The sequence below is a fragment of the Candidatus Nitrosocosmicus agrestis genome (assembly GCF_008389435.1).
Lineage (GTDB): Archaea > Thermoproteota > Nitrososphaeria > Nitrososphaerales > Nitrososphaeraceae > Nitrosocosmicus > Nitrosocosmicus agrestis.
This window is the reverse complement of sequence record NZ_VUYS01000025.1, coordinates 1-41514: the sequence shown is the minus strand read 5'-3', so window position 1 is coordinate 41514 and position 41514 is coordinate 1. Positions and strand designations below refer to the sequence as shown.

Genomic DNA, 41514 nt, shown 5'->3' with positions numbered 1-41514 from the left:
CAGAAAACTTTGATGATTATTTTCCGTGCAGGTTAAAGAATTGTAAGTTAAAGCATGTACAGAATTGGCTACGGTTATTTGCCGACTATCATAACAAAAAGATAAAACCTGTTAACTGAACAGAGCCTAAATTTTAAATAGAACATTTTTATATTTGATTTAAATTATAAGTTATATTCCACCTAAATCAATTTTTGAAATAGTTGTTTGGTTAAAATAGAAATATATTTATATACATAATATTTAATTATGCAATCTTTTAGTATGACACGGTTATCTTATAGTATTATTGGAAGATAATCGTATTTTAGATAGAATGTTTCCTTCTGACATACTCCCTAAAGTATACCCAAAAGAGTTTGACCCGCAGGACAAATCAGAGGCTGACGATATCTTAAATAGTAACATTTTTAACGTGATGCTCAATAGGAGGTCACAAAGAAAATTTGAGGACAAGGAAATAGAACCATGGAAATTAGATATAATATTTGCTGCAGCTGATACTGCTCCAACTGCTGGAGGATTTCAAGGATTTGAAATATTCCATGTTACAAAAAGTGAAACAAAACAACAACTAGTGAAGGGGGCTAACAACCAACCTTATGTTAACGCACCATTAGTTTTAGTATTTTGTATAAACCCCGCTAGAATTAAATTAAAATTCGATTCAACTATCCTTCACAAGTTTTCAATTCAAGACGCAACACTTGCAGCAGGATATGCCCAGCTTGCGGCTCATGCCTTGGCTTTAAGTTCAATATGGATTGGGATGATAAATGAAAACATGGTAAAAGAAAGTATTGGAACAAATTTACAACCCTCTTCTATTCTTTGCATAGGCTATCCTAAAAAAATCCTTTTACCAAAGCCAAAAAGAAACCTAACGGATCTTATCCATACCATATAGGGGTGATGTTTTTTCCTTTGGTAAAACTTGGGATGGATTTATCAACGTAAATAAATTATGTATTGAAAATTTAAAAAAGAAGAAGAATTTTTTTTGGTAATCAATCAGAGAATCTCTACATATATTTTGAAAACCAAAACTACGACTAAAATATTAGAAATTATATGTTTAGAGGAAAAGGTGTAACAGTAATAAAAGGTTAATTTAATTTAATTTAATTTAAAATAGTCCAAGTTATCAAACAAGAATTACAAAAACAAAAAAAGAATTAGTTGTATAGTGCAGTGTATGGAAGGTTGAAAGATTCGTAAAGCTCAGATACACTTGTGGATGATTTGTCCAATTTATTGTTGAAACCTGGCATTTTATCTTCAATTACCTTTTTAGAATGAATTTTGTCTTCGCTGCCATCGTCGTCATCACCGCTACTGGTTACGTGATTTACATTATTTGTTTCAAGTGGCTTGTCTGAAGTAAATCCTTTATTTAGATTGATTGGTTTTATGATGTTATCTGGTGGTGAAGCAAATGCAGGTGCATTTGAAGCAATATTTTGAGGAGTGCCTTTAACTAAATCTACATTATTTCCCACATCATTGTCTGCTTGATCTTCATCATCTTCGTCGTCGTTTGAGGTTGATGCTGCTGCTGCTGCACTGGATTTATCATCCGAATCATCGGTTCCATTGCTTGCGTCTTTATGACACGTCGTCACTGTGTTTGTTTTACCGTCAGAAGAGTCACTGTCACCCTTTGTATTGCAATTTATAGAATCAGCTACTGCCATAGAAGAAGATATCGGACCCATCCCAATAGTGAACGCCAAGGTAAATACTGCTACTACTAGAATACTTGTTTTTTTCGCAGGAAAAATTTTAGTACTGGTCATAGACTTAAAGGATTTTAGTTTTATAATTTATATCGAATTTGAATAATGTTGCAGTAAAAAATTGCTAACTAAATTAGATTGTTAATTGTACCATCTTATTCTTCTTTGGTATCGACTCCATAAATTTTAGACAAATGAAATCCAAAATTTTAAAGACAAGACTTAGTCTAATAAGGTAGTAGTAGTAGTATTATTATTAGTGGTAGTTGAAGTAAATTTGTCACAGAATTCTGAATTAAAAATCAAGATAGATAAAGCCAAGCACAAGAAGTTAATAACAATTATAGAGGATTTGTATGAAGGAGCCGCTCTCGAATCGCCTGAAATTGAGGAATTTTTAAAGTTCACGTTGTTTATTGTATTTGATGAGTATGACAAAAACAAGGAATCTATCGGTAAATTTTACAAAGCCAATTTACAAAATTATTTAAAAAGCAAAAATATGGAATCCCAATTCCCATGAGATTATCCAACACCGACTATAGTATGCCATCAACTTTATTCTGTGCCTGCAAACATACTGTTAAAGTTGGATACTAATAATGAAATACTGTATCACCAATAGTTTTCTTCCAATCAGACCTAATACCTGGTTTGCCTTTTAACTTCTCTATGTAATTAAAGGCAGAAATTCCCGCTGCTGCACCGTCACCACAAGCTGCCACTATTTGCTTATATGGAATGTTTGTAGCGTCACCTGAAGCAAAAACCGCTGGGTGGGTAGTCTTGCCTCCTTCCGTTACTTCTATTTCACCCTTGGTATTGATTTTAATCAGATGTTTGATAAAATCAAGATTAATTTTTGATCCCATCTCGATGAACAAACCATCTACATTGATCGCTTTTTCAACTCCGCTATTATCTTTTAATTTAATCTCCTGCAAGTAGTTATCCCCATTCACATACGTTACTGAGCTATTTGGCACCAGTTCAACGTTACTCTTTTTTTTCAAAGACTCTATCATGTCTTTGTCTCCACCTAATTGTCCGCCTCTATAAACTAGATATACCTTCGAAGCCATTCTGGAAAGCAAAATTCCAGACTCAAGCAAATATCCACCAACGCCAACTGTGGCAGTAATCCTACCCTGGTAAAAGGGAGCATCGCATTTGGTACAGTAATGTACTCCTTTATTCTGAAACTTTATTTCGTTTTCAACGCCTAAATTATTAGGAACTTTTCCTGGAGCTAAGACTAATGCTTTGGTTCTGTACTCACTCCTTGTTGTTTTAACAGACAAATCTGTACTACCCTCTATCTCGTCAACCTTAACTACAGTATCGTAAACCATTTCGCCATTAAAAGTCAAATACTGATTTTCCAAAGTCTTTGCCAGTAATGGTCCACTAGACATGATTGTTCCAGGGTAATTCTCTAACTTGGGAATAAGATTTAACTGTCCTCCAAGATCCTTTGAAATAAGTAAGCATTTTGCTCTTTGTCGAGCAATAAAGATACCTGCCGATAATCCTGATGGTCCAGCACCTACTACTATAACTTCATATTCTTCAACAACCATAATTCAAATCACTCAAAATTTTGTTGTATATTATAAATTCTTCTGCTTCCACTCTTAAGCGACAGAAATCAAAGTAGTAAGATTTTCAATGCCACCAATTGAATGTAAATTGTTATCAATTTCATTTTTTATTTGTTGCAAATCATCCGATTCAAAAATAACAAGAATATCGTAAATACCATATACTGATTTCACAGCTTTTACACCAGCAAGTGACTTTACTTGATCGATTATACTTGCCTGATTTTTATGATTAACATTTAATAAAACATAGGCTTCGCTCAACTTTACTAAATTAATGGTCTTAGGTTTTGTTAATAAATCTTGATGTAAAGAAACTTTATCTTAGCTAAATATCAATGGCCCGACTAATATTTTCATTATTTAATTGTTGAATCTAAATTTTTTATAAAGTCAAAGCCTGCTCTAATTTTCTCATTATAGTTTGTTGTTTGAGAAATGGTAGGCTCAAAGCTGATAAAATGATCGTAATTAATTGACTTTAATGCACTAATAATATTTTTAAAATCTATATGTCCTTCCCCTGGCATCTTTCTATTGTTATCTGCAAAATGCATATGAGATAATTTATCTTTGGATTTAACGATGGTGTTGACAAAATCATCTTCTTCTATATTCATATGAAACGTATCTAACATGAGAAACAAATTGTCGCAATCTTGTAATATAATTTTCGCATCTTCACAATTGCAGCAATATGGGGTTGAGTACCTGTTTAATGGTTCCAAAACTATTTTCACATCTTGCTCCATTGCATAATCTGATAATAATCTTAATAATGGTACACATCTTTTTAATAAAATATCCTTTTCATTTTTTATGATATTGTTATGAGTAACATCTAAATACTCTATAGGGTCAGAAAATAAGCAAATATTAAATACTTTGCCACCAATGAATCCACACATATCTATGCAAGACCTTACATATTTTTCCGCGTGTTTTACTATACAGTGGTCCTTGCTTAGCAATCTTCTTTTCCAACCACTTTGACTCGATTTTCCCCACATCCCGGTTATACCTGATACATTCAAGTCAAAAGTTGAAAGCATTTCTTTGTAATATTGCAAATCAATCTTCTCAGGTTCTCCAAACATTTCGATATTCTTAAAGCCGCAGCTAGAAATATTTTCAAGTGTTTTAGTATCACTTTCATTCATCTTTTGAAACGAAGATAATGTTATAGAATACGAAAACAAAGAATTCATAAAAGCTTTCTCAATACTCCATTACCATAAATGAAAATATTTAAAGCTAAAATCTACTGCTTAATATACCAAATATATCCAAACAATCCATAAGCGGTAACCCATCTAAAGTTTGACCCGGTTTGTTAATTTTTCTGGATGAGACAAATGCCGATAACCCTTCTTTGGTTTCAACATTGCATGGCCTTCCATGAGATCCCTTGATCAACGAGGTGTTTGTAGATATGGATTTTTTTATAGGATCAAAGAAAAGGTCAAGAGGATCATAACCTGGTTTTCTGTGAATATCGACAGTTTTAGTAAAAGTTGGCGCCTTATCACTGCCTTCACCTGCATTTGATTCCTTAGTACCATGATTGCTAAGAGAAGGATCAGTATTTTCTTCAAACCACCAATAATAACTAAACCACTTGTCTTTCTCTGCGATAACAATAAGCTCACCACTTCTTTCGTGATCAATGTGTAGATTTCTTTTTTCATCAAGATCGCATACCGTCTCAATTCCTGAGATATCAGCTAAAATTTTTTTGATCTTTTCTTTTGATTCTTTGCCCTCATTATTTAGATAAATATGGGCTATTTGATGATCGACCATGGCAAAAGCATGACTAAACTCAAAATCAATGTATTCTTTACCTTTAATGGTCCTGACTTTTAGCAAGCCCTTTTCTCTCAGTATCCTGTTTATTGGAACAGCCCCATTAACATCATTGAAGCCATACTCAGAGATAAGTATAAACTCTGTTTCATCATATATTCCTGCACTTTTAACTGCGTTGATTATTTTTCCGACACTTTCATCAATTTTTTGCAAGTCATTAGTTACTTCTGGACTTGATTTACCAAATTTTTGGGCAGAGTAATCAATTTGTGGAAAATATGCAAATAATAGTTGGGGTCGATTGTTCTCTATTGTATATTCAACAGATTTTGTTATCCAATCAGAGGAGTTGAATGATGCAAATGGTCCCCAATAATTTAGCAAATTAAATTCGCCAATTTTTTGTGCTAGTCTTTCATAGTAATCTACTGGTTTTGAATAGCACCACATATCCATCTGGCCATTTTCCAAATGAATGGGTCGTGGCGATATCACAAGATCATTATTTGAATACATTGAATTCTGCCAAAAAAGTAGAGCAGTCTTAGCAGATTGATTCTTTTGTTTGATATGATCCCATATTTTCTCTGATTGAACCAGATTAGTAGATTGTTCCCAAAACAAAGTCTGAAGGTTTACCCTATCAAACATTCCATTTGATATTATTCCATGTTCGTTTGGATATTTTCCAGTCAATATACTTGATTGAACTGTACAAGTTACTGATGGAAATACTGGTTTCAGATAACCAAATTCTCCTTCTTGTTGCACTAAACCAGAGATGTTTGGAATTTTTGAATCTGAAGAAGCAGAATTATAAGAAGATAAAAGATGTTTCACATCTAAACCCACTATGTCTAAAACAACAACGTATTTTGATAAATTTCTAGAATGTGACAATATCACATTGTATTATTATATATATCATTTAATCTTTATTGGAAGACTCTTACTCAAGGTCCGCTAGTGATGATTTATTTTAAGCAAAGGTTAAAAAAATCGCTAGTTGCAACTTTTAAATTGAAATCTTTGGTTATCTATCTTCTTGGAGAGTATCAGCTAAAAAATTATTTACACTAAGATTAATTCAGATTCTACTTGCCTGATAACTTAACATGATCTGTAACTATAACCATAGAGCGCTAAAGTCTTTAGTATTTCATAAATAAAAAAAATTTTATATTATGCCATGTCCAGCAAGAATAATCGGCATATCAAGTTATGGATTGTGCTTTTGCTAATTATTCCAACTTTTTACGGGTTTGGATCAAAAACTGATATCAATGCTTTTAAATTTGAAATTTCAGATAATGCGCCATCATCATTGAGTTTTAATTCTATAATTGATAATGAGATTGGTGGAACCTTATTAGGTGATCAATTAAGTGCGATACCAGATTATAGCCAACCTGGAGTAGGAGTGACAGAAGAAGAAGAAGATGAAGATGAAGACAAAGATGAAGTTAATGAAGAAGGAACGGGAGAAACAGGTGATTTGTCATCAAATCCCAAGAATGATGAATCAGATGGTTTTTCAAAGTATACTCAGCAAAATTTCTTGCCTTTAATTAAAGATTATGCTGATTTTCCGTCGTCTTTTCTTACCTCGCCTGAAAGTTCTGACGATAAAGTAATTCCAAATCAATATATCGTGGTTTTAAAAAGCCATAATACAGACAAATCAGACTTTTTCTCCGATATAGCAAGCAAAATTAACCTTAAAGACATGGATTTATTACAACAGTATGAAAATGTTTTAAACGGTTTTGCAATCCATGTTCCCAATGAAAAAATAATAGATATAATTAAAAAAAGTCCTCTTGTGGCATACGTTGAAAAAGACGTTATGGTTCAATCATTTGCTCAATCGATACCTACTGGAATAAACAGAATTGACGCAGATCAAAGTTCCGCAAAATCTGGTGACGGCAGTGGAACCACGAATGCAGATATTGCTATTATAGACTCTGGGATTGATTTGGATCATTCTGACTTAAATGTATACCATCAGAAATCATTTGTTTCTAACTCATTATTCGGTTCGGGCTCAAGCACTGCAGATGATGACAATGGTCATGGGACCCATGTTGCTGGTATTGCAGCCGCCAAAGACAACTCAATTGGAACAGTGGGGGTTGCCCCAGGTGCCAAATTATGGGCTATTAAAGTATTAGACAGTAACGGCTCAGGTCCCCTATCCACAGTCATAAAAGGTATAGACTATGTCACTCAATACGCAAATCAGATTGAGGTAGCCAATCTTAGCCTTGGTTGTGAATGCAAATCCACTGCTTTTGATTCGGCCATAAATAACGCAGTCAAAGCCGGAATTGTTTTTGTAGTAGCTGCTGGAAATGGTGCAAAAGATGCCCGTACTTTTTCACCTGCTAACAACCCAAATGCTATTGCAGTATCAGCCATAGGAGACAGTGACGGAAAGTGCGGCGGAAAAGGACCTGCCACTGGTTATGGAAGTGACGATGCTTTGGCCAGCTTTAGCAATTATGGATCAGACGTTGATATCGCTGCTCCTGGAACTAAAATTTATTCAACTTACAAGGGTAATTCATACGCAACTATGAGCGGAACTAGCATGGCTTCACCACACGTAGCAGGAGCTGCTGCACTCTATATGGCTGCCAACCCTGGCGCCTCTCCATCTGAAGTTCGTAATGCATTATTATCCCACGGATCTTTACCAGGGATAGTTTGTGATGGAATGGGTCATGGGTATTTTACAGGCGATAAAGACCAATCAAGAGAACCTCTATTGTATGTAAAAGATCCTGGTCAGACTAGTAATACAGTCAGCCCGCCAACAGCAGACGCAGGCTCTGACCGGACAGTAGACAGCGGTGTTACAGTACAACTTGACGGTAGTGGCAGTTCGGATCCAAACAACTCTGCGCTTACTTATTCTTGGACTCAAACCTCAGGACCTGCTGTAGCCTTGAGCAGCTCATCTTCGTCTAAACCCACCTTTACAGCACCACAAACATCCGCAAAAACAGACCTTGTCTTTAAACTAGAGGTAACAAACAACAATGGTGTAAAAAGTGAGCCTGATAGTGTCAGAATAACTGTTAATCCTATTCCTATTAGTAAGCCAACAGCAGACGCAGGCTCTGACCGGACAGTAGACAGCGGTGTTACAGTACAACTTGACGGTAGTGGCAGTTCGGATCCAAACAACTCTGCGCTTACTTATTCTTGGACTCAAACCTCAGGACCTGCTGTAGCCTTGAGCAGCTCATCTTCGTCTAAACCCACCTTTACAGCACCACAAACATCCGCAAAAACAGACCTTGTCTTTAAACTAGAGGTAACAAACAACAATGGTGTAAAAAGTGAGCCTGATAGTGTCAGAATAACTGTTAATCCTATTCCTATTAGTAAGCCAACAGCAGACGCAGGCTCTGACCGGACAGTAGACAGCGGTGTTACAGTACAACTTGACGGTAGTGGCAGTTCGGATCCAAACAACTCTGCGCTTACTTATTCTTGGACTCAAACCTCAGGACCTGCTGTAGCCTTGAGCAGCTCATCTTCGTCTAAACCCACCTTTACAGCACCACAAACTACATCAAATAATATTGTCCTTAAATTCCAGCTTGTAGTTACAAATAATTTGGGAGTATCAAGCGAGCCTGATAGCACAACAATTACGATAAAGCCTGTATCAAATAACGAACCTAATAATAACAACGGAATGTGTGGTTTCCTCAGTTCACGACCCGAATGGCGAAGTTTCTTTGGCTGCTAGATAATTCTTCCTTTTTTTCTGAACTTTGAACATGTATTTGAAGAGTCGCTTCAATCGATTTAGACACACTGAATTTGGATTTTGTTACCTGGGTTACATTATATCAAATTAAATTAAATTAAATTAAATTATGTTGCATTGAAATGATACTACTTTTAAAGTCAAACCAAAGATTGATAGATATATAGATAAACAGATAAAAAAATACTCACCTTACTTTGATATAAAATCAAATCAAATCCAATTTCATAAAAGAAAAACTAGTATCTATTGGTATCAAAAGATTCTCATTTTCATCTTCATTTTATTATTCAAAACATAAAATTTGTTATTTTTTTTAAAATAAGGCGAAAGTATCTGCTCAATCTATTTTTTGAATCTTTAACAGAACCTCGCAACTTGGGCAACTTAGCCCCAAGAATTTAAACAAGAGATCGCCATCTTCGAACTCTTCTGTTTTAAGCTGACTTAAATTTATAGACTCTTTACAATATGGACATTTTGCCATTTAATATTACAAATACGCGTTTATATTTAAATTTATGATGAAATGACTAAAAGATAAAGAAGTATAATAGCACAAAATACTACGTTTAAAAATCAAAGATAAAGTAAATAGAAATTTCACTATTATTAAATCAGAGAATAATACATTTGTTTATATGTAAGTTAGGTGAACCTAATGTTGCATCTAATAAAAGCATTGTAATCAAGCAAAATAATTCCAAATCCCTCGCTTGATATCTCAATGACTTACCTTCAATCCAATACACATCTGGAAAATCTGGAAGTTGTCAAAAAGGGTGACATAATAGAACACTCGATTGGCTGGCCCAAAATCTGATAATTGATATTAGAAAAAGAGCCTGTCACCCAATTTCCAACTTTCAATAATTCATCCACCATTTGTTTTGATTATCATTTAATAGAAAACTGAAAGGTTTTTGCTTGATTGATTTATACCTTACAAATAATCAAATCACAAGGTATAGGTGTTCACATACGCATACGCATACGCATACGCATGCATACATATACACATATTATTTAATCATGAAGTATAATAACGTCTAGTATTGAAAAACTATCAAAAATTAACAATAATCACTGCCATTTTGGGTCTTATCCTACCCTTTATAGGGCTTTTTTTGTATTTTTTTATCAACAGCATCATTGGTATTCCATTGCTCGCATTATTTGTCGGTTGGGCTATGTTAATTGCTGTTGGAATTATTGCAATCAATATAGGAGCCATTGTTGCGGCATTTAAAATAAAGAATACGAAATTTGTAGGTGCAATTCTCATCGTATGTGGTGTTTTGCTGTTTCTTCTTATCCAGTGGTTTGCAGTCCCTGCGCTTGTATTATTCGTTATAGCAGGTATAATGGCGCTTAGAAACAAGGATAAGAATGGTATTTCCAACCTATCGGAAAAATTTAAACAAACCTGATTTTTTTTAATTTCTTTTCTTTTTTTAAAAAGCAGTAAATGCAATTTATTTTTTTATTAATATCTAGTTATTTCTTTTTAGAGTAATAACCTACATTGCAAGTAATTTCTTTTTGAAAAAAAAATCTATAATCAAAAATAGTTAATGTTTAAATTATAAAAAAAAGATAAATAGAGTGGAATCTACCTTTCCTTTAACATTTCCCTTTCTGCATCTTCGCATTCGGAAAGATCACCGATTCCAGAAGAGCCCTTTACTTCACTGCAATTGTTAATATTATAATAGTGGATCCCATTATCATCTACCTTGTACTCTCCTCGCTGCATATTGTTGGTATGAGTAGTTTTAGTAGAGGAAGTATTGTTTTTACCTTGGTCATTAGATTTGGTTGACTGATTATCTTTTTGTGATGATGATGATGAGGAGGATGGTGATGATGATGAGGAGGATGGTGAGGAGGATGGCTTCAAGTTAGTTTCAGAGCTTTGCGAAAAATCTGAAGATACATTGGGTTGGGCCAAGGTAGAGTTACCATTTGAGTTAGCATTGGTAATAACAAAAGTCATCCCAACTTCATCACCCATTGCATTTGAATCGGCTGTTGAAAGAGTAGAATTTTTTTCATCTGTTATGTTTTCAATACTTGCATGTACTGGAGTTTCTAAATGACCTAAATAAAGCATTATTGAAAAGGTAATCAGAAATATTAAAGGAAAGGGAAGTAAAGTTCTTCTTGTTATCAAATTAGTTGTTGTTTTTCTTGTCATAATTTTAATAAGGTATTGATGACGAGGTTCGTCATAATAAGTTATTGCATTCCACAGTTCTTCGATAGCCAAAACCAAATAAATGGTAGAAAAATCAACCATCAAATGATTTCAGCATGTCTAAACGAATCAGAATCTATTCATACAGGGTCAAGTCATGCTAAATCTTTTGCTCAATACTATTGGTGGAATAATCAATAGACAAGTCAAAAGGGAAGGGATAAACCCAGAAACACCTGCAATGAATACAGAATCCAAAAGAATAATAATTAAGATCATATTTTTGACAAGAAATTGTACAGACTCGCTTATTTCCAGTTTTTTTGCCTTTTTGATAGCCGTCTGAAAGACTAATGATATAATAACAACATAAAAAGAGATAAAAAATAAAAATTCAATTACATGTGGTAACAACACACAACCAAAGAACCCTATAGTGGCAACATATGTTAGATAAAAATAACAATGTTTGCGCATACCTGAAACTAGATTTCGTCCTTCGGCAGCGTCAATAGCCTCTTTTTTACTAATATGGGTTAACAGCAAAACATGAAAAAACATTGCCATAGTAACAAGGACCACTATCCAAAATAGATTGTGGTATTCTGTGTTTTGATAATTCATAAAAAAATTATCGGATAGTGTTTGAAAATTAATTGAACTACCAAAGACAAAACTAAAACCATATAGTATGTTTAGCCCTCTTATCAGGCCCATCAGATATGGTCTGAAAAATCCATTCTTTATTTTGTAGTTGTATGTCAAGATGCCAATTATTAACAATACTGATACTAGTAATGAAGCAGCACCTGCAATCGTTGATAAGGATAGGCCAATCAAAAAGAAAAAGACAAGAATCAATAACGCATTTTTTTTAGAGACACTACCAGAGGGGATAGGTCTACCGGGTCTTTCAACTGAATCTATCTTCTCGTCAAAGTAATCGTTGCTGACTAGACCACCTAAATACAAAAAAATAGAGGAAGTTATGAGTATTAATAGTGTAAATACATTCCTACCTTCTTCCAAATTTGAGACATTTGTAAGTGAAATTGCAATAAGATAGCCCAAGATAATATTTGACGGTATTGTAAAAATATTGGGTATTCTTAATAAGCGAAGGTATGGGCTGTTTAGCATGTTATCAATCTTTTGTTTTTTTTCTATTGCAATCTTTTTCCTATCTTAAGTAACTAAGTTTCTTACATATTGAAGTGATTGAGTAGCTGCTCCAATTGGATCGTTCTTATATGGGTAAAGCTCTATTGTAACAAAACCTTTGTATTTTGAATCTTTAATGGCAAACAAAATATCTTTAATGTTGATATCACCAAGCCCCGGGATTAGGTGATTGTGAACACGGCCTTTTATGTCTGCCAAATGAAAATGCTCTATGTAATCTGCTAATTCATTTATTAAAACAACCGGATCTTCACTTACACAATAAAAATGACCAATATCAAAATTCAATTTCAAAAATTCAGATTCAAAGTTTTTCATAAATTCCAAATACTCTTTAGACGTTTGCAATAGTAGTCCTGGTTCAGGCTCTATTAGCAATTTTATTTTGTTTTTTTCTGCAAATGGAATCACCTCTTTGATTCCGTCTGCGAATATCTGATACAGTTCTGAACGATTTTGATTGATACCAGGGTAAAGTGGACCACCGGGTTCAAGTGAAATTGTCTTGGCCCCTAGTTGAGAGGCAAGTTCTATGCAATTTTTGGTGTGGTTAATCCTTTCCTTTCTTTTTTCTGGGTTTAAATCAATCCATGAGGGATGATAGGTATCACCTAATGCAAACAAGGTAAAAGCGTTAAGATTTGATATCTGAATATTGTTTGAGCTGAGACTAGATTTGATTTTTAAAAGTGATTCTTGGTTAATGTCGGGAGGATATGCATGTGGTTTGTCACACATGATCTCAACACCTTGATATCCAATTTGCGCTATCTGTGAAATTGATTCAATCAAAGTAAAATTAGTAAAAGCATTTGAGCTAAAGGCAAACTGCATATGGCAAATTGGTTATATCAATTTAAAAATCTATTCGATGACTTTTTCTAAATTGGTCATTTTTTGTGCGCTATTTTGTTACGTATGGCTAAGTTAGAGGGGTATTACACCACTTTATTTCCTATCCTATACTGGAGCAGCAACCACACTGTGTGGGTCAAGGAACTGATCATCACCACTACCTTGAGTGCCCCAGGTAGTTAGAGGGTGACCTTCGGGATCAAAAACTTGCACCCTGTAGTTTCCTTGTTCAACTACATATGAATTGCAATCTGAATCAACTGCAACATCATGAGGACTTGACAGTTGCCCGATACCAGAGCCTTTTGAGCCTCAACTATTTAAAAACTCACCATCAGAACTAAACTTTTGAATTCTATTGTTTCCAACATCAGTAACGTAAACATTGTTATTGTCATCAATATCTAAACCAGATGGTCTTTTTAGTTGTCCATCTCCTGTACCCATACTACCCCATTTTAGTAAAAAGTTACCTTCGCTATCAAACTTTTGTACATTGTTGTTATCTGTGTCTGTAACATAAACATTGTTTTCTGAGTCTACTGATACGCTTTCAGGTGAGTTAAACTGTCCATCTCCTGTACCCATACTACCCCATTTTAGTAAAAAGTTACCTTCGCTATCAAACTTTTGAACGTTAAAGTTAGCCATATCAACAACATATACATTTCCTTGTTTATCCACATCTATACCATGAGGCACACCAAATTGGCCATCTGACTTGCCTTTTGTTCCCCACTTTGAGATGAAATCTCCACTGTTATCAAACTTTTGGACGTGGACATTGCTATAATCTACTACATACACCTTGTTTTTAATAGAATTGTTTATTTGGTTATCAGGACTGCCTGATTTTTGAAATTGGTCATCAATTATCGTCTCTTTTAATTTTGAACCACTAGCATCAGTAAACTTGTTTTTAATTGAAGTTGTAACGCTATCTCCTATTGAGCCCAGATCGGAATAGGTCTGTCCAAAGTCAGAAGGCATATCAGAATAAAGATCGGCAAAATTAGGTGAATTTGACAATTGTAAATCTGAAGATTGGGCGTTTGCAATTTGAAATGGGGAAAGAGTTATTGTTAAAGATGGAAAATAATAGTTGTTGAAAGTGTGAATAATCACCATACCACCCAAACCAGAAAATATAACGATAAATAAGATTAAATTACTACTTATCTTGCTCACAAGAATTACTTTGGAATTTAACTTTTATATAATTGGGAATATACCACAATTACTATTAATTTAATTTATTTACAATATAATTTAATTTGAAATTTTAATAGAAAATTATCTACGTTAATAGCTTTAAATATATTGAATCAAAACCTAAAGAAAAAAAAGTATTAGAAATATGATATAGATTTTATCATATCATAAAATAGACAGAAATCAAGTTCTGATGAATGTTTGGCTGACTTTCGGCCGCTAGACTCTTGTAATAACTTTGAATTGATTCATATAAGATTGAGTGGCCTGCCATAGTACCACCACTGCCAATACTTGCAATCATGTTCATCATTAACAACGTCAATATTAATCCACCCAATACTGCAACCAAGATAAATATTTTATACTTCATGTTTGAAAAAGTCATTTTATTTTTTTGTGAATTAGAATCGACTGATGAAATACTTGGCCCGGTATTAACAGAGGGTTGTGTTAAAGCATTGGCTTTGGCTTCTTCTTCTAATGCCTTCATTCTCTCAACATGTTTTGAAGTATTTAGTACTGGAACCTTCTTGACTACGGTTCCATCAACAGGTGATTTGTGAACTTCATATAGAATTAGGTTTTTTCCATCTTTAGATTGTTGATCAAATAACTGTAATGCATCCTCATAGTTTGTAAATTCAACTGTGGATGAGTTTCTTAACTTTCCTGAGATTTCAAGCACAAATTTTTTTATTGTGGTAGTATCCTCCTCTTCGATTTCTTTATCAAATCCATTTTCCTCCATCTAATAGATTACCTTCCTTTCTAATATGAAATTAAACTACTAGTATATACACGATTTGGATTCAATAATTTTCAAATCTAATTTTTATTTTGTTTAGTAAGGGTGTTAAATAAATGCAAAGAAAAAAGTTGTGATGTCATGTAGTGTTTAAGAAATACAAACAGGTTTTCTTTGAATTCTCGATGGTAGAATTATTTTGTCAAGACGGGCAAGAGTCATTTTTGATAAATAGCCAAATATTATTTGTTAGCCACGGCAGTTGAAGTCGCTAGGAAATCTAGAAGAGAGGAGAAGGGAGAGATAGAAAATGGCGGTAGAGGGGATGGAAGAAGAAGGGTGACACATTCACGGCGTTTCCAGTTTAAAAAAAGTGAAATATAATCCTTATATTCGTAGTATTATATATATAAAATAGGATGGCAAATGAAAATTCTTCTTCTAGCGGAAGACACACTTGCAATTTATGTGGACTGACTTTTCAAAACCAGGACGAAAAAGAGGAACATATAAAATTAGAACACTCTGAGCACAAACAGCCAAGCGGAGTATCCTAATTTTTCTCTCATTACACCCAATAGGAATCTTGCATATGCCCATGATAAAAATTTAAAAATATCATTCTTTTTGGTCTGATGTATTATACAGCATATTGTATGCCAAAAAAAAGCCAGTTTCGGTCATTTTTATAGTTTGATATATTAGATGTAAATATGAAAAAAAATAAAGATAGATCCCAGATTAATATAAGGAATCCCACCTCAGATTCCTCTTTCAATTCCAGTTCGAAAACAACTAAGAGAAACCTAGAGTTTGATTTGGCAAACAAGATAATAAAATATATGCAAGAAGAAGAAAAATATTAGTTTTTTTTGTTTAATTTTGTTTGATTCATAATAGATTTTTTTGAATGCTTTAAATTTGCTACTATGGATAAGGAAGAGAAAGATTACAGGATATTCATAGAGAATCCAGCCATAGCTGAATGAAAATTTGCCTTTTGAATCGTTACTCCGGTCAATTTCTTTTTTAATAGAATAATGTACAATAAGATTATATAGGAAGACTTATCTATTTCAAACTGTATGCAAGATCATACAAAAACAGGAATGACAGACAACTTGGGAAAAATTGAGATGTTTCCAAAAATTTCGGAAGAAAAAATTGCAACCAGTGACCTAAATATTGTTAATAGTCAATTAAAAGACATTTCAATGCAAGAGATGAATATATTAGAACAGGATGCTCAACAAATGACTATAGAGGACTATCATCTAAAATACCATTATGATCATGTATTTGTAATTGGGGATGATAGGTTAAAACAAAATGTTGAGGTTATGATAGGAAGGCGAACATTATACTGTGCTTTTCATGATACTCGTAATTCAGAACATGAATGTGAGCATGTTAGGTTTATTCAAATGCTAGATAGGTTGCAAATTTAGTTAAATATTTTATTATATTTAATCATTTCAAATTTTCCTAATACCGTTTGGGCAGAACATTTTTTATTAGGTGATCTTTATGCACCTAAGTTAGGTAACACTAGCAATAGGTTCAAAACAAATTGTTATTAAGATATGTTTGTCAAATAAAAAGTAAATTCTCAGTCTAACAGGAAGGTGAAGAATATTTTTGTCTGAAAAAAATTATAACTTTTTTGTTTCGGTAGGCAGGTCGGGGAGGGAGGGGAGTTTTATGAGTAATTCTAATGTCTGCTCCAATGTGATAAAAGTTATAGTAAACCAAGAAAAATAGCAAAGACAGAGGCATTAATTTTTTCACTATTTTATGTGGAAATATCTATCTGAGCTTCTGTACATCTATATGTTTCTGTATGTGAATGCTTATTAGGCGTAGGGAGGGCCAAAAAAATTTACTATCAAGGACTTTTTTGCTTACCTTGAAAACCACGGTTTAAAGATAATAACGGGACATTTAAGAAAATAAATAGAATTGAGATTAGATTAGGATTTACAGTTTAAAAATTTACTGACCATAGCAGTCTCTAATAATAATCGTTAAAGAAGAATAATCTCATCTAAAATATACAAATAATTGATTCCATTATTTGTGATTTCCTTGTTCCCTGTCCTTGGAAGTCCAATCAAATTTACTAGACTGTTTGTAAAAGTTAAGGGCGTTATTGAAAGTTATGTTTTCTATATCGGCGCTATCGCATCTTTGTTTCTTCATTTCAAGTGCAGTTAATGGTACACTTAACGGATCGGACTCGCCCCAATCTGCAGCGCTATTTACCATTAATCGTTCACTGCCAAAATTCTTGACAATTCGAATTACCCTTTCTGGGGATAATTTCGTTTTAGGATACACAGACAATCCTCCCCATGCCCCTATATCGAGAGTGTCTTTAACTGTTTCTTCAGTATTATGATCTATTAAAATTCTTTGAAAATTATAATTACCACTCTTAAAAACCTCAATCATTCTCTTCATTCCTTCCGGTTTGTTATTATGGGGAAGATGGATCATTACCAAGAGATTCTCATTATGGGCAAAGTCTAGCTGTTTTACAAAAAGTTCCTCTTCTTCGTCATTTATCAAATTGTATCCTATTTCACCTATGCCTACCACTCTGTCCCTTAGAGGATATCGGTCTTTTACCATGGCTTCAAAAGCGTCGAGTGCAAGTGGTCTAGTAACTGACTCTTTTGGATTTACTGAAATACACACATAGTGTTCGATTCCATATTCCCTAGCTCTGAGAGTTTCAAAAGTAATCATATGCTCCCAATAGTCAAGAAATGTGCCAACATTGGTACGAGGGCTACCTAGCCAAAAAGATGGCTGAACTACCAATTCAATCCCAGCTATAGCCATGTTTTTATAATCATCGGTTGTTCTTGAATACATATGAATATGTGGATCGAAGTATTGTGTCATTGAATTTAGAATTGCAAACTAAATATATATACAATAACAAAAATTAAATATAAAAATCGAATAATTTATGAGGGCAGCAGTTTTTCACGGACCAAACGATGTTAGGATTGAAAATGTGGATCTAAATCCTGATCTACCTAATATAATAACTTTGGAAACATTATCATGCTCAGTTTGTAGTTATGATGTTAGAACATTTCGTAATGGAAGTTTTAAAGTAAAACCACCTATTATTTTAGGTCATGAAATTTGTGCTAAGACAATTACTACTTACAAGGGAGAAAACTTCAAAGTAGATTCAAACTCAAGAGTAGTGGTTTACCCCATAATACCTTGTTTTAGTTGCTGGTTCTGTACCAACAAAAGATACAATCTTTGTTTAAATTTGAAAGAAATCGGTTCCACCATTAATGGAGGTTTTGCAAAATATATCCAAGTCCCTAAAGAGATTTTTGAGATAGGTGGGATCGTACCTATTCCGAATAAAATATCAAAGGAGGAAGCATCATTAATTGAACCCCTTGCTTGTTGTATAAATGGCATAAACCAGATAAAGTATTCATTGTTCAAGACAGCATTAATACTTGGAGATGGACCTATCGGTCTAATGCAGCTAATGCTTCTTAAAACAATATTTCCCGATCTATACGTGACTATAATAGGTAAAATTAATCACAGGTTAGAATTTGCAAAAAAAATAGGGGCAGATAATGCAATTTCGATTAGTGAACTTGCCGATCATGATTTGATTTCATTGAAGGAAAAAGGTGGTCAAAGATTACCTAATTTGATTTTTGTATCTAATAATAGCCCTGATTCCATAAATCTCGCTATTAAATTAGTCAACAAAAATGGAAGAATAGTAATTTTTTCTGGGATTAAAAAACCTTTTAATAATCATTCAGATAATTTTACAAAAATAAACCCAAATTCACTACATTATGATGAGATTTCGATTCAGGGTAGTTTTAGTTCAGTTCCTGAGAATTTGCAAGAAGCGATTAGTTTGGTTACCAATAACAAAGTTGATCTCAAACATCTGGTAACCCAGGTCTTCTCCTTAGGAGATTTTGAAAAAGCATTGACAGCGGCAGAGCATTTTGTAGGTCTAAAATCAGTAGTTAATGAATTTTAAGGAAAAAGTGAAAACTCTGCAGGCATGTTAAGAAAAAAACTTGGTTAATCAAAAATTATTCTAAATAAAGTTGTCGTAAGTGTTATGTTCGTAGAGATGTAGTGTCATTGGCTTATCCAAAGCAATTGAATTCAAATTATGGTGGCTTATTGTGCTAATTTTGCATGGTATTATAATAATCATTAATTAGTGTATATCTTTCTGAATGAATAGTTGCTATATTATCTATTAAATTTATTATTGAATGAAAACAAGAGGAAAAATTTTTGGTTTTGCTCTATTCTACGATTAAGATTTAAACAATACTTTAAATTCGAAACTAATGCTCAAAATTAATCTACATGAGATATTAACAGAGAGGAAATCAATACAAATACCTAGTCTGTTGATCATTGATCAAAAAATGATTGGATAAGACCTACCACTTAAATACAATATAATTCATGTTTAGAGAACTTGATATGTTTCATAAACTATCCAAAGATTGGGAATTATTCATTAGAATTTGGCTAAAGTCAATAAAAATAGATAAATGTTGCATATTTCCCCAGACAAATAAAATAACTTTTATTATAATTGTAATAGTGATTGTGGCTAACCAAAAAGGATCTTTCATTTACGCCTATTTTTATTGGTGTCAATATCATTTTTACAATATGGGGAGGAAAGACTAACTAAAGAATTGGCTGTCCACATTCAAATTCTATTAGGATGACGATGAACCCTGATAAACTTGTGAATATCATGAGAGGACGAACTTGAGAATGACAGATTCTAATATTCTAATTTGGACTTTTTCTATATTAGATTAACTTTGATCAAAGACAATTAACTTCTGGTATATCTAGAAAGAGAAACAGCACCTCTTCATTAGAGGTTTTAATTGTATTGCAAGGGCTGTTTTCTGACCCGCTACATTCAATAGCGTCAAGTTATTTTATTCTTCCTAGATTGTAAAAATGAAGTCTCATTATTCTATGTAATTACTTGTTTTAATTTAGAATCCGACTCCAAGGTAGTAATCTGTTTCATCAAGAGAAACCAAATAAAGGCTATAATAGGTGAATTTTAACAGCAAATTAATAATGGCGAAATAGATATGAATTTGAATTCCTAATTATTAGTTAAAAAGTAATTGTACTGTCCTTAACTTCAAATTTTCTGTTATCGAATTTTTGTGTAAAAGATCATAACTGTAAGGGAACATTTAATTAAAATCGATATTATTGAGCCATCCAATAATCTATTGGCAATAAATATCAAAACAATCCATATCTTAAATATAACATCCCTAAATTAAATATTGAATCATTACATAATTAATGATTTATAGAAATTTGATAGTTAATTTTAGCCCCATTTAAGAGATTGAAAATTTTTATGAAACAGAAATGATTTATTTGTTGTTTATTTTAGTTAGGCGTGATATCCATACAACCAATTGTCTCAAGATAGAGGGTATAGAAGGTTTATAAATAAGATTTTACGTGAATTATTGTAAATGTTTGTTTCATTGAGTTTAGCAAATTCTGATCAAACCACTGATTCATTGGATTTTAGGTGGTTTTTTAAAACTGTTTTTAAGTGTAATGACAACATATTTGATCATTATCCTGATTCTTAATGTCTTTTTCACCAACTTCGTCAGTTGGAAGGTACATAGGTTCCAGCTTAACTCTTTTCCTCGATCAAATACTAGTAGCACTAAGTAACGGAATTTTTTGGTTGTTAATTTCTAAGATTACAACCGCTTCCGATATCGGTAACGCGACATCCATTTATAGTCTCATAATGTTAATCGGTACATTTACTCAGTTAGGTTTAGAATATCCTCTGTTGAAAAACGTTTTAGCCAACAAGGATCACATGTTTTCAACTGCTCTTCTTTTAGAGATTGCATTAATAATATGTTTTACGCCATTGCTTGTATTAGCTATAGGAGGATGGTACAGCGAGGATTTAGAAGAGTTCACATGGTTATCCGTCACGATGTTATTTTTTTACTCCACAAGTTTTATTACCAGATTTGTTTTACTGGGTATTTTCAAGACTAAGCAAGTACTAATAATTGATCTCATAGGAGCGATTGTAAGATTTGTAGTAGGTTTTTTCTTAACGTTCATTGGGTTAGGCACTATAGGTATTATACTTGCATTTCTCATCCAATTTATCATTATGACATCAATAGCCATAGCACCTATAAGAAGGAATTTGGGTTTTAAGATTGGAAATAGAGAACAGTTCACTGAGATCTTAAAAACAGGATTGCTAAACACTCCTGCAAAATTTTCAAGAACTTTAATCATAAGTTTAAGCGTAGTTATGCTTGCTTCATATGGAGTAGATGCAGCCGAGGTTGGAATATTCTATATGGTTTTAATGATCACTATCGTCGTTGGTGGCTTTGTTCCGAGTATGGCTTATATGATGATACCATCGTCATCTACGTCAATTAAAGATCTTTCTGCAGGAAGTATTAGATTAGCCCTTACATTAACAGCCCCAATTATCGCTGCGTTAATTGCAAGTCCTGAATATTTATTGTCTCTTTTGGGTCCAGCGTATGTATCAGGCTCGGGCGTTCTAATTATGCTCTCATTGTCTATACTTCCCTCATCTGTGGTAATGTTAAGCATATCCATGTATAATACCCAAGGAAGATCAAAGGAGTTACTAATTATAGGTTCCTGTCAAGTTTTAGTTTTTATATGTTTATTTATCCTCCTTGTGCCCACATATGGTATAATGGGAGCAGCAATTTCTATGCTTTCCGCTTTCACAATTTCTTCCCTGATTGCTCTGAGGCAGTCCGATCATAGTAACGTCAAGTATATTTTAGTTTCAGGCGTCGCTATTTTAGTAGGCTCGGGGTCTGTTTACTTATTGAGGAATGTTATCGATTTAAATCCAATCATTCTTATGATTATTTCTGTGATTCTCTCAGCATTTGTTTTAATCAAGCTGAAAAATACATCTATTGAAGAAATTAGCGGACTTGTAAATTTGGCAATAGATCCTCGTGGAACAAAAAAGATTTTTGTAATAGGAAATTACGGCAATTTTAATATTGGTGATGAAATTATCTTAAAAGAAGTAATTAGACGATATTCCTCAGATTTAGATTCTAATACACCGCACTTCTTAATAGCCACGAGAAATCCATTTTTTGTTGACATTTATCACAAAGAGATAAAAAATAAGATCATCCCTATTCCAATTAATCATCTGTATCAACTTTTAGTTTCTTTTCTAAAATGCAGCAGAGTTTTAATAGGTGGCGGTGGAATTTGGAGTAAATATACAGGAAGGTATGCACATGTTGTCCCATTAATAGCTATACTTGCAAGATTAATGCTAAAACGGGTAGATTTTGTTTCTTTTGGTATCTATTCAACCTCTTCGCCAATAGATAAATTATTAGTTAATACCGCAGTACTGGTATCAAACTCAAGTTCTGTTAGAGATGAAGAATCGTTTTCTATCTTATGGAAAGCTTCTCAAAAGAAGACAAAAGTAGTGGAAGATCTGTCCTTGCCTTATATAACCAGTTTCGACAAAGATTCTATCGAAGATATTCCAAAGATTGCTGAGTACGAAAGCATCATACAGCATAAACTCCAAGGAAAATTTATTGTTGGAATATCCTTAAAGGAGGTTCACAGCAAGGAATCGACCTCTAAGATAGTCGACGAATTTTCCAATACCTTGAATACTTTGAATAAGGACATGAATGGATCCATACTTTTTGTATTTTTTCCCTTTGCTAAAACTGGCTCAAAAACAGAAAACGATGAATGGATGATAGACCAAATTTTGCATAGAGTTTCGACTAATGAAAATATTGTTCGAATTAGTCATGGGAACCCGCTCTCATGGTTTATCGCAATAGACAATCTGATTGATATTTTTATTGGCATGCGTTATCATTCAATAATATTTTCGAGTTTAGCAAAAAAACCCATCTTATGTATTCCTTATGAAAAAAAAATATACCAATACTTGTCAGACAAGAAGGATCTGTTGGACATATCGATATTGGAACCAACTCAGATAAGCAGCGCACATTTGACAGGATTTGTCAAAACAAAGTTTGAGGATAAAAAAACACAACAATTTGAAAAGTAAATCTAGTGAAATTAAAACCCTATTGCTAGTTTTTACATTGAATCGGAGAGACCACTGATAATAGTTCTATGAGGCAATCCAAAAGACAATTAAGATTTAAATCTTATTTTGCAATGGATAGATAAAATCTGAACAACTATCTCAGCAGTATAAGGGATTTGATACAAGAAATATTGGACAATTAATTTAATAGATCAGTGAATCTTTTTTCCTGCAAACACACTTTAAACAACAAGAGGATTTGTAAATCTCATTTTCGAGAATTCGTTAGTGAATAGAGTAGAAACGAATTAGTATCGTAAATATATATTCTACACATAAAAGCAGTGGAAAAAGTTGAATGATAAAAGACAACCATGATTCTCAAATATGATCTTGTCAAATCATGTAGATGTCTTACTAGAGACAAAATATTACTATACATTGAGGTCACAAAAAAAAGAATGAATAAAAAATCAGTATCACCAAATCAGGGTAAAATTGGAAAACAACGAATATTGCATTATGACGAAAATGGTTTTAAAACAGAAATACAAAGGCATCGGCTTTTTATATAATGTTTCGTTGAACTCTTTTTTTACCAGGTAGATTGTGAAAGAAGAGATTTTAAATCAAAGCGATAATCTTAATATAATAACCAGTAATTTGACTTTTGCCAATGGTATCAAAAACTGTGTAATGGAAAATACAGCAATAATTTAGCAAAGGCTCATTTTTTTTATATTTGGTTACTCGAGAGAGCCATTTAATTGAAAAGAGTATAACCTTTGAAAGATCGGATACGGCATCAACTGTATACACCCACTCAATAAAAGAGCAATCTTTGTTTTAAACCATCACAATAATAGATACCAAAATAGATCTTGTTGAGATTGTGAATAAAATTCAAGGAACAAATTTATATTCTATTTAAAGTTCCAAACTAAAAGAAATGATTGGATTTTTTATTCAATATCCATATAGACATAAGAAGCACATTATCTAGAAATTTTAACCGTGTATGTTAACTTGAGAATATTCACATGGTTCACAGAATCTTAGCTCAATATTGTAGAATTCAATACAAAGTAATGGTAAGAAAATATAAGATGAGCAGGGATATTAAGCATAACAATAAATATTAATTATAAAGTTTTAATCTATGCGAATACTGTGGCTAAATTGGAGGGACATTAAGAACCATGAGGCTGGAGGAGCGGAAGTTCTTACCCATGAAATTGCAAAAAGACTTGCAAAAAAAGGACATAAGGTAACCCTTTTTACATCTAGGTTTCAAGGATCAGAGAGCCATGAAAATATAGATGATGTGGATATTGTTAGAGATGGAGGAAAATATAGTGTTTATGGTAAAGCTAAAAACTATTACAAGCACAATAAAGATCACTTCGACATCCTTATCGATGAAATTAACGTAAAACCATTCTTGACACCCAAATACGTTAAAGAAATGCCAATTATTGCATTGATTCATCAAATCTCTCCAGAGCAGTTTACCTATGAGCTTCCATTTCCTGTTGGAATAATTGGAAGATATTTTTTGGAAAAAAAATGGTTATCACATTACAATAACATAAGCACTGTGACGGTTTCCGAATCCACGCGTAAATCACTAGTTGAATTGGGGTTTAGAAAAGTATCCGTAATAACTGAGGGGTTGAGTGTTATCCCACTTCAAGAGGCGGCGAGAAAAGAAGATACGTTTACAATAACATTTCTCGGAAGATTAAAAAAACACAAATTACCAGATCATGCAATTCTGGCTTTTAAGAAAATAAGAGAACAGATCCCGAATAGTCATATGAATGTAATCGGGGATGGTTATTTATTACGCAAATTAAAAAAGATGAATATAGAAAATGTCACATTTCATGGTCATATTAGTAACAAAGAGAAATTCAATATCCTAAGCAGGTCTCATTTAGCATTAATTCCTGCTGTTAGGGAAGGATGGGCATTAGTGGTGGTGGAATCAAACGCAATGGGGGTCCCAGTAGTTGCGTATTCTGTTCCAGGTCTAGTTGATTCCGTACAAAATGGTATTAATGGTATATTGCTTAGCCAAAATACGCCCGATGAAATGGCAAATATATCTATTTCCCTTCTAAAGGATGAATCAAAGTTAAGAAGATTAACTGAGACTGCTTTGCAGTACTCCAAGCGATTTAATTGGGATTCAACGACGGAGCAATTTGAAAAAATATTGTTGGATAACACATAATAAGCTACAATAATCGTAGCATGGTTCATCATTTGTATAGCTCTTTTCTGATCATAAATACACTGGGCTATGAAAGTAAAGTTTTTGAAAATATATTCATTTTTGATGTAAAATTGAATATTCGTATTATTATAAGCAGATATAATTTCTAGAATTTGCATATATTTATCAATTAAAAATGTTAAAAAAAAGAAAACCTCTTCATTGATCGTAAACAGAGGTTTAAAATGAAGTATCACTTCATGTTATCCTATCGGAGTCGATGATTCTTGATCATCAGTCAATTTCAGTATTTTCCCATTAGCTGTTGTAATATATAGTCCATCAGAACCGAGCTCCAATGAAATTACTTTTCCATATATTTGAGCAATGGCGGCTTTGATCACTTCATTTTGATTCTCGGCTACCTTATCGGATAGAAGGCCATCTAATTTTAAGCCAGTTCTGTTATGATCGAGATCAAAATGATACAGATATCCATTATTTATATCACCAACAAACAGATCGTTCTTATATTCTATACCTAGTATGTCTGAATTCACAAAAGCCAAACCTGTTACTCCTACTGGTGTTTGCCATACAAATGCGGGATCATAATATTTGCCGATTCCTACAAAATCGGTTAAATTATTCTTATCAAAATTCGGACTTAGACTGCTCATTCCAGAAATTTTTTTCCAACCCCCATTGAATGCGGGCTTTACAAAATCAATTTCATCCCCATACGTTGGTCCATTATCAGTGATCCAGAATTCTGAAGTATTCGCATCGTAGTCAATTCCAAAACTATTGCGAATACCATAACCATAGTATAGATTGAGAGGATAACTAGATCCTAACAAGAAGTCTTTTGTGATAGGATCGGTCACTGGCTGACCATCTTGTGTAATTCGAATTATACCACTAGATCCGTCAGGCAACGGGCCATCTTTTATATTTTGTGCTAAGGTGGTACGACCGTCAATGTCACCGATTGTAAGATACAAATTATCATCCGGGCCAATCACCATTTTCCCTCCGTTATGAAGTGCATTTTGGGATGAATTCATTTCTAGTAAAACGGTAGGATTAACTAATTTTTCATTTACAAGTTCGAATCTATATAACCTGTTCACTAAATCTCCAGTCAAATTACCTCCATTCTTATCTTCACCCATGTAGTAATACAAGAAAACATATGCCGATCCATTTTCCTGTTTTGAAATAGCAATATCACACATACATCCTTTTATCACAGTTGAATTAGTCAAGTTTAAAACAGGCTGATCTAGAATCTGACCGTTTACAACTCTCACTATCAAAGGTTTCGTCTTCTGTAAAACCAAAAAATCATCTGGTTTCAAAAATGCCACGGCCGTAGGAGTATCTAGACCATCGATAACTCGCTCTAAAACAAGACTGGAATTAGATGCAAAAATTCGCCCGTCTTTATTCGAAAAGCTAATCAGCGGTGTATATGATATCATATTATTTATTTCATCAGTTACATACATTCCGCCATGCTTATCCATAGCCAAGCCATAAGGAAAGTTTAATTTATTGTCGTTTAACTCAAATTTACCCCATTTATTGATAAAAGTGCCATTTTCTGAGAATACCTGAATTCGATTATTGGCAGTATCCGCTATATACACTTTACCTGAGGAATCAATTGCTATACCTGATGGTGTGTTAAAGTTACCATCGGCCTTCCCAGTTTTACCCCATTTATTGATAAAAGTGCCATTTTCTGAGAATACCTGAATTCGATTATTGGCAGTATCCGCTATATACACTTTACCTGAGGAATCAATTGCTATACCTGATGGTGTGTTAAAGTTACCATCGGCCTTCCCAGTTTTACCCCATTTATTGATAAAAGTGCCATTTTCTGAGAATACCTGAATTCGATTATTGGCAGTATCCGCTATATACACTTTACCTGAGGAATCAATTGCTATACCTGATGGTGTGTTAAAGTTACCATCGGCCTTCCCAGTTTTACCCCATTTATTGATAAAAGTGCCATTTTCTGAGAATACCTGAATTCGATTATTGGCAGTATCCGCTATATACACTTTACCTGAGGAATCAATTGCTATACCATGTGGAAATTTAACCTGACCATTTTCTGTTCCATACGTAGTCTCGTTAGTGAATAAATTAAATTTCACGGCATATGTCGTATTGACTAATGAGGCAGATAATATTAATGTGAATAATATTAATATCGATATGAATATATTGCTATGCAAGATCTTGGTATAAATGTTCGACAACTTACTCAATTCACTTACAATATGGTATTTGAAAAAGTTTTATAAAGTTTTTTCATATGGACATTATTGGATGAATACGGGATGAACAAGTTTCTCAATTCGGTAATATTCGTTCCTACCGTTATTATTGTTCTTAATATTTTGATTTGGAGTAATATTCTGTTTGTAAATGAAGGAGTAATCATCCAAAGGGATTTCAACTTTCCTTATACTAGTGAAAATTTTGTAGCAGCTTATTATCCAATTTGGAACCACATTTCTAGTCAGTCGAACATAGAAAATCTTCCAAGAACTTTGATTTATCTCCCATTTATTACCCTAGCTGCATTGGGTATAGAGGTCACATTAATCCTAAAAATTTTAATAATTGCTACATTTACCTTCCTGACGGCAGCAATGTACCTGTTTGGTAGTAACTTACTTAAGCGGTTAGATCTCTCTGCAGGAGGATATAAATTGATCCCCCTTGCCTCAGCCTTTATTTTTGCTTATAATCCAATAAGCCTGCTTTTCTCTCAGTCGATATCCCTGATTATTAGTTTAGGAGCACTTTCATTATTGCTTTATTTCATCTTGACAAAAATAAATTCTAAATATTTTCCTCTCTATGCAACATTAGCTCTACTTCTATCAGTAGCTCATCCTTTTAACCTAATCATGAATGTTTTAATTGGCGGGGCTTTCCTTTTTGCCATTTATATAAATAAACTTAGTCTAAAGAGGTTAATTTTTAAAGGTGGAATAACCGCAATCACCTTCCTTTTGATATTTTCTTGGTTCATTCTTCCATATATTAGCAATCCAATTTCTTCCATCGACCTGGGTAGAGAATCCATGTTGGCACGGCCTATATTTCAAGATATATCTCATAACAATCCATTGAAAATTACTCTTTTGGAGAGAGATAAATTTTTATATACTAATACTTCTCCTGTCGACTTTCCAAACAATTTGATTCATTATATTTGTTTGGCTGCCCTAGTATTGATCGGGTTATCTGCCAATTTCTATAGGAAATTAGCAAAGCGAACTCGCTATTTACTGATTTTTTTCAGCATTGGATTCGTTGCCTATGCCTTGTTGGCCATGGGGGATAATGGCCCAATTGGAGACGCTTATTACGATTTTATCGCCGGCTCATCAATAGGTTGGATATTTCGATCTCCATTAAAATTTCAGATGTACCAATTATTTTTTATCATACCATTGTTTATGATTTCTTTGGCGTTACTAAACCAAAGATTTCTGAATAAGCGTAACAATAGTTTAATATTTCTATTCATCGTAATTCCCATTTTTCTTGGGAGTTCAGCCTATGGAATTTATGATGCAAATGTATTCACATTCAAACCTATAAAATTACCAGATGAATATTATGAAATTAACGAGCTTTTGAAAGGACAAGATGAAAAAGATTTACGGATTTTATACTATCCTCTATATCGGGAAATCCCTACCGAATGGAGTCAGGGTCATTATATAGCTCCTTATGAAGCGAAAACTTCACAAGTTCCAACTTTTCGATTTTCAAATAACTACAATTATCTATTGAATGTATTTTATGATTATCCTTATAAGAACAATCTCTTTTCCTCTTCCGAATATTATGATCTGGTTTCCTCACTTGGAGCCCAATATATAGTCTTCCATGATGATAGAAATGAAAAAATCGATCAGGAAAATCTTCACATGCTACTAAGGTCGAAGGAGATAACAACAATATACGCAAAAAACGGTTGGTACTTATTTAAGATTCTAAATAGTCATAAAAGCCAACCTTATCTAGTTAACTCTCTTGCTTTAGTGGATACAATACCACAAATTTATCCGATTTCCTCTCCCGGTCTTGCAGTGGCAACATTGAATGATACTGACTCCAAACTAGAAAATGCTGATGCAATAGTAAAATTAACAATCATAAACGATACAGTCAAATCATCACTTCATAATATTTTGACTAACACTTCATTAAAAAGACAAGGGGATCAGTTACAAGCTACAGCGCCCACGCCACTGGTCGGGTGGTTTAAAGTGAATGACCAGTTTGCTGAGAGCAATCCAATTCTTATATCAAATGGGAAAAAGTACCTTTTTGAAGCCGGCCCATTATCCAATATTACGCGTAACCCATTTCTTCAAGTTCTAGGGTACAATATATCAGAAAATGCTTGGCAAGAAGGTATCACTGGCGGTACCGACTTTTACAATAGGCTAACTTATCTTAAAGAAAATGAACCATTAGAATATAAGAATTATTCTGCTGACTATTGGAGGGTAATCAAAGTCCCAGACAATATTACACAGATAAAATTTGTTGTCCCAGCTCAAACTTTATTTGGCAAAGACAACATATCAATGGCACTTTATAATTTAGACGGTATGGTCAGTAATGCCAGTTCAGTGCTTTACCACAGAGAGGATCCAACTACCCTTAAAGTTAGAGTCAATGCTACATCCCCGTCGTTATTGATCTTTCCAGAAACATACGACAAAGGTTGGAAGGCCATTATAGGAAACCAATCTTTAGACAGTGTCAGAATGTTTGGATCTGTGAATGCTTTTCCAATATCCAAAGGTAATTATGACATTACGATAAAATATGAGCCTCAGAAATGGTTGGATTTAGGAATATTCATCTCAGTCGGAACCATCATATTGTATTTAATAATAGTTAATATGCCAAGATTCTTTTCTAGAGTGCCTAGATGGCATCTTTGCCAAAAACAAGGGTGAGGAAAGCATTACTTTTATAAAAAAAGTATACAACTACGACACCGATATGAAACAAGAATTTATTCATCATTAGAGATTACAAATCATGAACTAACTGCGTCCGATATGATGTGAGCAGTTTTAAACAACCAACCAAAGTTATTTTTATAAAAAAATTACTACTCAAGAGAAATAAACTGATCCCATGGGGTTCAGCATTTATTTCATATCTTGAAAATAATCACCCAAGCATGCTGTGCTATGGGATGCTAGATAAAATTGCTATTCGCCCTTTTTGGCGGCATTATTTATTTTTATTTTATATTATACTCATAATCTAATTTCCTATCCTGTTTTTTTATTGTTTATGGTTAAAGTGCGTTTCAAACTTTATTATATCAAGCTTCACAAGCTAGCAGCAACATATTGAACCGGGTCAGCAAAATCATAGAAAATCTGAAAAACATTTAGCATATAAGAATTGGTTAAGGAAAGACGACGCATCATAATAGATTAGATAGCTGACCGAATGGAAAAAGAAAGGAGGCAGCTTTGTTGTAATAAATCTTTAATAGATTATGAAATGTCTATTTTAGAATGAACATTCAAATGCCGGTCAATTAAACTAAAATGGATCTCGTTTTTATATTTGATCATTATCTCATCCCTAATTCAGTCATCTGATCTTCGGTCTTATTTATTTCTGAATATTCCGTTATCATTTGGAATTACCATCAGATCGACTTGCTAAATTGGTAGCATAAGAAAAGTTCAACATCATCCCAACTCATATATTGTTAGAACTATGCCGTTGTACTTTTAATAGAAGTTCTTTTGTAAATATCCCTTTTTTCTGTTTGACATCAAAGGCTGTTGAAATACTCTTTTAAGCATCCTACAAACGGTTTGGTATTTTGTGATATTCAATTCAATTTACTTTCAACCGACTGCTATTAAATCTCTAGCACTGGATAATCCATTGCAGTTTTTACTTATTGTGCTTTGATGTTATTTTTTTTTGATTGAAGTGTCGAAATCTGCTGTATCCTACATCTTTATGACTATTCAGTCCTTGCATTTATCCTGTTTTGACGATCCTTTCTATTTATGCACATCTCCGGGTGGAGAATCATCAGGTATTATAGATGTGTTTAATTATCAACCTTAGTTAATATTTCAGCTGTAGAAGTTGTCTCTCTAACCCTTTAGACTCATAGTTATGGAGGATAGAATGTTATACTAATTCCATAACACGATCACTTTAAGACATATATAATTAAAGCCATATTTTATCGACATTTAATTACATTTCTGCAATCACCAAAGAACCCATCAAGATCTTGCGTATATAGTATTAACTAAATGATTTACATGAAGTTAATATATCCTGTGATCAAAGAAATAACAATAGTTAGGTTCAACTATAAGGATCTTGCAATCCGTATGTCACCTACACCTGATATTACTCTGATGAGGTAGGCAGAATGGAGCCTTGTTTATCTCTTCCTTTTGTTACACAGTGAAAAGATACTAATATATTAATAGTAGTTTATATGATTTAGGAAATGATGATACGAGATAATGAAAACCATAAACCTTTTCGTAATGCTGTTTTGAAAGTTTGTAACTGGCAACATTGTTTTGTGTATTTTATAACATTATCTGTACTTTTTATATCCTTATTTTTATTTTCATCTAGCTTGGTAGAAGTCAACGGTCAAAGTCAGTATGGTTATGATAAAGGTTGCGATGACGCTAAGATAACCGAACCCGATAATCGATATATCAGTAAACCCGGTAAGGGTGTAGGATATCACTCTGATTCATTTATGAGTGGTTACTACGATGGATTCAATGATTGCTATGATGCCGATGATTATCCTGCATCTTCAAATTCCACCAACGGTATTTTCAAAATCATTGTAGAAGTAACAAATAATTCTTTTAATGATAAATATGGCGACATAATCGTAAGTGTTGATCAGGATCGTGGTAATTTCACAAAATCTGAATATAGTACCTACTTCCCTGCAAAAGAAACCACCTCAAAGGCTTTTGCATTCAAATCTGATGATGTGCCAATAGGAACAGAGTTCAAAGTAGATATAAATTATGGAGAGGAGGAAAGTCAATCAGCATCTGGTGAAAACACTCCAGCTCAGAGAGCTGAATTGGTCCAGTTTAGCATCCGATAACCCTAGGATGAAACATGGTTTATTAAATTATTTGCCCCCCCCATGTAATTGTTAAGGCATTTACAATATGGATTTTTTTGTCAAATTGCCAAGTAATTACGTCGCTGTTTTAAACCATTTCTCCGATTGTAACTAGATAGTATATCAAATTTCTGTTTGCGTTTAGCAAAAATATAACTACTCATTTCTTCAAATCAAGTTCAAAATCAGCTATATTCCTTTTTCCATATATAAGTTGTAACATGATTCAACTTCTCATTAACTACTCATCCATATTGTTGTTGCCAAAGAAGTTAATGACACCAATTTGATAAATGCAGAAATATTCTGATGGCTATTCAAGAAAGGATTAAATCGGAACTATCTTTTACGGCAACATTTTAACTTATAAAATAATCGTTTTTTTGATAAATGAATAACATACATTTTAATTTTGCAGATGGTAAAGTAGTTTTGTTATTTGTTTAATAATATTAAACGACATTGATTTATCAGATCGAGTAGCCTCCGTTCAATCAAAAAATTTTAATTCACAAATTATCTTAAATCACTGATCATTAAATTGATTCTCATAGCTAAAAATGTATTTAGAATCAACACAAAGTAATGGGCTAGAAATTAAGTGTGACTATTAGTTTCGCTTAAATAAATGAAAGGATAAGATGGCTTTTGCGAGGAGAATTGTTAGAATAAGAATAATAGAAAACCCTCCAACGATGTGGTAAAATTTATACAAAGACATTATCACAAAATGCTGAAATACCTTCATGTGAAGAATGTAGAATAGTCTTGAGTCTGGTGCAATAACCATTCTTAGCAACGTCAACATTGGTGAAAAGCATATGGCAGATAGTGGAAGGTAAATGAGGACAAGGCCTAAATTCAGAATGTTTTAAGCAATCTTTACGATAATAATGAGTTTCAAACTGAATCTTGGTAGAAGAAATGTGATATTAAAGTCAAATACTTCTGTATGGCTCTGTAAAGTTAACGAAAAATCCATAGCTTTGATTTGCACTTACTATTCATGATTTACCAAATAAGACATAGAACTTCTATGGAAGATATCGTATTTGCTGTTAATCTATATTTTGACGGTTTGTCCTTAAGAAAAACTTCCAAAGCATTGTCCAGATTCGTCAGCAGAAGCCATACCACAGCAATAAGGGATTGGATAGAAAAGTACAAACCACAGCGATTATTATCAAAAAGCAAAAAGATTGCAGAATTCATTGTCGATGAAACTCTGATAAAGGTAGGATCAGAATATGTGTGGCTATGGATTGCAATAGAGCCTGAAACTAGGCAAATTCTCGCAGTAACCGTATCCAGAGAAAGAAACATGCTGATAACAGAGAGATTCTTGTCAGGCTTGATTAAAGACTATGGGAAACATCCGGTATCCACTGATGGTGGTACATGGTATCCACAAGGTTGTGAATTCCTTAAACTCAAACACCATATTCATTCTTCTCTGGAAAAAAGCCTGATAGAAAGAACAATTCAATACGTCAAGGACCGAACCGAAAGCTTTGATGATTACTTTCCCTGTAGAAAACAAAACTGCAAACTAGAACATATCAAACAATGGATTACGGTATTCGCTTGGCATCATAACAATAACATTAGAGATTAACTTTACAGAGCCTTCTGTATACTAGATAGACTTAAATGTGAATGAATAAAATCAGAATAATGTTCAAAGAAATTGTGATGAGTTACTTTTTTGTATCCTAATTCCTTATCCTTTAATCTAACACATGCTTGTTACCTTATAAACTAGTGAACAGATAATACAAAAACGCTTATATCATTATCTCTTTTATCATATTTTGAAATCTCATACCAAATACATATTCGTCAAACTTCCTCTTTATGGTTGAGAATGTCCCATGCGCAATCGATTTATAAGCGTACTTTCTTTTTGCTTTCCAATTGAGTAAATCCTTTCATTGCTGTTATAGCATCCCTTCTTTGTTTCTTAACTCGCTATTTTAGATGAAACGAACAGAATTCTTTCCTGCTTTGATTGCCGGAGTGATCATTTTCTCTTGGAAATACCTAAAGTAGGCATTTAGGCATAGGCTGAGTCAGCAAAAACAGATTCTTTTGTGAATGTAACCGTAAATAGATATGTTGTTAGGTAACCTTTTTCTAGCGGCACTGATAATACCTTCCTTCTGCCTGTATGGTAAATGCAAGCCTTAGCGTATGTAACCAATGGCCATGATAAATCAATTGGGAAATATGTTATGCGTACCCTCTTTGTTTTCGTTCATCCGTTCTAACTAAAAATCCCAAGTGTCAAGAAAATCATATGAAAAGAGTATATCACCACGCCTGACTAATGAGCGATTATAGGAAGGTCAATGAACACAAAGAAAGGTAAATTGGTTCAACCCCAGCCAAATAGTTGGAGTTAGACGACAAAGTAGTGATATACTACATCAATACCATTTGAGTCAATAGGCCATGAATGACATCAAATAAATTCGAACAGATTGAAATCTGAAGATCAGAATAAAAACAAATCAATTTAATCATGCAGATTCTGTGGATTTGCTGATATCCTATTAACAGGCTGACAGTATTCTTTCCAGAAGAATTGATGCGAAATTGGATACTTAGATGGCGAGCAACGAATTAGATAGAATTAAAATCATTCGCGATTTACCATCTATTTTAATTTGACTTATATTTGTTGTACTAGTATGAAAAATGAATTAAATGATGATAGCTTGAGGTAGTTTCGATTGAACCATTTTTAGAAATTAATATTAAATTTCTATCGAGTATGGCCATGCTTTCCGAACATTAAATAAAAAAATGATTATTTTGGACAATTCGCAATTAAAATATTTGAGTGATTGGAGGAAAGAATTCTTCTAAACAGAAGAATGTGACGACATTAGATTCTACAATTACAACTGGATGAAAAAGTTGATACCACTTTAAACGACCCAAGATTATTTTTGATAGTGCCCAATTTTGTAAAAAAATAGACAAATTTTCAAGAACTTCTTTGTTATATAATTGTTGAATACTTCTCTTGGATCATCCTTTTAGCAGAAAAAAAACTATCTTTGAACTAGAATATATTCATAACAAAGAGTTCGATAGAAATTGCAATAAATACTGAAGTTTGCTAAATTGTCATATCCAAACCAATTTAGTGCGAGACGATTCTCATATTCTTTAAAAATTAGTTTTCCAGCAGAGCAGTTAACTATGAGAATGATCTTTCATCGTTTGCGTTTGTATCAGACAAATATAGCTTAATTGAGTGTCAATCTGATTGCAATGTGAAAGCTGATCACTTTAATATTAAGACCTTTTCCAACAATGTGTCTCTGCCAGTCAAAGCAGCAATAGAGATAAATTAAAAATTAAAAATTAAAAAAAAATTAAAATGATGGTTTTTCTTATCTTTGACTAAACAAATTACTACCATAGTTGACTTGTGACTGATCGTTGAAGTTATTGCAAGAACCTACAGTAGAACCTCCTGAATTACAATTTGACTGCTGGTTTGAGGATTGAGATTGACCTATGAATCCGCCACTCCAATAACCATCTCTGTATCCGCTCCACCTATCATCGCCTCCTTGGGCACCAATGTTACCCCCGAAATTTGTTTGTCTTTGGCTAAGCAAATTGTTACATGAGAAGGCAGTATCACCGCCAGAGGCACAACTTGATCTTTGATTAGAGGATTGTTGTTGACTGAGAATTTGAGTCGCTTTACTTCCACCCCACTTATTATCACTGCCTTGGGCACCAATGTTACCCCCGAAATTTGTTTGTCTTTGGCTAAGCAAATTGTTACATGAGAAGGCAGTATCACCGCCAGAGGCACAACTTGATCTTTGCAAACTATTCTGTATCTGTGATATAATTTGTGAAACCGAGTTCGTGGCCGCATAAACTGGGGCACTACTTGCTAGGAGAGATATGGACAGTGCAGCTATTATAAAAATATTAAGTCCTTTAGATTTCATTATTATCTATAATAAAAAAGATACAGGTATTTAAGTTTAGTTACACTCCATTGGTTATGTCAGGTCCCTGAAATCTATGTAATAAGTTTCCAATTATCTGAAATTCCACAACTAATCATATGCAATCCAAATGAAATGTGGTTCTTACTAAATAATTGGAACTAATCACAAACTAACCGAAGTTTGTACCTTTCCTTCAATTTTGTAAGATAAATATGTTTAAGAATTACATTGAAGTTCAAATTAATTTTCAAATGTATAAGACGACCATTATATTCAAAAATGAATCAAGATCTAAAATTGAATTCCAATATTAAACAAATATTAAAATAATTAGTAAAGATATTAATCGATTATATTTCATTTTAACTATAAGAACGTTCCTTTATGATGGAATATGGGCTAATCACACAATTAATGTAAAACATTACCTAATATCCGAAATGCTTATTTTCTAGTTAAAATAATTATGATTAAATCGAATGGATAATTTAACTATTATAATTCCGGTACATAATGAGGAAAAGAGAATCAGACCATGTCTCGACAGAATTCTAGATTACATGAACCATTGTAAAATAGACTATGAAATAATCATTGCTGAGGATGGCAGTACTGACCATACAGTTGACATAGCCCGAGAATATTCGACATTAAACAGTAAAGTAATAGTAAATTCCTCTAAACAAAAATTAGGAAAGGGACGTTCTATAGTTAATGCTATGGCTATAGCTACTAAGGATATCATAATGTATATTGACGTAGATTTGGCTTCAGACATTTCCGAAATAGAAAGAATGTCACCTTATCTGGGCTCAAATGACATTGTAATTGGCTCCCGTTTAATCCGAGAAAATCTCGATAAAGTTGATCGACCTTTTTTTAGAAGATTGTTTTCAGAATGTTATTCTTTTTTATGTCAAACTCTGTTTATGTCTTCTATCAAAGATTATCAATGTGGACTTAAAATGATGAGAAAGAATTCAGCTCTTATCAATGAAGTGATACCGAAAATTAAAAGTAATAAATTCGCATTTGATACTGATTTACTGGTTCACTCAAAAATACATGGACTTAAAGTTAAAGAGGTCGCGGTTCGATGGGAACATAAAGATTATTCCAAAGTAAATGTTTCAAAGCAAATTTGGTGTATGGGTGCCGATCTTTTTAGGATTTGGCTATCTGTACAAATTGAAAAACTTCAAATACAAAAGGAGAAATTTAATTTCAATTCCATTCAAATGAATTTACGATAGTCATACCTCTTCTTTTTTTAGATTATTTCAAAAATAATATGCGAATACAAATTTGGATCAATAAGAAGAAATAAATTATTATCGATTAAAACCAGTTGACTTGTTTGGTATTAGTTATAACTTGATATACTTCGCAGCTGGTTTATCTTATTAATTCCGTATAACCAAATGAAAAAAAGGATATCCCCAATGCTGAATAAGCAAATTACTCAAAGTAACTTATTAGCTCTCATTCTTTTCGCTATCCAAACATGTTATTTTTTAAGTTTCCTATTTGTCTTCACACCAAATTATGTAATCCTTGAAAATAGAGTGATGTATGATAGACTTTATAAAATTGAAGATCACATACAGGGGACCGCATTTGACGGGGTAATAGAAATGCTATTGTTTGCTTGGCTTTTAGTATTGTTTCTTAAAAGACGTAATTTAATGATCATTGTTCAAATAATTTATATTGCAATTATAATAATTCTACGATTAGCTTTAATACCCATTCATGAGCTGAATATAGTATTAACACCATTACTGATGCTGTTGTGGTTTTTTTATGATAAATCATTATTTAAATCTACGTTTGTTGGTTCTCTTAATTTCTTATACTTAAGTTTGATTGTGATAGGAACTATTTCAATTGGCTATTCCATTATTTCTATTTCTGGAATTCTATCCATTCAAGATCGTCCAGTAAATTTTACTGCCATTTGGTTCTCCATGGTCTCGCAATTAACTCCATATTTATTTATTATTCTATTTTTCTTGGCAGGATTCCAGTTATCACGAAAAATTATCAGGCATGGTTTAATTTCTCAATTAAAGGATGAGAAATGTACTTTACACCTATCAGACGGCATTAACAGGCAAACGTTGACTATTGCCATTGCAATTATTGTCGTCATATCAATATTAATAACACTGATTCCTCATTTGCCCACTGTTAGTCCTGAAACCCGGTTTGTAGGCTATGACTCCGGATATTATATAAGATGGCTGAAGGAAATTGAAAAAGGAGGAAGCATCAATGAAATTCTGTCAATTGCATTCCATCAAAGTAATGGAGACAGATTTTTATCACTAATACTTATTCTCGGTATCCAATGGATAACTTCTATCAATATCGAAGCATTGATAGAATACATGCCATCAATTTTGTCACCGTTACTCGCAATAGTTACTTACAAACTCACATTTGAAATGTCTGGAAACTCCAGAGTTTCATTATTATCGTCTATTCTTACCCCTTTTTCTGTGCAGGTTTCTATGGGAATTTATTCGGGTTATTATTCCAATTGGATGGCGATTATCATCGCTTATACCTCCATGATATACTTTATAAAATATTGTAAATTCAACAAACCCTTCAATGCTATAATGCTGGGGATAGGCTTGACCGCATTGTGCTTTACTCATATATACACTTGGTTTTTTTTTGTAATCTGTTTTGGTTTTTATATCGTCCTAATTCCAAAATATCAAAGTGTTAAATTCAATTTTAGCACTAAAATTTTGGTCCTTATAACGTTAGCCGGTTCTTCGATTGGTTTTCTATTACCTTGGCTGATTTTAGGAAATTTGACAGGACTTCATAATTTTATGAATTTATATAATAATGATTTTCAGGCATTTTCCCAGTCCTTTATTAATTTATTTAATTTTGTAGTTCTAGTATCCCATGGTGGAACTTTCTCAAATGTTATGATTCCCATTTTGTGTATTGTATTTCTGTACTTTTTGAATAGACAGTATAATTATGTATATCTTTACCTAATAGTAATTTTGCTTACTCTTTCAGTCTTAACAGTATTTTTAGGTGGAATAGAGTTTAAGACAAGAATTCTTTACAACATTCCATTTCAAATCCCATCTGCGATAGGGTTAATGTTACTATATGAATGGACAAGGAATAAATACTTATTTACGGCTTGTTGTCTCCTAATAATAGGATATTCATTATACACTTTGACAAATTATTATCTTATTCCTCCTGAAATAATGTATCCACAGGATTTTTCAAAATAAATCTAGTTAATACAATGAATAGTGTAATGTGTGTTGGGCATAATTTCCAATTTATCTTTTTTGAAAATTAAACATTTTTACCATTATCTAGATAAATTATAGATTTGGCCCCATTGGTATTAAAAAATGAAGGTCAAAATATAATTTTAGTAAAACAATATATTATTTGTAATTTATCGTCTAACTCCAACTATTTGGCAGGGATTGAACCAATTTATCTTTCTTTGAGTTCATTGACCTTCCCATAATCGCTCATTAGTCAGGCGTGGTGATATACTCTTTTCATATGATTTTCTTGACACTTGGGATTTTTAGTTAGAACGGATGAACGAAAACAAAGAGGGTAAGCCATTTCTCTTTCCGGATTTTTTTATCATGGCCGTTGGTTACATACGTTCCGCTTATCAGTTATCATATAGAAAAACAGAAGGTGTCTTAGAGCCACTGGAAAAAGTCTGCCTTCAAAACCAAGTTACAGTCATATCTGCAAAAGAATTAACAAGTTAAATATTGACATAGGAAAGAGAGCCAAAAAGGATGATGATGATGAATGCATCATAATATCAATGGATAGTAATGGAATCAAGATAACCAGAGACCAGTGGTTGGATAAAAGATAGAATGTACAAAGCAGGAAGAAAGGATATCCGAAAATTCACATAGCAGTAAACATAAAAACAAAAGAAATCCTTGCCTTAGAAGTAACATATGAGAAGGTTCATGATAGTAAAATGCTAACGAAGCTGGTTGACCAAGTTCTGGATGATTCTTCAACAACAACAGCCAGTTACAGTGAATCAAACAAGAAGAAAGTGGTAATAAAGATCAAATCATCTTTAACTGATGGAGCCTATGATTTCAATGCATACTTTCAGTATCTTCAGAAAAAAGGATTAGATCGGGAATAACCGTAAGAAAGAATTCAGTTATTCCACCTATAAAAAACAGGTTAAGAAATAAGGAAGTGATACTTCAAACAAAAGGGGACCTACTAAAATGGAAAAAGAAAAGAAGGTACGGTCATAGATGGATTGCTGAAACAGCCTTTTCGACAATAAAGAGGAATTTGGTGAGTATGTATCGGCCATCAAGTTCAATAACATGGTAAAGGAGATGATGATAAAAGTGTCGCTCTATAACCTGTTTAGAAGAATCTAGAAAATTACGAAATGACACGACTAAGGTACAAAGAATTAGGAAACAAAGCAGTTGCAAGGTTGTTTTAAGGAAAAAAATATGTCTAAATCCTTTTAGGTTTACATGTTTTGCGTCATTTAATAAGTTATTTTAGTTAGTTTGTGCTATCAAGGCAAATACAAATAATAGTCCAGGTAGAGTGAATTTGAATGTATGGAAGAGAATACCAATACCAGCAAATGTTTAGATTTAAGATACGGATTAAATAATCGTTTTAAGGATATTACAACAGATTCACGATTCCTTCCTATTGAGGTTTATAATAACAATGTGGATACCTTGCTGTCAAGAAATTCAAATTTTAATAAGGTCTTGGCAATTGTCATAGGGACAAAACCAGATTTTTATAAACAAGCTCCAGTCCTTATAG

General features: G+C 33.1%; 28 protein-coding genes and 2 pseudogenes. 16 read left to right on the top strand and 14 right to left on the bottom strand.

What is annotated here, in order from left to right:
* Positions 1–316 precede the first annotated feature (316 nt).
* On the top strand, positions 317–907 hold the full coding sequence (locus F1Z66_RS13740; RefSeq protein WP_149864201.1) for a nitroreductase family protein: 591 nt from the start codon (positions 317–319) through the stop codon (positions 905–907).
* Positions 908–1175: 268 nt separating this feature from the next.
* On the opposite strand, the gene F1Z66_RS13735 is transcribed toward F1Z66_RS13740, so the two are convergent.
* A complete protein-coding gene (locus F1Z66_RS13735; RefSeq protein WP_149864200.1) occupies positions 1176–1796 on the bottom strand; it encodes a hypothetical protein in 621 nt (206 codons plus the stop codon).
* A 199-nt stretch (positions 1797–1995) separates the two neighbouring features.
* Here F1Z66_RS13735 and F1Z66_RS13730 point away from each other — a divergent pair, with 199 nt between their 5' ends.
* Positions 1996–2259, top strand: a complete 264-nt coding sequence (locus tag F1Z66_RS13730) for a hypothetical protein (RefSeq protein WP_149864199.1) — start codon at positions 1996–1998, stop codon at positions 2257–2259.
* Positions 2260–2332: 73 nt separating this feature from the next.
* Here F1Z66_RS13730 and F1Z66_RS13725 read toward each other — a convergent pair whose 3' ends face one another.
* The 4 genes from F1Z66_RS13725 to F1Z66_RS13710 all read right to left on the bottom strand — a co-directional run bounded on the left by F1Z66_RS13725 (position 2333) and on the right by F1Z66_RS13710 (position 6046).
* The gene (locus tag F1Z66_RS13725) at positions 2333–3316 is read right to left on the bottom strand and encodes an NAD(P)/FAD-dependent oxidoreductase (RefSeq protein ID WP_149864198.1); all 984 of its coding nucleotides are present in this window, start codon (positions 3314–3316) and stop codon (positions 2333–2335) included.
* A gap of 54 nt (positions 3317–3370) precedes the next feature.
* A complete protein-coding gene (locus tag F1Z66_RS13720) occupies positions 3371–3601 on the bottom strand; it encodes an Lrp/AsnC ligand binding domain-containing protein (RefSeq protein WP_159357644.1) in 231 nt (76 codons plus the stop codon).
* Positions 3602–3696: 95 nt separating this feature from the next.
* Positions 3697–4545 (bottom strand): sugar phosphate isomerase/epimerase family protein, encoded by an 849-nt coding sequence (locus tag F1Z66_RS13715; protein ID WP_149864196.1) that lies wholly within the window; start codon positions 4543–4545, stop codon positions 3697–3699.
* Between the two features lie 46 nt (positions 4546–4591).
* On the bottom strand, positions 4592–6046 hold the full coding sequence (locus F1Z66_RS13710; RefSeq protein WP_159357643.1) for an alkaline phosphatase family protein: 1455 nt from the start codon (positions 6044–6046) through the stop codon (positions 4592–4594).
* A 289-nt stretch (positions 6047–6335) separates the two neighbouring features.
* Between F1Z66_RS13710 and F1Z66_RS13705 the strand changes: the two genes are divergently transcribed.
* Both F1Z66_RS13705 and F1Z66_RS13700 read left to right on the top strand, forming a co-directional pair.
* On the top strand, positions 6336–8909 hold the full coding sequence (locus F1Z66_RS13705) for a S8 family peptidase (protein WP_149864194.1): 2574 nt from the start codon (positions 6336–6338) through the stop codon (positions 8907–8909).
* A 1076-nt stretch (positions 8910–9985) separates the two neighbouring features.
* Entirely contained in the window at positions 9986–10360 is a 375-nt protein-coding gene (locus F1Z66_RS13700) for a hypothetical protein (protein WP_149864193.1), read from the top strand.
* A 182-nt stretch (positions 10361–10542) separates the two neighbouring features.
* On the opposite strand, the gene F1Z66_RS13695 is transcribed toward F1Z66_RS13700, so the two are convergent.
* The 5 genes from F1Z66_RS13695 to F1Z66_RS13675 form a co-directional block, all read right to left on the bottom strand.
* Entirely contained in the window at positions 10543–11229 is a 687-nt protein-coding gene (locus F1Z66_RS13695) for a hypothetical protein (protein WP_149864192.1), read from the bottom strand.
* 48 nt (positions 11230–11277) lie between these two features.
* Positions 11278–12267 carry a UbiA family prenyltransferase gene (locus tag F1Z66_RS13690; protein ID WP_149864191.1) on the bottom strand — a complete coding sequence of 330 codons (990 nt, stop codon included), beginning with the start codon at positions 12265–12267 and terminating at the stop codon, positions 11278–11280.
* A gap of 45 nt (positions 12268–12312) precedes the next feature.
* Positions 12313–13143 (bottom strand): sugar phosphate isomerase/epimerase family protein, encoded by an 831-nt coding sequence (locus F1Z66_RS13685; RefSeq protein WP_149864190.1) that lies wholly within the window; start codon positions 13141–13143, stop codon positions 12313–12315.
* Positions 13144–13476: 333 nt separating this feature from the next.
* On the bottom strand, positions 13477–14352 hold the full coding sequence (locus tag F1Z66_RS13680; protein ID WP_149864189.1) for a 6-bladed beta-propeller: 876 nt from the start codon (positions 14350–14352) through the stop codon (positions 13477–13479).
* Between the two features lie 184 nt (positions 14353–14536).
* Positions 14537–15127, bottom strand: coding sequence for a hypothetical protein (locus tag F1Z66_RS13675; RefSeq protein ID WP_149864188.1), 591 nt, complete (start codon positions 15125–15127; stop codon positions 14537–14539).
* 1082 nt (positions 15128–16209) lie between these two features.
* On the opposite strand from F1Z66_RS13675, the gene F1Z66_RS13670 reads away from it, so the two are divergent.
* A complete protein-coding gene (locus F1Z66_RS13670; RefSeq protein WP_149864187.1) occupies positions 16210–16572 on the top strand; it encodes a hypothetical protein in 363 nt (120 codons plus the stop codon).
* Positions 16573–16762: 190 nt separating this feature from the next.
* The gene (locus F1Z66_RS16310; protein WP_255437933.1) at positions 16763–16885 is read left to right on the top strand and encodes a hypothetical protein; all 123 of its coding nucleotides are present in this window, start codon (positions 16763–16765) and stop codon (positions 16883–16885) included.
* Between the two features lie 309 nt (positions 16886–17194).
* On the opposite strand, the gene F1Z66_RS13665 is transcribed toward F1Z66_RS16310, so the two are convergent.
* Positions 17195–18031 (bottom strand): TatD family hydrolase, encoded by an 837-nt coding sequence (locus F1Z66_RS13665; RefSeq protein ID WP_149864186.1) that lies wholly within the window; start codon positions 18029–18031, stop codon positions 17195–17197.
* 67 nt (positions 18032–18098) lie between these two features.
* Here F1Z66_RS13665 and F1Z66_RS13660 point away from each other — a divergent pair, with 67 nt between their 5' ends.
* The 3 genes from F1Z66_RS13660 (at position 18099) to F1Z66_RS13650 (ending at position 25509) form a co-directional block, all read left to right on the top strand.
* Positions 18099–19166 carry an alcohol dehydrogenase catalytic domain-containing protein gene (locus F1Z66_RS13660; protein ID WP_149864185.1) on the top strand — a complete coding sequence of 356 codons (1068 nt, stop codon included), beginning with the start codon at positions 18099–18101 and terminating at the stop codon, positions 19164–19166.
* Between the two features lie 1623 nt (positions 19167–20789).
* Entirely contained in the window at positions 20790–23291 is a 2502-nt protein-coding gene (locus F1Z66_RS13655) for a polysaccharide pyruvyl transferase family protein (protein WP_149864184.1), read from the top strand.
* Between the two features lie 1141 nt (positions 23292–24432).
* Positions 24433–25509, top strand: coding sequence for a glycosyltransferase family 4 protein (locus F1Z66_RS13650; RefSeq protein WP_149864183.1), 1077 nt, complete (start codon positions 24433–24435; stop codon positions 25507–25509).
* Positions 25510–25754: 245 nt separating this feature from the next.
* Here the strand turns inward: F1Z66_RS13650 and F1Z66_RS13645 are convergent, their stop codons facing one another.
* A complete protein-coding gene (locus tag F1Z66_RS13645) occupies positions 25755–27662 on the bottom strand; it encodes a PQQ-dependent sugar dehydrogenase (RefSeq protein WP_149864182.1) in 1908 nt (635 codons plus the stop codon).
* A gap of 186 nt (positions 27663–27848) precedes the next feature.
* Between F1Z66_RS13645 and F1Z66_RS13640 the strand changes: the two genes are divergently transcribed.
* The 3 genes from F1Z66_RS13640 to F1Z66_RS13630 all read left to right on the top strand — a co-directional run bounded on the left by F1Z66_RS13640 (position 27849) and on the right by F1Z66_RS13630 (position 34310).
* Positions 27849–30500 (top strand): YfhO family protein, encoded by a 2652-nt coding sequence (locus tag F1Z66_RS13640; RefSeq protein ID WP_149864181.1) that lies wholly within the window; start codon positions 27849–27851, stop codon positions 30498–30500.
* Between the two features lie 1679 nt (positions 30501–32179).
* The gene (locus F1Z66_RS13635) at positions 32180–32674 is read left to right on the top strand and encodes a hypothetical protein (RefSeq protein WP_149864180.1); all 495 of its coding nucleotides are present in this window, start codon (positions 32180–32182) and stop codon (positions 32672–32674) included.
* A 1057-nt stretch (positions 32675–33731) separates the two neighbouring features.
* Entirely contained in the window at positions 33732–34310 is a 579-nt protein-coding gene (locus F1Z66_RS13630) for a DDE-type integrase/transposase/recombinase (RefSeq protein WP_195907451.1), read from the top strand.
* Positions 34311–34776: 466 nt separating this feature from the next.
* Here the strand turns inward: F1Z66_RS13630 and F1Z66_RS16480 are convergent.
* Positions 34777–35004: pseudogene (locus F1Z66_RS16480) on the bottom strand (transposase); the annotation flags it as partial.
* 1092 nt (positions 35005–36096) lie between these two features.
* Complete coding sequence (locus F1Z66_RS13620; protein ID WP_149864179.1) at positions 36097–36672, bottom strand: hypothetical protein; 576 nt, start codon at positions 36670–36672, stop codon at positions 36097–36099.
* A 482-nt stretch (positions 36673–37154) separates the two neighbouring features.
* On the opposite strand from F1Z66_RS13620, the gene F1Z66_RS13615 reads away from it, so the two are divergent.
* The 4 genes and pseudogenes from F1Z66_RS13615 to F1Z66_RS13600 form a co-directional block, all read left to right on the top strand.
* Positions 37155–37928 carry a dolichyl-phosphate beta-glucosyltransferase gene (locus F1Z66_RS13615; protein WP_149864178.1) on the top strand — a complete coding sequence of 258 codons (774 nt, stop codon included), beginning with the start codon at positions 37155–37157 and terminating at the stop codon, positions 37926–37928.
* A gap of 189 nt (positions 37929–38117) precedes the next feature.
* Positions 38118–39947 carry a hypothetical protein gene (locus tag F1Z66_RS13610; RefSeq protein WP_149864177.1) on the top strand — a complete coding sequence of 610 codons (1830 nt, stop codon included), beginning with the start codon at positions 38118–38120 and terminating at the stop codon, positions 39945–39947.
* 273 nt (positions 39948–40220) lie between these two features.
* Positions 40221–41105 (top strand): annotated as a pseudogene (locus F1Z66_RS13605) (IS5 family transposase).
* 192 nt (positions 41106–41297) lie between these two features.
* On the top strand, positions 41298–41514 hold a 217-nt coding region (locus F1Z66_RS13600; protein ID WP_149864176.1), incomplete at its 3' end, for a hypothetical protein.

What these genes read in the sequence shown, in the direction of transcription:
- F1Z66_RS13740 (WP_149864201.1), top strand. Translation starts at nt 317, where the DNA reads ATGTTTCCTTCTGACATACTCCCTAAAGTATACCCAAAAGAGTTTGAC.
- F1Z66_RS13735 (WP_149864200.1), bottom strand. Translation starts at nt 1,796, where the DNA reads ATGACCAGTACTAAAATTTTTCCTGCGAAAAAAACAAGTATTCTAGTA.
- F1Z66_RS13725 (WP_149864198.1), bottom strand. Translation starts at nt 3,316, where the DNA reads ATGGTTGTTGAAGAATATGAAGTTATAGTAGTAGGTGCTGGACCATCA.
- F1Z66_RS13715 (WP_149864196.1), bottom strand. Translation starts at nt 4,545, where the DNA reads ATGAATTCTTTGTTTTCGTATTCTATAACATTATCTTCGTTTCAAAAG.
- F1Z66_RS13705 (WP_149864194.1), top strand. Translation starts at nt 6,336, where the DNA reads ATGTCCAGCAAGAATAATCGGCATATCAAGTTATGGATTGTGCTTTTG.
- F1Z66_RS13695 (WP_149864192.1), bottom strand. Translation starts at nt 11,229, where the DNA reads ATGGTTGATTTTTCTACCATTTATTTGGTTTTGGCTATCGAAGAACTG.
- F1Z66_RS13690 (WP_149864191.1), bottom strand. Translation starts at nt 12,267, where the DNA reads ATGCTAAACAGCCCATACCTTCGCTTATTAAGAATACCCAATATTTTT.
- F1Z66_RS13685 (WP_149864190.1), bottom strand. Translation starts at nt 13,143, where the DNA reads ATGCAGTTTGCCTTTAGCTCAAATGCTTTTACTAATTTTACTTTGATT.
- F1Z66_RS13675 (WP_149864188.1), bottom strand. Translation starts at nt 15,127, where the DNA reads ATGGAGGAAAATGGATTTGATAAAGAAATCGAAGAGGAGGATACTACC.
- F1Z66_RS13670 (WP_149864187.1), top strand. Translation starts at nt 16,210, where the DNA reads ATGCAAGATCATACAAAAACAGGAATGACAGACAACTTGGGAAAAATT.
- F1Z66_RS13665 (WP_149864186.1), bottom strand. Translation starts at nt 18,031, where the DNA reads ATGACACAATACTTCGATCCACATATTCATATGTATTCAAGAACAACC.
- F1Z66_RS13660 (WP_149864185.1), top strand. Translation starts at nt 18,099, where the DNA reads ATGAGGGCAGCAGTTTTTCACGGACCAAACGATGTTAGGATTGAAAAT.
- F1Z66_RS13655 (WP_149864184.1), top strand. Translation starts at nt 20,790, where the DNA reads ATGTCTTTTTCACCAACTTCGTCAGTTGGAAGGTACATAGGTTCCAGC.
- F1Z66_RS13650 (WP_149864183.1), top strand. Translation starts at nt 24,433, where the DNA reads ATGCGAATACTGTGGCTAAATTGGAGGGACATTAAGAACCATGAGGCT.
- F1Z66_RS13640 (WP_149864181.1), top strand. Translation starts at nt 27,849, where the DNA reads ATGAACAAGTTTCTCAATTCGGTAATATTCGTTCCTACCGTTATTATT.
- F1Z66_RS13630 (WP_195907451.1), top strand. Translation starts at nt 33,732, where the DNA reads ATGGAAGATATCGTATTTGCTGTTAATCTATATTTTGACGGTTTGTCC.
- F1Z66_RS13620 (WP_149864179.1), bottom strand. Translation starts at nt 36,672, where the DNA reads ATGAAATCTAAAGGACTTAATATTTTTATAATAGCTGCACTGTCCATA.
- F1Z66_RS13615 (WP_149864178.1), top strand. Translation starts at nt 37,155, where the DNA reads ATGGATAATTTAACTATTATAATTCCGGTACATAATGAGGAAAAGAGA.
- F1Z66_RS13610 (WP_149864177.1), top strand. Translation starts at nt 38,118, where the DNA reads ATGCTGAATAAGCAAATTACTCAAAGTAACTTATTAGCTCTCATTCTT.